The 57,671-nt window shown below is 61.0% G+C and carries 45 protein-coding genes; 21 read left to right on the forward strand and 24 right to left on the reverse strand.

What is annotated here, in order from left to right; all coding sequences use genetic code 11:
• Window positions 1–260: 260 nt before the first annotated feature.
• From JMN22_RS04140 to JMN22_RS04170, 7 genes are all read right to left on the reverse strand, one after another.
• Window positions 261–2,786, reverse strand: coding sequence for a PepSY domain-containing protein (locus JMN22_RS04140; protein ID WP_198797781.1), 2,526 nt, complete (start codon window positions 2,784–2,786; stop codon window positions 261–263).
• A gap of 345 nt (window positions 2,787–3,131) precedes the next feature.
• A complete protein-coding gene (locus JMN22_RS04145; RefSeq protein ID WP_198797780.1) occupies window positions 3,132–5,411 on the reverse strand; it encodes an alpha-xenorhabdolysin family binary toxin subunit A in 2,280 nt (759 codons plus the stop codon).
• 225 nt (window positions 5,412–5,636) lie between these two features.
• Window positions 5,637–6,800 carry a type III PLP-dependent enzyme gene (locus JMN22_RS04150; RefSeq protein ID WP_030139810.1) on the reverse strand — a complete coding sequence of 388 codons (1,164 nt, stop codon included), beginning with the start codon at window positions 6,798–6,800 and terminating at the stop codon, window positions 5,637–5,639.
• 540 nt (window positions 6,801–7,340) lie between these two features.
• Complete coding sequence (locus tag JMN22_RS04155) at window positions 7,341–8,498, reverse strand: osmoprotectant ABC transporter ATP-binding protein OsmV (protein WP_198797779.1); 1,158 nt, start codon at window positions 8,496–8,498, stop codon at window positions 7,341–7,343.
• Window positions 8,495–9,148 carry an ABC transporter permease gene (locus JMN22_RS04160; protein ID WP_030139812.1) on the reverse strand — a complete coding sequence of 218 codons (654 nt, stop codon included), beginning with the start codon at window positions 9,146–9,148 and terminating at the stop codon, window positions 8,495–8,497. Before JMN22_RS04160 ends, JMN22_RS04155 begins: the two co-directional genes overlap by 4 nt.
• Window positions 9,149–9,163: 15 nt before the next feature.
• Entirely contained in the window at window positions 9,164–10,066 is a 903-nt protein-coding gene (locus tag JMN22_RS04165; protein WP_030139813.1) for a glycine betaine ABC transporter substrate-binding protein, read from the reverse strand.
• Between the two features lie 24 nt (window positions 10,067–10,090).
• The gene (locus tag JMN22_RS04170) at window positions 10,091–10,807 is read right to left on the reverse strand and encodes an ABC transporter permease subunit (RefSeq protein WP_198797778.1); all 717 of its coding nucleotides are present in this window, start codon (window positions 10,805–10,807) and stop codon (window positions 10,091–10,093) included.
• Window positions 10,808–11,154: 347 nt separating this feature from the next.
• On the opposite strand from JMN22_RS04170, the gene JMN22_RS04175 reads away from it, so the two are divergent.
• The 3 genes from JMN22_RS04175 to JMN22_RS04185 all read left to right on the forward strand — a co-directional run bounded on the left by JMN22_RS04175 (window position 11,155) and on the right by JMN22_RS04185 (window position 13,502).
• Entirely contained in the window at window positions 11,155–11,364 is a 210-nt protein-coding gene (locus JMN22_RS04175) for a type II toxin-antitoxin system RelE/ParE family toxin (RefSeq protein WP_198797777.1), read from the forward strand.
• A 4-nt stretch (window positions 11,365–11,368) separates the two neighbouring features.
• Window positions 11,369–11,698: an XRE family transcriptional regulator gene (locus tag JMN22_RS04180; RefSeq protein ID WP_030139816.1), complete on the forward strand. Its 330-nt coding sequence runs from the start codon at window positions 11,369–11,371 to the stop codon at window positions 11,696–11,698.
• A 214-nt stretch (window positions 11,699–11,912) separates the two neighbouring features.
• Window positions 11,913–13,502 (forward strand): peptide chain release factor 3, encoded by a 1,590-nt coding sequence (locus JMN22_RS04185; protein WP_030139817.1) that lies wholly within the window; start codon window positions 11,913–11,915, stop codon window positions 13,500–13,502.
• Window positions 13,503–13,749: 247 nt separating this feature from the next.
• On the opposite strand, the gene JMN22_RS04190 is transcribed toward JMN22_RS04185, so the two are convergent.
• Window positions 13,750–14,103, reverse strand: coding sequence for a DUF6124 family protein (locus JMN22_RS04190; RefSeq protein WP_030139818.1), 354 nt, complete (start codon window positions 14,101–14,103; stop codon window positions 13,750–13,752).
• A 676-nt stretch (window positions 14,104–14,779) separates the two neighbouring features.
• Between JMN22_RS04190 and JMN22_RS04195 the strand changes: the two genes are divergently transcribed.
• The gene (locus JMN22_RS04195) at window positions 14,780–15,031 is read left to right on the forward strand and encodes a hypothetical protein (RefSeq protein ID WP_030139819.1); all 252 of its coding nucleotides are present in this window, start codon (window positions 14,780–14,782) and stop codon (window positions 15,029–15,031) included.
• Window positions 15,032–15,285: 254 nt separating this feature from the next.
• Here JMN22_RS04195 and JMN22_RS04200 read toward each other — a convergent pair whose 3' ends face one another.
• From JMN22_RS04200 to JMN22_RS04240, 9 genes are all read right to left on the reverse strand, one after another.
• Entirely contained in the window at window positions 15,286–16,266 is a 981-nt protein-coding gene (locus JMN22_RS04200; RefSeq protein ID WP_030139820.1) for a peptide ABC transporter ATP-binding protein, read from the reverse strand.
• Window positions 16,266–17,234 (reverse strand): ABC transporter ATP-binding protein, encoded by a 969-nt coding sequence (locus JMN22_RS04205; protein WP_014336599.1) that lies wholly within the window; start codon window positions 17,232–17,234, stop codon window positions 16,266–16,268. The genes JMN22_RS04200 and JMN22_RS04205 overlap by 1 nt, the downstream gene beginning before the upstream one ends.
• 10 nt (window positions 17,235–17,244) lie before the next feature.
• Window positions 17,245–18,156, reverse strand: coding sequence for an ABC transporter permease subunit (locus JMN22_RS04210; RefSeq protein WP_030139821.1), 912 nt, complete (start codon window positions 18,154–18,156; stop codon window positions 17,245–17,247).
• 10 nt (window positions 18,157–18,166) lie between these two features.
• Window positions 18,167–19,177 carry an ABC transporter permease subunit gene (locus JMN22_RS04215; protein WP_030139822.1) on the reverse strand — a complete coding sequence of 337 codons (1,011 nt, stop codon included), beginning with the start codon at window positions 19,175–19,177 and terminating at the stop codon, window positions 18,167–18,169.
• A gap of 76 nt (window positions 19,178–19,253) precedes the next feature.
• Window positions 19,254–20,849: an ABC transporter substrate-binding protein gene (locus tag JMN22_RS04220; RefSeq protein ID WP_198797776.1), complete on the reverse strand. Its 1,596-nt coding sequence runs from the start codon at window positions 20,847–20,849 to the stop codon at window positions 19,254–19,256.
• 75 nt (window positions 20,850–20,924) lie between these two features.
• On the reverse strand, window positions 20,925–22,340 hold the full coding sequence (locus tag JMN22_RS04225) for an OprD family porin (protein WP_198797775.1): 1,416 nt from the start codon (window positions 22,338–22,340) through the stop codon (window positions 20,925–20,927).
• 170 nt (window positions 22,341–22,510) lie between these two features.
• Window positions 22,511–24,112 (reverse strand): ABC transporter substrate-binding protein, encoded by a 1,602-nt coding sequence (locus JMN22_RS04230; RefSeq protein WP_030139825.1) that lies wholly within the window; start codon window positions 24,110–24,112, stop codon window positions 22,511–22,513.
• Between the two features lie 409 nt (window positions 24,113–24,521).
• Window positions 24,522–26,147 carry an ABC transporter substrate-binding protein gene (locus JMN22_RS04235; RefSeq protein WP_030139826.1) on the reverse strand — a complete coding sequence of 542 codons (1,626 nt, stop codon included), beginning with the start codon at window positions 26,145–26,147 and terminating at the stop codon, window positions 24,522–24,524.
• A gap of 255 nt (window positions 26,148–26,402) precedes the next feature.
• On the reverse strand, window positions 26,403–28,004 hold the full coding sequence (locus JMN22_RS04240) for an ABC transporter substrate-binding protein (protein WP_198797774.1): 1,602 nt from the start codon (window positions 28,002–28,004) through the stop codon (window positions 26,403–26,405).
• A gap of 1,421 nt (window positions 28,005–29,425) precedes the next feature.
• Here JMN22_RS04240 and JMN22_RS04245 point away from each other — a divergent pair.
• Both JMN22_RS04245 and JMN22_RS04250 read left to right on the forward strand, forming a co-directional pair.
• Window positions 29,426–29,809 carry a DUF6124 family protein gene (locus JMN22_RS04245; protein WP_030139827.1) on the forward strand — a complete coding sequence of 128 codons (384 nt, stop codon included), beginning with the start codon at window positions 29,426–29,428 and terminating at the stop codon, window positions 29,807–29,809.
• A gap of 134 nt (window positions 29,810–29,943) precedes the next feature.
• Window positions 29,944–30,189, forward strand: a complete 246-nt coding sequence (locus JMN22_RS04250) for a hypothetical protein (protein WP_024618924.1) — start codon at window positions 29,944–29,946, stop codon at window positions 30,187–30,189.
• A 90-nt stretch (window positions 30,190–30,279) separates the two neighbouring features.
• On the opposite strand, the gene JMN22_RS04255 is transcribed toward JMN22_RS04250, so the two are convergent.
• The gene (locus JMN22_RS04255; protein ID WP_030139828.1) at window positions 30,280–30,996 is read right to left on the reverse strand and encodes an SIMPL domain-containing protein; all 717 of its coding nucleotides are present in this window, start codon (window positions 30,994–30,996) and stop codon (window positions 30,280–30,282) included.
• A gap of 368 nt (window positions 30,997–31,364) precedes the next feature.
• Between JMN22_RS04255 and JMN22_RS04260 the strand changes: the two genes are divergently transcribed.
• The 9 genes from JMN22_RS04260 to JMN22_RS04300 all read left to right on the forward strand — a co-directional run bounded on the left by JMN22_RS04260 (window position 31,365) and on the right by JMN22_RS04300 (window position 43,251).
• Window positions 31,365–32,627 (forward strand): ATP-binding protein, encoded by a 1,263-nt coding sequence (locus JMN22_RS04260; RefSeq protein ID WP_030139829.1) that lies wholly within the window; start codon window positions 31,365–31,367, stop codon window positions 32,625–32,627.
• Window positions 32,620–33,180: a response regulator transcription factor gene (locus JMN22_RS04265; protein ID WP_003177957.1), complete on the forward strand. Its 561-nt coding sequence runs from the start codon at window positions 32,620–32,622 to the stop codon at window positions 33,178–33,180. The genes JMN22_RS04260 and JMN22_RS04265 overlap by 8 nt, the downstream gene beginning before the upstream one ends.
• A gap of 98 nt (window positions 33,181–33,278) precedes the next feature.
• Entirely contained in the window at window positions 33,279–35,006 is a 1,728-nt protein-coding gene (locus JMN22_RS04270) for an ABC transporter ATP-binding protein/permease (protein ID WP_198797773.1), read from the forward strand.
• Window positions 35,007–35,265: 259 nt separating this feature from the next.
• The gene (locus tag JMN22_RS04275; RefSeq protein WP_030139831.1) at window positions 35,266–36,012 is read left to right on the forward strand and encodes a FadR/GntR family transcriptional regulator; all 747 of its coding nucleotides are present in this window, start codon (window positions 35,266–35,268) and stop codon (window positions 36,010–36,012) included.
• 536 nt (window positions 36,013–36,548) lie between these two features.
• Entirely contained in the window at window positions 36,549–37,460 is a 912-nt protein-coding gene (gene kdgD / locus JMN22_RS04280) for a 5-dehydro-4-deoxyglucarate dehydratase (RefSeq protein WP_030139832.1), read from the forward strand.
• 128 nt (window positions 37,461–37,588) lie between these two features.
• Window positions 37,589–39,034, forward strand: coding sequence for an aldehyde dehydrogenase family protein (locus JMN22_RS04285; RefSeq protein ID WP_198797772.1), 1,446 nt, complete (start codon window positions 37,589–37,591; stop codon window positions 39,032–39,034).
• 84 nt (window positions 39,035–39,118) lie between these two features.
• Complete coding sequence (locus tag JMN22_RS04290; RefSeq protein ID WP_053178197.1) at window positions 39,119–40,483, forward strand: MFS transporter; 1,365 nt, start codon at window positions 39,119–39,121, stop codon at window positions 40,481–40,483.
• Between the two features lie 13 nt (window positions 40,484–40,496).
• A complete protein-coding gene (gene garD, locus JMN22_RS04295; protein WP_030139835.1) occupies window positions 40,497–42,050 on the forward strand; it encodes a galactarate dehydratase in 1,554 nt (517 codons plus the stop codon).
• Between the two features lie 259 nt (window positions 42,051–42,309).
• Window positions 42,310–43,251, forward strand: coding sequence for an AEC family transporter (locus tag JMN22_RS04300; protein WP_030139836.1), 942 nt, complete (start codon window positions 42,310–42,312; stop codon window positions 43,249–43,251).
• A gap of 143 nt (window positions 43,252–43,394) precedes the next feature.
• On the opposite strand, the gene JMN22_RS04305 is transcribed toward JMN22_RS04300, so the two are convergent.
• The 6 genes from JMN22_RS04305 to gatC form a co-directional block, all read right to left on the reverse strand.
• On the reverse strand, window positions 43,395–43,775 hold the full coding sequence (locus JMN22_RS04305) for a carboxymuconolactone decarboxylase family protein (protein ID WP_053152236.1): 381 nt from the start codon (window positions 43,773–43,775) through the stop codon (window positions 43,395–43,397).
• Window positions 43,772–44,833, reverse strand: a complete 1,062-nt coding sequence (locus tag JMN22_RS04310) for a calcium/sodium antiporter (RefSeq protein WP_030139837.1) — start codon at window positions 44,831–44,833, stop codon at window positions 43,772–43,774. Before JMN22_RS04310 ends, JMN22_RS04305 begins: the two co-directional genes overlap by 4 nt.
• 49 nt (window positions 44,834–44,882) lie before the next feature.
• Window positions 44,883–45,260, reverse strand: a complete 378-nt coding sequence (locus tag JMN22_RS04315; protein WP_030139838.1) for a septal ring lytic transglycosylase RlpA family protein — start codon at window positions 45,258–45,260, stop codon at window positions 44,883–44,885.
• A gap of 149 nt (window positions 45,261–45,409) precedes the next feature.
• Window positions 45,410–46,855 carry an Asp-tRNA(Asn)/Glu-tRNA(Gln) amidotransferase subunit GatB gene (gene gatB, locus JMN22_RS04320; protein WP_030139839.1) on the reverse strand — a complete coding sequence of 482 codons (1,446 nt, stop codon included), beginning with the start codon at window positions 46,853–46,855 and terminating at the stop codon, window positions 45,410–45,412.
• Window positions 46,856–46,865: 10 nt separating this feature from the next.
• Window positions 46,866–48,317, reverse strand: a complete 1,452-nt coding sequence (gene gatA / locus JMN22_RS04325) for an Asp-tRNA(Asn)/Glu-tRNA(Gln) amidotransferase subunit GatA (RefSeq protein ID WP_198797771.1) — start codon at window positions 48,315–48,317, stop codon at window positions 46,866–46,868.
• Between the two features lie 16 nt (window positions 48,318–48,333).
• On the reverse strand, window positions 48,334–48,621 hold the full coding sequence (gene gatC, locus JMN22_RS04330) for an Asp-tRNA(Asn)/Glu-tRNA(Gln) amidotransferase subunit GatC (RefSeq protein WP_020297123.1): 288 nt from the start codon (window positions 48,619–48,621) through the stop codon (window positions 48,334–48,336).
• Between the two features lie 214 nt (window positions 48,622–48,835).
• Here gatC and mreB point away from each other — a divergent pair, with 214 nt between their 5' ends.
• The 6 genes from mreB to JMN22_RS04360 all read left to right on the forward strand — a co-directional run bounded on the left by mreB (window position 48,836) and on the right by JMN22_RS04360 (window position 57,655).
• Window positions 48,836–49,873 (forward strand): rod shape-determining protein MreB, encoded by a 1,038-nt coding sequence (gene mreB, locus JMN22_RS04335; protein WP_002555108.1) that lies wholly within the window; start codon window positions 48,836–48,838, stop codon window positions 49,871–49,873.
• Window positions 49,874–50,062: 189 nt separating this feature from the next.
• A complete protein-coding gene (gene mreC / locus JMN22_RS04340) occupies window positions 50,063–51,151 on the forward strand; it encodes a rod shape-determining protein MreC (RefSeq protein WP_437127699.1) in 1,089 nt (362 codons plus the stop codon).
• Complete coding sequence (gene mreD / locus JMN22_RS04345; RefSeq protein ID WP_030139842.1) at window positions 51,148–51,636, forward strand: rod shape-determining protein MreD; 489 nt, start codon at window positions 51,148–51,150, stop codon at window positions 51,634–51,636. Before mreC ends, mreD begins: the two co-directional genes overlap by 4 nt.
• A gap of 43 nt (window positions 51,637–51,679) precedes the next feature.
• Complete coding sequence (locus JMN22_RS04350) at window positions 51,680–52,276, forward strand: Maf family protein (protein WP_198797770.1); 597 nt, start codon at window positions 51,680–51,682, stop codon at window positions 52,274–52,276.
• A gap of 56 nt (window positions 52,277–52,332) precedes the next feature.
• Entirely contained in the window at window positions 52,333–53,790 is a 1,458-nt protein-coding gene (gene rng, locus JMN22_RS04355) for a ribonuclease G (RefSeq protein ID WP_030139844.1), read from the forward strand.
• Window positions 53,791–53,851: 61 nt separating this feature from the next.
• Window positions 53,852–57,655: a YhdP family protein gene (locus JMN22_RS04360; RefSeq protein WP_198797769.1), complete on the forward strand. Its 3,804-nt coding sequence runs from the start codon at window positions 53,852–53,854 to the stop codon at window positions 57,653–57,655.
• Window positions 57,656–57,671: the final 16 nt, after the last annotated feature.

Raw genomic sequence — 57,671 nt, forward strand, 5'->3', positions numbered from 1 at the left:
CGATTACCACTAACCTGGGGATCTTTGTGTTGCAGTGGGGTGGGTGGATCTAGCCTCGGGTTTGCAGCGCTCTTTCGTTCCATTCGCGAGCAAGCCCGCTCCCACCTTCGATCGCATTTCCATGGAAGAACGCAGTCAATGTGGGAGCGGGCTTGCTCGCGATAGCGGTGTGTCAGTCAAGGAAGTGTTGACTGACCATTCGCTATCGCGAGCAAGCTCGCTCCCACAGGGATTTCATTGAATTCTGGATAAGCGCTACGTCAGTACACATCCCGCCGATATCGCCCTTGCTCGACCAGCTTTTCCACTTCCTCGCGGCCCAGCACCAGATTGAGCACATGATCCACCCCTGACGCCATCCCTTGCAGGCTGCCGCACACATAGATCGCCGCGCCATCGGCCAGCCACTGCTTGAGCAGTGCCGCGGATTCCAGCAGGCGATCCTGGACGTAGATTTTCGCTTCCTGATCCCGTGAAAAGGCCAGGTCCAGGCGCTCCAGGTCGCCGGAGGTCACCCATTCCTGCAGCTCATCGCGGCAGTGGAAATCATGCTCGCGGTTGCGCTCGCCAAACAGCAGCCAATTGCGCTGCATGCCCTCGGCAACGCGGGCCTTGAGCAAGCTGCGCAGGCCGGCCAGGCCGGTGCCGTTGCCCAGCAGGATCATTGGCACGCCCTGGGGCGGCAAATGGAAGCTGCTGTTGCGGCGCACTCGCAGGCTGATGGCGCTGTCCAGCGGCGCGTGTTCGGTGAGCCAGCCGGAACCGACGCCCAGGCGGCCATCGGCATGACGTTCCTGGCGCACGATCAACTCCAGTACGCCGTCGGCCGGGATCGACGCGATGGAATATTCGCGCGTCCCCAGCGGCGCCAGTGCTTCCACCAGTGCCTGGGCATGCAGGCCTACCAAATGGGCGCGGCTTTCTGGCAGTTGGCGGGTCGCCAGGGCTTGATCAAGGCTCTGGGACAAACCATCGATTTGCACGCGAGCGTGGCCGGAGAGGCCGAGGCCATCAAGGAAGTGTTCGATAGCCCACGCATCATTGCGCGGCAGGATTTCCACCAGGTCGCCGGCCAGCCAACTGCTCGGGCCGGGGGCGGTGAGGCCCAGCAAATACACCCCCGAGCCGCTGCTGTCGGGGTTGAGCAGGGTGCGTTGGCCGAGCGTCCAGTTCTGGAAACTTGGCGGCTGCCAGGCGTCCGCCGGGGCGTGGCCGGTCAGTTCGGCCAGTTGTTGCTGCCAGTGCCGCAAGGCATAGGGGTCGCCGCTGTCCACTTCCACCGGCGCAAACAGCGTCTTGCCGCCGTGCTCCGCCAGCCAGGCATGCAGGCGCCGGGCGAAGCCGCAGAAGTTCTCGTATTGGCGGTCGCCCAGGCCCAGTACCGAATATTGCAGCCGCTCCAGGCTCAGGGCCTGGCCCAGCACCTTGCGTTCGAAACCACGAACGCTGTCGGGGCCTTCACCGTCGCCAAACGTACTGACGACAAAGAGCGCGCGGGTGGCGCTGTTCAAATCCTGCTCACTGACGCCAGCCAGTGGCTGGACCTTTACCGGCAGCCCGGCGGCCTGGAGTTGGCCGGCAGTCTGCCAGGCCAATTGCTCAGCGAATCCGCTTTGGCTGGCGAAGCCGATCAACCATGCCGGGGCATCACCAGGGCGTTCGGCCAATGCCTGGCGAGCCTGGCGGACCTGGCGCTTCTTGCGCCGGCGGTCCAGGTACAGCAGCCAGCCGGTGATGAAAAACAACGGCATGGCCAGCGCGGCAACCGTCATGAGGATCCGGCCGACCAACCCGAAATAACTGCCGACATGCAGCGCGTAGATGCTCGTCAGCAATTGGGCCTTGAGACTCTTGTCGCTGTAGCGGCTGTGACGGCTGATAGCGCCAGTGGCCGGGTCGAGGATGAGTTGATTCAGTGCGCGGTCATGGGGCGAGTTTTTCAACAGATAGAAGACGGTCGCCGGTTGCCCGGCTACCGGCGGCATGCGCACGTTATAGGCCGACAGGTCGGGACCGGCGGCGCTGTAGATGCTGCTCCACATCGCCCGATAATCGGCGATCGGCGCCGGGCCGTTTGGCACGGGGTCGCGGTTGCGCACGCGCTCATCCTTGGGCGAATCGGAGAGCAGGCGAGTCACGCCCTTGTTGTACCAGTCGTAGGACCAGGTCAGCCCGGTCAGGGCGGCCAGGAGGTAGAACACCAGGCACCAGGTGCCCGCCACCGAGTGCAAGTCCCAGTTGAAACTGCGACCTTTCTTGGCCCAGTCGAGGGTCAGCCAGGCGCGCCAGTTTTTCCATTGTCGCGGCCAACGCAGGTACAGCCCGGACAGGCAGAAAAAAATCAGGGTCAGCGTGCAGGCGCCGGTGATCTGCCGGCCCACGTCGTCCAGGGTCAGGACGCGGTGCAGGCGCAGCACCAGGCCAAAGAAGTCCTGGCCCACCACATCGCCCATGAACTGTGCGTTGTAGGGATTGAAATAACGCATCGGCCCGCGTTTCTCTCCGGGCGGAGCCGTGAAGATCACCCGTGCGGCATTGCCGCTATCAGTGTCGACCCAGAGCATGTTGACGGTCTCGCCGGACGCGGCTTCGATCCGTTCCACCAGTTCAGCGGGCGGCAGGACGCCCGCCGGTTGCTTTTCAACCGTCAGCACCTGCGGGTTCAGCGCCCGCAGGATCTCGTCCTGAAACGACACCACCGCACCGGTAATGCCCATCAACGCCAGCACCAGCCCGGCGCTGACGCCGAAAAACCAATGCAACTGGAACAGGGTTTTTTTAAACACGTTGCTCGCCTTGTTCATTCAAGATTGTTCGTCACGGCGTGCATTATGCCGTGTGTTATCGAGAACCATTCATAAACACACCTAAAAGCCCCGATCATTTGCATGAGCGGGGCTTTTTTGGCCTGCTGCGTTCCTTTGTGGCGAGGGAACTTGCTCCCGCTCGGCTGCGCAGCAGTCGTCATCCTCGGAGGGCTCGCTTCACGGCCTAGCGGGAAGAGCGCACGCGTGACGCTGGTGGTGTCAGTGCTAGCGTAGTTGCGGGAAATCGCGCGTTCCAAGGATCGTTCGGGGCCGGATTGGACAGCGAAGTACAGTTGTTTCCGCGCGCTTTTTTTAAGCGTTTACTTAATGGCGCCATTCCTGGCGAAAGCTATTCAAATGATCGGCAAGGACGGCTGATTCCCTCAGGAATGTCAGGATAACGGTCTCGAGCTCTGCGGAGGTGCCATGGTTGTTGAGGTTCAGAAAGTGGCCGATGGAGCCGGACAGCTGGCTGATTTCGTTGCTATAAGCTTCTCTTAACGGTGGAACCGATTGTGCTTCGACCAGCAGTTGGTGGCGATTCCTGAGCACACCGAGCTCTTTCTGGGTGAGCGCCGATGTCTCGCGATGCCGATCCAGCTGTATTTGTAGTTGGTGCCTGGCTTCGATCAGGTTGTCATATTTGATGCTGCCGACGACGAGGCCAAGCAGTTTGCCTGCCACGTCTACACCCTGTCGAATGAGCTTGAGTTGTGGCGGGGATAAACTCATTAAGCCAAGGGTACCGGCCGTAAGCAGCAGATGCTTGATTAGCGAAAAGCCATTGGTCGATTCGAGCAGCTTGATGCTCTCGTTCAGTTTCGTTTCTTGTACAACCAGGCGTCGTATCGTCGTTTGTTCATTGCCCGCCCGTAACTCGGTCTTGTTGATAGTGTCGTCCAGTTCTCGGGTCCGTTGCTCATTGTCGCTGAGCGTGACAGCGTTCAGGCTCGTCAGGCTTTTATCGAGTGCGACCACGTGTTTATCTGTTTCAGACAAGGCGTCGTCGATGAGTTGCTTGATTTCCTGGCTGAAACTTTCAATAGCTTCTTGCTCTTCGGGTGTGGGGTTTTCCCGAAGCTTTTCAATCACGCCGTGTAACCGCACTATTTGGTTCGCTTGCAACGCAACGGGAATCTGAGTAGCGGCGCGTTTCGCTTGGTCGTCGGTGTTGTTGAGCGCTTTGCGAAGTGCAGTGAATTCCTCAGCGAGGGCCGGAATGTATAGATTGCTCAACATACTGATCTTGTGATTGAGTTGGGCGCGGTAAGCCTGGATCTCTTTAATATCCGGTAAGGTATAACCGGTTTCGGTCTCAATGGAGTGAGTGCGGGACATTGCGTAATTCTCGAATGTGGGGGGCAGGAGCGCTGAGCTGAGAGAGAGAGTTTGCAGGGGCGTGGGTTTAAAGGCGCCGAGGAATAAAGTTTCATTGGTGGCGTTGTTGAAAGCCGTCAATAAATCATGCGCTTGTTCTTTGATGCGCGTCCAGTTATACGCCATGGTGCTGAGCCGAGCGGCAAAGGAGACCAGATACATTGCATTTGTCACGCCGTTCACCCGGCTGCAGGAAGTATCGATATAAGTCTGGATAAGTTCCCACAGGCTTTCGAGGTTCGAGGAACTGCCGGCGGCGCTTTCCACTCGAGCTTTCAGCTCATGCATATCTGTTTCGAGTGAGTTTAAATGCGCCAAGAGCTTATGATTGGTTCGGAGCGTTTCCTCGATAGTTCGCCGTTCATCTATTAACTCTTGCTGGTACCGGCGGGCCCTCTGGGCTTTTTTGCCGAAGACCGTGGCTGTAACGACGAGGCCAGGCAGGCCTCCGACCAGCCCCCACCATTTTTTCTTGGAATAACTCTCGATCTCAGCCTGCCGGTCATTTATTCGCTCGCTTAGCACCAGGAGCCGCTCGTTTTGTCTTATTGTATCCTCGCCGAAATCCTGACTATTGATCAACGCCAGTTTCAGATCCAGGGCAGGTTTTATCGAGTGGTTAATAGCGTCTTTGAACCGGGTGATTTGAGCCTTTACAGTATGAGTGCTCTTGCTGCGTTCCTCGATCAACTCTTTAAGTTGGTCGGTCAGCCCCGGCAAGTTATAGGATCTTGGCAGCTCCTCGGGCGTCAGCTGTATTTCCGGAAGGTTTTCTATCTCCTCGGGCGACAGGTGGCCGATTTTTCCGGCGCCGGAAATAAAGCTGGGTATCGTATTAAGATATTGAATAATTTCGTTGCTGATAAAGATCAGATTGTCAGCGAATACGTGGAGGTCCGAGCCGACTGTTTTCATGCCTGCTTCAATTTTCGACCAGGTTTCGGAATGGTCTTTTATTGACGTGTACAGGACTTGCATATCGGCAGAGCGAAGGCCATTGACGTTGAGTTGATCGTATTTATAGATCTGCTCTATTTCTGCTGCATTCGTCGGCAACGCCAAGCCTCGCATTATGTAGCGTTTAATATTTCTGATGTCGTCGTGAGTGACCAGTAGGCCTTTTTCTCGTTCGACCCCGGGAAGCGTCCCGGAAACAGCACCCATGAATTGTGTTGTTAACGTATTGAACGCCCTGGAAGCGATAGGGGTGTCGTCAAGGGTTGACATATAAAATTCTTTTTTTATTGCGTCGCGGCATCATGCCGTGGGTGGGAGGTTAGTGGGGACTTCCGGTGAAGTTAAGTAAAAAAGGTTTGCGACCTGTAACGTAGTGGCGCGTCGATGGGGATTGAGCATTAACGCCGCGTTTGAAGTGTCAACTACCTGTGCGGGCGTTTGTGACAGGCATAAAAAAAGGCCCGTGGAATCGGGCCTTTTTTGTTTTTACGGTATTTACACGTAGTACGACTTCAACGGCGGAAACCCATTGAATTCCACCGCGCTGTAGCTGGTGGTGTAGGCACCGGTCGACAGCCAGTACAGGCGATCACCAATGGCCAGGTTCAACGGCAAACCGTACTTGTAGTTTTCGTACATGATGTCGGCGCTGTCGCAGGTCGGGCCGGCGATGACCACTTCTTCCATCTCGCCTTTCTTCTCGGTCCAGATCGGGAACTTGATGGCTTCGTCCATGGTTTCGATCAGGCCGGAGAACTTGCCCACGTCCGTGTACACCCAACGCTCGACGGCGGTGCGGGACTTGCGCGCCACCAGCACCACTTCGCTGACCAGGATCCCAGCGTTGGCGATCAACGAACGGCCCGGCTCCAGGATGATTTCCGGCAAGTCGTCGCCGAAGTCTTCCTTGAGGAAACGGATGATTTCCTCGGCATAGGTTTCCAGGCTGTTGGTGCGGGTGATGTAGTTGGCCGGGAAGCCGCCGCCCATGTTGATCAGCTTCAAGACGATGCCGTCTTCTTCTTTCAAACGCTCGAAGATTACCTTGACCTTGGCGATGGCAGCGTCCCAGACGCTGATGTCGCGCTGTTGCGAGCCGACGTGGAACGAGATGCCGTACGGCACCAGGCCCAGGTCGCGGGCCAGGATCAGCAGGTCCATGGCCATGTCGGTCTGGCAGCCAAACTTGCGCGACAACGGCCAGTCAGCGGTGGTCGAGCCTTCGGTGAGGATCCGCACATAGACCTTCGAGCCCGGCGCGGCCTTGGCGATGTTGCGCAGGTCGGCTTCGGAGTCGGTGGCATACAGGCGCACGCCCTTCTCGTAGAAGTAACGGATGTCCTTGGATTTCTTGATGGTGTTGCCGTAGCTGATCTGCTCCGGGCCGACGCCACGGCTCATGACCTTGTCCAGCTCGTAGATCGAGGCAATGTCGAAGTTCGAACCTTTTTCCTTGAGCAGGTCGATGATTTCCACCGCCGGGTTGGCCTTGACGGCGTAGTAGACCTTGGCGAATTCGAAACCGGCACGCAGGTCGTCATAGGCCTGGGCGATCATCGCGGTGTCGATCACCACGAACGGGGTTTCCTGCTTGTCGGCGAACGCTTTCATTTTCTGGAAAGTTTCGCGCGCGAAATAATCTTCGACCTGGATCGACATACTTGGGACTCCTACTGGCAAACATCAGGATCAATGGGTTTGAGGGCAAGCTGCCCCCGCGAACGTCCTCCGTATCCCCACTTTGGTTCGCCTACTTCCCAAGGCATGTCGCCGAAAGCAAAAAGGCCACGGGATGCATGATGCCCTTGGCCTTGCTGTCTCGTCGTCAGTACTTGAGCCGGATGGATCGTTTCCAGCATGGACGTTCGGCGCGAACTTTAGGGCGTGAGGGGCCTGAGATCAACTAAAAATGTCGCGTTTTTGCACGTCTCCGTCGTGCGGTGCGCGACAGCCCATGATGTAACCGACCGGTGTGACAGGTTGATGTTCCCTTGGATCGGTTTTCGAGTTGGCGCAATGTGCGTTGCTTTTGTGGCGAGGGGATTTATCCCCGCTGGGCTGCGCAGCAGCCCCAAAGGCTGAAATGCTCTAAACCTGACACACCGCAGTGGCGGGTCTCAGGACTGCTTCGCAGTCCAACGGGGATAAATCCCCTCGCCACAAGCAAGCTCCCTCGCCACAAAAAGCAGCCGTGCTTGGTCAGACTGAGGCAGTCTCAGCCGGCGAAACAATACTGGTCTTGCCCCCACGGGACTTGCCGGAGCTCAAGTACTCGGCAATCGATTCCTGGGTCACTTCGCCCAGGAACACCCGCTCGGCGTCCAGCACCGGCAGCCACGAGCGATTGAACTCGTACATGCGCGACAGCAGGATCCGCAGGTGCTCGTCGTAGGCCGCGGTGGCGTTGAATTCCCGCAGGAATTGTCCGCAGGTACCGGTCTGACGGTGCAGGTCGCGACGACGCACATACCCTAGGGCCTTGTTCTCGGCACAGGTGACCACCACGTAGCGCCGGTCATGTTCGTCCATCAACTCCAGCGCCTCGCTCACCGGCGTTTCGGGGCTGACCGACGGGGCGTTGTCCGCCGCGTCTTCGGCCTTGACCAGCAGCAGGCGCTTGAGCGTGCTGTCCTGGCCGACGAAGTTGCTGACGAACTCGTCGGCCGGGTGCGCCAGCAACGTGTCCGGGTGATCGCACTGCACCAGCTTGCCGGCGCGGAAGATCGCGATCTTGTCCCCCAGCTTGATGGCCTCGTCGATGTCGTGGCTGACCATGATCACGGTCTTGTTCAGCGCCCGTTGCATCTCGAAGAACTCGTTCTGGATCATCTCGCGGTTGATCGGGTCGACCGCGCCGAACGGTTCGTCCATCAGCAACAGCGGCGCATCGGCCGCCAAGGCGCGGATCACACCGATCCGTTGCTGCTGGCCACCCGATAATTCACGCGGGTAGCGGTGCAGGTATTGCTTGGGTTCGAGCTTGATCATGCTCATCAATTCGCGGGCGCGGTCGTGGCACTTCTGTTTATCCCAGCCGAGCAGGCGCGGGACGACGGTGATGTTTTCCTCGATGGTCATGTTCGGGAACAGACCGATCTGCTGGATCACGTAGCCGATGTTGCGGCGCAGGGTCACTTCGTCGAGGCCGGTGGTGTCTTCGCCGTTGATCAAGACCTTGCCCGAAGTCGGCGGGATCAGCCGGTTGATCATCTTCAGCGTGGTGCTCTTGCCACAGCCCGACGGCCCGAGGAACACGCAGATCTCGCCTTCGTTGACGGTCAGGTTCACCGAGTCCACGGCTTTCACATCCTTGCCGTTGCTCTTGAAGGTTTTGCTGAGGTTTTGAAGTTCGATCATTTGAGGAGTCCTTTAGGAGTCAGCGAGCGTTGCAGCCATTGCAGAAGCAGGTCGGCGAAGATGGCCAGGAGACTGACCAGCACGGCGCCGACGATCAGCATCGACATGTCGCTGCGGCTGATGGAAGCGAGGATGAGCACACCCAGGCCACCGGCGCCGATGGTGGCGGCGATGGTCATGACACCGATGTTCATGACCACGGCGGTGCGCACGCCGGCCAGGATCACCGGCACGGCGATGGGCAGTTCGACCATGCGCAGGCGCTGGCCGAAGGTCATGCCGATGCCGCGGGCGGCTTCACGAATGCCCGGTTCGACGCCGGTCAGGGCCAGGTAGGTGTTGCGCATGATTGGCAACAACGAATAGAGAAACACCGCGGTAATCGCTGGCATCGGCCCCAGGCCCTGGCCGAATTTGGAGTAGAACGGCAACAGCAGGCCGAACAGGGCGATCGACGGAATCGTCAGCAGCACCGTGGCGCTGGCCTGCAACGGGCCGGCGAGGGCCGGGAAGCGGGTCATGAAAATGCCCAGCGGCACACCGATGACAATTGCCAGGGTCACGGCGATGCCCACCAGGGTGATGTGCTGCCAGGTCAGGTGCAGCACCAGCGGCCAGTCCAGATGGGAAAAGGCGTCAAGAAAATCCATGGCTTTTCCTCCAGGTCATTGGGTTGAGAGCAGCGAATGCTGGCGCAGGAAATCGGCGGCAACGGCGGAAGGGCTTTCATGATCGACGTCCACGCGAGCGTTGAGCTGGCGCATGGTTTCGTCGTCGAACAGCTCGGCCAGCGGCTTGAGCTGCGCGGCCAGTTGCGGGTGCGCGTCGAGGAACGCCTGGCGCACCACGGGCGCGGCGGTGTAGTCGGGGAAGTAATGCTTGTCATCTTCCAGCAGCTTCAGCTTGAAAGCGTTCAAGCGCCCATCGGTGGTGTAGACCAAGCCGGCGAATACCTGGCTGTTGCGCAGCGCGGTGTAGACCAGGCCCGCGTCCATCTGGCGGATGTTCTTGCGGGTCAGGTTCATGCCGTACTGCTCGACCATGCCGGCCAGACCGTCGGAGCGATTGGCGAACTCGGTGTCCAGGGCCACCAGATGGTTCTCGTCGGCCTCGGCCTGCAACACCGTGTTCAACTGGCTGATGGAACTGATCTGCGGGTATTTCTTCGCGACTTTTTCCGGCAAGGCCAAGGCGTAGGTGTTGCTGAATTTCGACGGCGTCAGCCAGACCAGGCCTTTTTTCGCGTCGAGTTCTTTTACTCGGGCATAGGACTGGGCGCTGTCGAGTTTCTCGGTGACATGGTTGTAGGCCACCAATGACACGCCTGTGTATTCCCAAAGCAAATCCAGTTGCCCGGTTTCATGGGCGCTACGGGCCAGGTTACTGCCCAGTCCGCCAGTGATTTGCGCGTCATAGCCTTTATTGCGCAGGTATTGCGCGGTGATTTCCGCCAGCAAGGTCTGCTCGGTGAACACCCGGGCGCCGAGGCGGATCAGCGGTTTTTCTGCGGCTTGGGCAACCCCTGCGAACAGCAGCAGGCAGCCCAGGATCAAACTCAACTTCTTCATAACGATTCCTTTATCCAGCCAGGCTCAGGACGGTCGCAGACCGCGTTCCAGCCAGAGGCGGCTGGCCAGTGTCACCAGGCCGTCGAGCAGCAACGCGAGCAGGGCGGTGCAAGCGGCGCCGAGCAGCAATTGCGGCTGGTTGTTCAAGGCAATGCCAGGAAAGATCAGGCTGCCGAGGCTGTTGGCGCCGATCAGGAATGCCAGCGGGGCTGTGCCGACGTTGATCGCCAGGGCCACGCGCACGCCGCCGACGATGATTGGCACGGCGTTGGGCAATTCGACTTTCCACAGCACCTGGCGCGGGGTCATGCCGATGCCGACGGCGGCTTCCTTGAGGGAGCCCTGGACGTTTTTCAGGCCTTCATAGGTGTTGCGCACGATGGGCAGCAGCGAGGCGAGGAACAGCGCGAAGATGGCGGGACCGCTGCCAATGCCCAGGACGCCGAGGGCGATGGCCAATACGGCCAGGGGCGGCACGGTATTGCCGATGTTGAACACTTGCATGAAGCGTTCGGCGCGCCCGACCATGCCGGGGCGGCTGAGGAAGATGCCAGCGGGGATGCCGACAATCAGGGCCGCCAACATGGAGGCCAGGACAAGCATCAGGTGCGCTTGCAGGTAGAACAGCAGATCGTCGCGGTAACGTTGGATCGTATCGATGCCGATCCAGTGGACCAACAGGGCCAGGAGCGCGACGACGACCGCACCCCCGATAAGCCCTTTGCCATAGCGGATAGCCACAGGCGGACTCCTTTGTCTTTCAGTCGGCGCACGCTTTCCCGGGCGGCAAACCATCACTGGTTGCCGGGAAAACGTTCGCGAGAAGCAGCTCTTTTCGAGGCCGGTAAAACGACGTCGAAGCGAGCCATGAGCGCAGCCTCGTCAGGCTAACTTGCTGATTTTCAAGGCCCTGACGGTTGCTCGTATCAGGGGGTGGACGCCTCCACGGGGCAAAAGGTTCCCATCCTGAGCAGCATTTGGCCACCCCGGATGTGCTCAACGGTTCGGTGCCTGGTACACGTTGGGCTATAGTTTCTGCCCTTTTTTGAGTCACCCGTCAGGCGATTTCCCATGACCAAACATCCCGTATGGAACTGGCCGGGATCGGGCAGGATTGGCGTTTCAAGGCTGATAACGGGGTCTGGCGTGTGGCTTTCGCGTTCGATCCGGAAAGGAAAGCAGTCCTGCTGGTGGGTGATGACAAGTCAGGCGGCAGCCAGAAAAAATTCTATAAGGACTTGATCAAGACAGCAGATGGCCGTTTTGACCGGCACCTGAGCACACTGAAGAAAGGGTAAGGCAATGGCTAAGTCAATTGACGAGATTATGAAAGGGCTTCCCGCGGCCCGTCGACAGAAGATCGAACAGCGCGGCGCAGAGCTCATTGCAGAACAGATGACCCTGCAGGAACTGCGCAAGGAGCTGAATCTCACGCAGGAGACTATGGCCGGTCTTCTCCACATGAAGCAAGGCAACGTCTCTAAAGTGGAGAAGCGTACCGACATGCTGCTCTCTACGCTGCGTGAATATGTTGAGGCTATGGGGGGAACGCTGGAATTGGTTGCCCGGCTTCCAGGTCGTGGCCCCGTGAAGCTGGAAGGTCTTCGTGACCTGAACGCGGACTTCAAGTAAGAAAAAAGGCCATCCAGACGGATGGCCTTTTGGTTTTTCAGTCAACCTCTTTCGGCGAGGGCGCAGTTCCAGCCAAGCGCTATCGGGCATCGTACCGAGCACTCCCGTCCGCCCTTTGTTACAATGCGCGGTTCCCTGTACTGGCCTGTGCAATCGGCCAAAAGCAAATTTTTCAGTGTGTGCATAACAGCATGCACAATCGAGATTTTGAACGATGTCCGACAGCAAAATTGTCAATGAAGTCAATGCCAGACGCACGTTTGCCATTATTTCCCACCCCGATGCCGGTAAGACCACCATCACCGAGAAGCTCTTGCTGATGGGCAAGGCGATTGCGGTGGCCGGCACGGTGAAATCCCGCAAGTCCGACCGCCATGCCACCTCCGACTGGATGGAAATGGAAAAACAACGGGGTATTTCCATTACCACGTCGGTCATGCAGTTCCCGTATCGCGATCACATGATCAACCTGCTCGACACCCCGGGCCACGAAGACTTCTCCGAAGACACCTACCGCACCCTGACCGCGGTGGACTCGGCGCTGATGGTCCTCGATGGCGGTAAAGGCGTCGAGCCACGGACCATCGCGCTGATGGACGTCTGCCGTCTGCGGGACACGCCGATTGTCAGCTTCATCAACAAACTCGACCGTGACATCCGCGACCCGATCGAACTGCTCGACGAAATCGAAGCGGTCCTGAAGATCAAGGCGGCGCCGATCACCTGGCCGATCGGCTGCTACCGCGACTTCAAGGGCGTGTACCACTTGGCCGACGACTACATCATCGTCTACACCGCCGGTCACGGGCACGAGCGCACCGAAGTCAAGATCATCGAGAAGCTCGACTCCGACGAAGCCCGCGCCCATCTGGGCGACGAGTACGATCGTTTTGTCGAGCAACTGGAGCTGGTGCAGGGCGCCTGCCATGAGTTCAACCAACAGGAATTCATCGACGGCCAGCTGACCCCGGTGTTCTTCGGGACCGCCCTGGGCAACTTCGGCGTCGACCATGTGCTCGACGCCGTGGTCGACTGGGCCCCGCGTCCGCTGCCGCGTGTTGCCAACGAGCGCACCGTGGAGCCGGTGGAAGAGAAGTTCTCGGGCTTCGTGTTCAAGATCCAGGCGAACATGGACCCCAAGCACCGCGACCGCATCGCCTTCATGCGCATCTGCTCCGGCAAGTACGAAAAAGGCATGAAGATGCGCCATGTGCGCACCGGCAAGGACGTGCGCATCGGCGACGCCTTGACCTTCTTCTCCTCGGAGCGCGAGCAACTGGAAGAGGCCTTCGCCGGTGACATCATCGGCCTGCACAACCACGGCACCATCCAGATCGGCGACACCTTCACCGAAGGCGAAGCCCTGGGCTTCACCGGCATCCCGCACTTCGCCCCGGAACTGTTCCGCCGCGTGCGCCTGAAGGACCCGCTCAAGTCCAAGCAACTGCGCCAAGGTTTGCAGCAACTGGCCGAAGAGGGCGCCACCCAGGTGTTCTTCCCGGAGCGCAGCAACGACATCATCCTCGGCGCCGTCGGTGTGCTGCAGTTCGACGTCGTCGCCAGTCGCTTGAAAGAGGAATACAAGGTCGAGTGCTCCTACGAGCCGATCACCGTGTACTCGGCGCGTTGGGTCGAATGCGGTGATAAGAAGAAGCTCGAGGAATTCTCCAACAAGGCTGTGGAAAACCTTGCGCTGGATGGTGGTGGACATTTGACCTACCTGGCGCCTACGCGGGTGAACCTGGCGCTGATGGAAGAGCGCTGGCCAGACGTGAAATTCCGCGCGACGCGGGAGCATCACTAAGCAGTAAGTGTGACCCATTGTGGGAGCGAGCCTGCTCGCGATAGCGCTGGACCAGTCAGCATTTATGTTGAATGTGCCGCCGTCTTCGCGAGCAAGCTCGCTCCCACATTGGTTTTGTGTCAGATCCTCAATCTCCCGGTCAGCCACAATTTCCTGTGGGAGCGAGCTTGCTCGCGAAAGCGGTGGGTCGGCTTGCATGAAAGCGGGCTGGCGCACGGCTCGTCAGCCCTCTCTTTAGGGCCAGTCGCTAACGCGGATCGACGATATCCAGCGCCCGATTCGCCAGCAATTCACTCATCTCGATCACCTGAAGAATACCCATCGCAACCTGTCGGCGAGAGCCTTCAAGGTCGAATGCCAGGTCGCTGATCATGGCGTTGGCGGAGGCGAGGTTTTCGCTGAGGTTGGCGAGCAGGCTTTCGCTATCGACCCCTTCCACCACAGTGAAGAGCTGGCGCGCTGGCGGTTCTTTCTTGGCCTGTTCCGGCTTCAAGTAATAATCGAGCGCCCGCTCAGTGGCTTCGTGGAATTTTTCCGGGTCTAGGCTGGAATAGGCAGAGGTGGGGTCTGATTCGGGTGGGTTCGGTGTGGCTTTGAACATGGTGATGCTCCTATGGGAATAGAAGCCGCCAAGACCTGTCGCTAAACAGAATGGTGGCGACTGTACGCAGGTTAGCGAACCGGACATAGGCACCCGGTAGACCCGAAGGTCTCCCACATACAGCCGCCATAACGATTGCGGTGAGATCCCGCAATAAGGATGGCTGCTTACGTGCCTATGGTTCAGGTCGCTAAACCCGACCGCTGAATTTCAGCGACCCGGTAACCATAAAGACCCACCCCAAAGCGCACAAGCGGGCGGATTCTGGCTTAGTTGTAGGCAAAGGCGCAAGGCAACGTAGCCTCGGGACGAGCGTTCCGTGTTACCGGGTATTTGTCTGTAGGGCTCAATGCCCGGCGGCCCCAAAAGGGTTTTGGTTTGGCACTGCTTTGTGACCACACCCATTCAAATTGTGGGAGCGGGCTTGCTCGCGAAAGCGGTGGGGCAGCCTGCCTGGATACTGGATGTGGCGGCCTCTTCGCGAGCAAGCCCGCTCCCACAAGGGAGGTTTGTGGCGTTAGTAGATTTGGGGATAAGGCTTATTCGAAACCATTCTGTACAGCGACGGCATTTCTGGCTGTACGGGGGCGTCTTATCTGGTGAACCGGGCGGTTCAGAACTAGATTTTGTTGAGCGCCGTCGGGCCCCGGCTTTATCCGGAAAGAAGGAATTGGCTATGAATAAGCTTCTACGCATGATGTTGCTATTGAAGGTTTTGGTGATGTTGTCCCTGGGCTCCACCATCGCGTGGGCGGAATGTGATCAGCATGATCAGCACGCATCGAGTGGGCAGGTTGCGCAGGGTGAGTTGATGCTTGCCGCGACCGATGCGGACGCAGGCGATCCAGACGATGGCGAGGATGACGATGGTTCGCCGGTTGATCCGCCGGATGGTGATGAGGATGAAGAGGGCGATAGCCAGACGTAGGGCTATAGCCTAAAGAAAACCCCTCCAGCCCCAACTGATATTCAGTCGGGGCTGGAGGGGTTTTTAATGTCGGATGCATGACCCAAGGTGAAATTTTACCTCTGTGGCGAGGGGATTTATCCCCGCTGGGCTGCGCAGCGGCCCCAAACCAGGCAACTCGGTGCGCCAGGAAGATTGAGTTCATTGCTTTAGGGCTGCTGCGCAGCCCAACGGGGATAAATCCCCTCGCCACAAGAGCTTATCTACCTTCTGCTTTATGCAGCGCCGTCGAGAAACCGCTCAGCGTAGTGACACGCCACCAGCCGGTTATCCAACGGACGCAACGCCGGTTCTTCGGTCTTGCAGCGCTCGGTCGCGTACGGGCAGCGCTTGTGGAAGGCGCAGCCGGACGGTGGGTTGAGCGGGTTGGGCAGTTCGCCGACGATCTTGATCTTCGGCTTGTTCGGGTCCGGGTGGATGGTCGGGGTGGCCGACAGCAGCGCCTGGGTGTACGGGTGCAGCGGGCGGCTGTAGATGGACTCGTTGGGGCCCATTTCCACCGGGCGGCCGAGGTACATCACCATCACGTCGTCGGCGACGTGCTGCACCACCGCCAGGTTGTGGGAAATGAACACGTAGGCGGTGTTGAATTCCTGCTGCAGGTCCATGAACAGGTTCAGCACCTGGGCCTGGATCGACACGTCCAGCGCCGACGTCGGTTCGTCCGCCACCAGCACCTTGGGTTGCAGCATCATGGCGCGGGCCAGGGCGATGCGCTGGCGCTGGCCGCCGGAGAACATGTGCGGGTAGCGCTGGTAATGCTCGGGGCGCAAGCCCACCTGCTTCATCATCGCCTGGACTTTCTCGCGCCGCTCGGTGGCCGACAGGTTGGTGTTGATGAGCAATGGCTCGGCCAGTTGATCACCAATTTTCTGCCTTGGATTAAGAGACGCATAAGGGCTTTGGAAAACCATCTGCACGTCTTTGCGCAGCTGCTTGCGTTCGGCCTTGTTGGCGCCGGCCACTTCCTGGCCAGCGATTTTCAACGAGCCGGCGGACGGCTCTTCAATCAGCGTCAGGGCCCGGGCGAGGGTGGATTTGCCGCAACCGGATTCGCCCACCACGGCCAGGGTCTTGCCGGCTTCCAGTTCGAACGACACGCCGTTGAGGGCGCGCACGGTCGCGTGGCCCTTGAACATGCCACGGGACACTTCGTAATGACGGGTCAGGTCACGGGCGGTAAGTACGACGGCCATCACGCCACCTCCTGGTTCAACGGGTAGAAGCAGCGGGCGAGGCTGTTGGATTTTGGATCGAGCGCTGGGCGCTGTTGACGGCAATTGTCCTGCACGTACGGGCAGCGCGGCGACAGCAGGCAGCCTTGTGGGCGGTCATAGCGACCGGGAACGATGCCGGGCAATGTCGCCAGGCGCTCGGCGCCCATGCTGTGTTCCGGGATCGCCGCCAGCAGCGCTTCGCTGTAGGGGTGGGCCGGAATGTCGAACAGCTGCGGCACCTGGCCGACTTCCACGGCTTGGCCGGCGTACATCACGCACACGCGTTGGGCGGTTTCAGCGACGACGGCCAAGTCGTGAGTGATCAGCACCAGGCCCATGTCCTGCTCTTTTTGCAGGGCCAGCAGCAGGTCCATGATCTGCGCCTGGATGGTCACGTCGAGGGCGGTGGTCGGTTCGTCGGCGATCAGCAGCTTTGGCTCACCGGCAATCGCCATGGCAATCGCCACGCGCTGGCTCATGCCGCCGGACAGTTGATGCGGGTAGGCATCCATGCGGCTGGCCGCGCCGGGAATCTCGACTTTTTCCAGCAGCTCGATGGCGCGCTTGCGGGCGGCCTTGCCGGACATCTTCAGGTGCAGGCGCAGCACTTCTTCGATCTGGAAACCCACGGTGTAGCTGGGGTTGAGCGCGGTCATCGGATCCTGGAAGACCATTGCCAGGTCCTTGCCGACGATCTGCCGGCGCTGGCGGTTGCTCAGCTTGAGCATGTTCTTGCCGTCGAAGTTCAGCGCATCGGCGGTGACGATGCCGGGGTGCTCGATCAGGCCCATCAGCGCCATCATGGTCACGGATTTACCCGAGCCCGATTCGCCGACGATCGCCAGGACTTCGCCTTTTTCCACACTCAGGTCCAGGCCGTCGACCACCGGCACGGCGGTGGCGTCGCCGAAGCGGACATTGAGATTCTTGATTTCTAGCAGTGACATGGGAATCTCCTCAGGCGGCATTCTTGAGTTTCGGGTCCAGCGCATCGCGCAGCCCGTCGCCCATCAGGTTGATTGCCAGCACGCTGAGCAAAATGGTCAAGCCAGGCAGGCTCACGACCCACCAGGCGCGTTCGATGTAGTCGCGGGCCGAGGCCAGCATGGTGCCCCACTCCGGGGTAGGCGGCTGCACGCCGAGGCCGAGGAAACCCAGGGCGGCGGCGTCGAGGATCGCCGAGGAGAAGCTCAAGGTCGCCTGGACGATCAGCGGTGCCATGCAGTTGGGCAGCACGGTGATGAACATCAGGCGCGGCAGGCCGGCACCGGCCAGGCGGGCGGCGGTCACGTAGTCGCGGTTCAGTTCGCCCATCACGGCGGCGCGGGTCAGGCGCACGTAGGATGGCAGCGAGACGATGGCGATGGCGATCACGGTGTTGATCAGGCCTGGGCCGAGGATGGCGACGATCGCCACGGCCAGCAGCAAGGATGGCAGGGCCAGCATGATGTCCATCAGGCGCATGATGGTCGGGCCGAGGATGCGCGGGAAGAACCCGGCGAACAGCCCCAGCAGGATGCCCGGGATCAGCGACATCACCACCGATGACAAGCCGATCAGCAACGACAGCCGCGAGCCTTGGATCAGGCGCGAGAGCAGGTCGCGGCCCAGTTCGTCGGTGCCCAGCAGGAATTGCATCTGCCCACCTTCCAGCCAGGCCGGCGGCGTCAGCAGGAAGTCGCGGTATTGCTCGCTCGGGTCGTGCGGCGCGACCCACGGGGCGAAGATCGCGCAGAACACGATCAGGATCATGAACAGCAGCCCGGCGACGGCGCCCTTGTTGCGGGAAAACGCGTGCCAGAATTCTTTGTACGGGGACGGGTACAGCAGGCTTTGATCGACTGCTACCGCGGTAGTTGGAGTACTCATGGTCTTGATCTCAGCGCTGGTGACGGATGCGTGGGTTGGCAAAGCCGTAGAGGATGTCCACGACGAAGTTGACCAGAATCACCAGGCAGGCGATTAACAGGATGCCGTTCTGCACCACGGGATAGTCCCGGGCGCCGATGGCTTCGATCAGCCACTTGCCGATGCCCGGCCAGGAGAAGATCGTTTCGGTCAGGACCGCGCCGGCCAGCAGCGTGCCGACTTGCAGGCCGACCACGGTCAGCACCGGGATCAGCGCGTTGCGCAGGCCGTGGACGAACACCACGCGCGACGGCGACAGGCCCTTGGCCTTGGCGGTGCGGATGTAGTCTTCGCGCAGTACTTCGAGCATCGAAGAGCGGGTCATGCGGGCGATCACCGCCAGCGGAATGGTGCCCAGCACGATGGCCGGCAGGATCAGGTGATGCAGGGCATCGAGGAACGCGCCCGGCTCGTCGGCCAGCAGCGTGTCGATCAGCATGAAGCCGGTTTTCGGCTCGATGTCGTAGAGCAGGTCGATCCGTCCCGACACCGGCGTCCAGCCCAGGGACACCGAGAAGAACATGATCAGGATCAGGCCCCACCAGAAGATCGGCATCGAATACCCCGCCAGGGAGATGCCCATCACCCCATGGTCGAACAGGGATCCTCGCTTGAGTGCCGCGATCACCCCGGCCAGCAGGCCCAGGATACCGGCGAACAACAGCGCGGCCATGGACAGTTCCAGGGTCGCGGGAAACAGTGAGCTGAACTCGGTCCATACGCTTTCACGGGTGCGCAGCGATTCGCCGAGGTCGCCGTGGGCCAGTTTGCCGATGTAGTCCAGGTACTGGGCATACAGCGGTTTGTTGAGGCCAAGGCGTTCCATTGCCTGTGCATGCATTTCGGGATCGACCCGACGTTCGCCCATCATCACTTCCACGGGGTCGCCGGGGATCATGCGAATCAACGCGAAGGTCAGCAAGGTGATGCCGAAGAACGTGGGGATCAATAATCCCAGTCGGCGGGCAATAAAACTAAACATCTTCAGGTGTACCTCATCAGCCGGTTAGGCGTGCCCTTGGACGCTTGAGGTCAAGCGTCGAAGGGCGTTTTCTTATCTACTTCACCTGGGTGGTGGCGAAGTTATTGGTGGTGAGCGGGCTAATCACGTAGCCCTCTACGTTGCTGCGCATTGCCGTGAACATCCGGGTGTGGGCCATGCTGATCCATGGCTGGTCCTGGTTGAAAATCACCTGGGCCTGCTCATAGAGTTTGGCGCGCTCCTCGGGGTTCACTGAGGCGCGTGCCTGGTCGAGCAGCGCCTGGAATTTCTCGTTGCACCAGCGCGCGTAGTTTTCGCCGTTCTTGGCGGCCTCGCAACTGAGCATAGGCGTCAGGAAGTTATCCGGGTCGCCGTTGTCGCCCGCCCATCCGGCGGACACCATGTCGTGCTCGCCGTTTTTCGCGCGCTTGAGCATTTCGCCCCATTCCATCACGCGAATGTCGACCTTGATCCCGACTTTCGCCAGGTCGGACTGCATCATCTGCGCGCCGAGCATCGGGTTGGGGTTGGTCGGGCCGCCGCCGTTGCGGGTAAACAGGGTGAACACGGTGCCTTCCGGCACGCCGGCTTCCTTGAGCAATTGGCGGGCCTTGTCGAGGTCGCGGGCCGGGTTCTTCAGATTGTGGTTGTAGCCCAGCAGGGTCGGCGGGTAGGGGTTGACCGCCGCGGTGGCGTTGCCCTTGCCGAACAGCGCGTTGACGTAGGCTTCCTTGTCGAAGGCCAGGTCGATGGCTTTGCGCACCCGCACGTCGCTCATGTATTTGTGGCTGGTATTCATGGCGGTGTAGGAGACGGTCATCGCGTCCAGCTCGGTGACCTTCAGGTTCGGGTCTTTCTTGATGCTGGGGATGTCATCGGGCTTGGGGTACAGCGCGATCTGGCACTCGTTGGTCTTGAGTTTCTGCATGCGCACGTTGTTGTCGGTGGCGATGGCCAATACCAGCGCATCGGCTGGCGGCTTGCCACGGAAGTAGTCCGGGTTGGCCTTGAAGCGAACCTGGGCGTCCTTGTTGTAGCGCTGGAACACGAACGGGCCGGTGCCGATCGGCTTGCTGTTGAGGTCGCCGGTTTTGCCTGCCTTGAGCAACTGGTCGGCATATTCGGCCGGGTAGATCGAGGAGAAGGCCATGGCGATGTCGGCCAGGAACGGCGCTTCGCGGCGGGTCAGGGTGAACTTGACCGTGTGCTCGTCGACTTTCTCGACGTTTTTCAGCAGTTCCTTGAAGCCCATGCTTTCAAAGTACGGGAAGCCCACGCTCGACAGTTTGTGCCACGGGTGGTTCGGGTCCAGCTGGCGCTGGAAACTCCAGACCACATCGTCGGCGTTCATGTCGCGGGTCGGCTTGAAGTAATCGGTGGTGTGGAACTTGACGCCCTTGCGCAGGTGGAAGGTGTACGTCAGGCCGTCGTCACTGATGTCCCAGGATTCGGCCAGGGCCGGAATCACTTCGGTGGTGCCGGGCTTGAAGTCGGCCAGGCGATTGAAAACGGTTTCTGCCGCAGCGTCGGCGGTGACTGCAGTCGTGTACTGGACAATGTCGAAGCCTTCCGGGCTGGCTTCTGTGCAAACCACCAGGGGCTTGGCCGTGGCGCCAACGGCGACACTCAGCAGCGCGGCGGCGATGGCGGCGCGTAGGGGGATCATGTTCATCGTCAATCCTCTGCAATCGGGTAATTGGCAAAAGACCGGGCGGGCGACCTTGTGAGTCGACCGCCCGGTGGCAGTTTAGAGAATGTTGAACGGGATGGTGGTGACCAGGCGGAACTCGTTGAGGCTGCCGTCGGCCTGGTTTTCGCTGGCGCGGTGTGCGGTGTAGGTCGCACGGATCGCGGTGGCTTTCAGAGGGCCGCTCTGTACGGCATAGGACGCGCCGACGCCGTATTCATAGTGGTGCTCACCGTCCATGGCCCGCACGTCGCTATAACCGGTGCTGTTGTAGTGCGTGCCGTCGATGCCCCAGCCGCGCGCCTGGTAGATGTTGAACTTCAGGCCTGGTACGCCGTATTCGGCCATGTTCAGGCCATAGGCGATCTGGAAGGATTTCTCGTTCGGGCCGTTGAAGTCCGACAGCAGGGAGTTGGCCAGGTAGATGCCGTTGGTTTCGTGCAGGTAGTCGAAGTACTCGTTACCGTTCACTTCCTGGTATGAGAAGGTCAGGCTGTGGGCCTGGTGCGTCAGACCGAACGACAGGGAATAGGTGTCGTTGTCGATTTCACCCAGCTTGCTTTTGCCCGAATCCACGGTCTTGTAGTAGTTCAGGCCGGTGGTCAGGCTCAGTACCGAGCTGTCGCCCAGCTCGTGGGTGGCGCCGAAGTAGTACTGGTTCCACATGTCCTCGGCCTGGGTCGCCCAGAGGCTGGTCTTCAGGCTGGCCAGTGGCTGGTAAGTGATACCGGCGGTGTTGACGTGATCGGTCTCGACGCTGCTGTCACCGTATTCGGAGCGGAACTTGCGCTGGCTCTCTTCGGTACGTGGCGAGTTGCGGTCGAAGGTGGCGATGTCGAAGCCCAGGTTTTCGAACTCTTCGCTGTGCAGGCTCACACCTTGGAAGCTGGAAGGCAGGGCACGGTTGCCGATGACGTCGACCATCGGGCTGCTGAAGTTCTGGCGGCCGGCGGTCAGGGTGGTGTTGGACACGCGGGCCTTGACGTTGGCCAGGCCCAGTTTGCTCCACTGGCCCACAGCGTCGCCGCCTTCATGGGTCAGGGTACGGTTGTTGCCGGCCCCAGGACGGGTGGTCGGTGCACCGCCATTGTTGGACGCCAGGTCCTTGCGATCCCGGTCGAGGGCGATGGCATTGTAGGCCGCCACTTCGGTGCTGAAGCCTACGGTGCCTTCGGTGAAGCCCGAGTTGTACTTGATGATGGTGCCTTGCAGCCAGTTGATACGGCGATCGGTCTCGCGTGCTTCGCCGTTCTTGCGATAGGTGAGTTTCGTGCCGCGCTTGAATTGCTCGTTGGCGTACCAGTTGCGCGTGCTACCCGTGACGGATTGGCCGTCGATGAAGCCCTTGGCTTCGCTTTGCTCGCTGGTGGTCTTGAGGGTCACTGGGGTGACTGCCTGGCTCTGGGATTCAGCGTAAGCCGTGGCCGTAACGCTGCTGATGGCCAAGGCCAGTATCGCGGTGCTGCTCAGTTTCATCGGTAACGCTCCTTTTCTTTCTTTTTCATGCCGTTCTTTTTTGGTGATACGGCTATCGGTTTGGAACTCATTTGCAGCTTGCAAACGTTTGCTTTGCGCCTGATCGGCGAATTAAGGCAAGACTTCTGCGTGAGGGCTTCCAGGGAAGCCCTCGCTGTGCGGCTAAGCGGTTATGGGTTCAGGCTGACGCCCGAGAAGACGTTGCGACCGAAGGGGCTGACCTTGAACCCTTCGACTTTGGCACTCAGCGGCTGGTTGACCGTCGAGTGGGCAACAGGGGTGATCGGCACTTGCTGCTTGAGCAACTGCTGGGCCTGTTTGTAGAGCACGGTGCGCTGGTCGCGGTCGGTGACGACCTTGGCCTGCTTGATCAGCTTGTCGTAATCCTGGTCACACCACATGGAGTAGTTGTTGCCGCCAATGGCGTCGCAGCTGTACAGCGTGCCCAGCCAGTTGTCCGGGTCCCCGTTGTCGCCGGTCCAACCGATCAGGCTGATGTCGTGCTCGCCGTTCTTGGTGCGCTTGATGTATTCGCCCCATTCGTAGCTGACGATCTTCACCTTCAGGCCGATCTTCGCCCAGTCGGCCTGGAGCATCTCGGCCATCAGCTTGGCGTTGGGGTTGTACGGGCGTTGCACGGGCATGGCCCAGAGGGTGATTTCGGTGCCTTCCTTGACCCCGGCGGCCTTGAGCAACTCCTTGGCTTTTTCCGGGTTGTAGGGCGTGTCCTTGATGGTGTCGTCGTAGGACCACTGCGTCGGCGGCATGGCGTTCTGCGCCAGTTGCCCCGCACCTTGGTAAACGGCGTTGAGAATGCCTTGCTTGTTCACCGCCATGTCCAGCGCCTGGCGCACTTCGACCTGGTCGAACGGCTTGTGGCGGGTGTTATAGGCGATGTAGCCGAGGTTGAAACCCGGTTTTTCGATCAGTTGCAGCTTGGGATCGTTCTTCAAGGCCGGCACGTCGGCGGGACGTGGATGCAGGGTGACCTGGCATTCGTTGGCCTTGAGCTTCTGCACCCGCACCGAGGCGTCGGTGTTGATGGAGAAGATCAGGTTTTTCAGTTTCACCCGTTCCGGCGCCCAGTACTTGTCGTTGGCGACATAACGAATATTGGAGTCTTTCTGATAGCTCTTGAACTCGAACGGCCCGGTGCCGATCGGCTTCTGGTTGATGTCGCTCGGCTTGCCGCCCTTGAGCAGTTGGTCGGCGTATTCGGCCGAGAGAATCGCGGCGAAGCTCATGGCAATGTTCTGGATGAACGCGGCGTCGACGCTGTTGAGCGTCATTACCACCGTCAACGGCCCGGTTGCTTCGACCTTGGCAATGTTCTTGTTCAGGCTCATGCCGTTGAAGTACGGGAACTCGGTGGGGTAGGCCTTGCGGAACGGATGCTGCGGGTCAAGCATGCGGTTGAACGTGAACAGCACGTCGTCGGCGTTGAAATCCCGGGTCGGCGTGAAGTAATCGGTGGTATGAAATTTCACCCCTTCGCGCAGGTGGAAGGTGTACTTCAAGCCATCTTCGGAAATGTCCCAGCTCGTCGCCAGGCCTGGGACTACATTGGTCGCGCCTTTTTCGAACTCGGCCAGGCGGTTGTACAGCGGTTCGGCGGCATCGTTATCAGTCGCGGTGGTGTACTGCGCGGTGTCGAAACCGGCGGGGCTGCCTTCGGAACAAAACACCAGGCTGCCACCGGCGGCCTGGGCTGCGGAGGTGGCGGCCAACAGGCCGGTGCCCAGCAATGCGGATAAAACCAAGGTATGGCGCATGACGCTCCCTCTCTCGTTTCGGGGTGTTGATCAGTGATCCGGTGTCCTTCCGGGGACAGGTCCGGAGCACTGGGCTCATTCCATTGCGTAAACAGCGATGTCACAGGGCCAGCAAACCGGCAGCCCCGACGTTATGGGTCGTGGGCCAGGCGGTAAATGCGGAAACGCCTGAAAGACTTGTGGGAAAAGGCGACACGTCCTAAACCGACTGCTGTGGGACGCAGTGCTTTTGGATGTAGGCAATTTCCTAGGTCTTGGTCTCGGCAGACAGGGCGACGGCATGGCGTGGGAGCGAGTCCTGCTCGCGATGGCGTCGTTGATAGTCCGCCATCGCGCTTAAAAAAGAGGCCGCTACGCCCGAAGCGTCGGACCGGCCCAGCGGGAGCAAGCTCCCTCGCCACAGGTCACCTTACTTGCTGACGCTGACGCCGTAGAAGGAGTTCAAGCCAAAGGGGCTGATCTTGAAGTCCTGCACGTTGGCGCGCATGGGTTGATACACCGTCGAGTGAGCGATAGGTGTCATTGGCACAGCATCCTTGAGGACGTGTTGCGCCTGCTTGTACAGTTCGGTGCGCTTGGCCTGGTCGGTGGTGCGCTTGGCTTCTTTCACGAGGCCATCGAACTTCTTGTCACACCATTTGGAGAAGTTGTTGCCGGCCAGCGAGTCGCAGCCGAACAGCACGTTGAGCCAGTTGTCCGGGTCACCGTTGTCACCGCTCCAGCCAATGATCATGGCCTGGTTCTCGCCGCCCTTGGAACGCTTGATGTACTCGCCCCATTCGTAGCTGACGATGTTGACGTTCAGGCCGATTTTCTTCCAATCGGACTGCAGCATCTCGGCCATCAACTTGGCGTTCGGGTTGTACGGACGCTGCACCGGCATCGCCCACAGGGTGATGTTGGTGCCTTCCTTGACGCCGGCTTCCTTGAGCAGCTCCTTGGCTTTCTCAGGATCGTACTTGGCGTCCTTGATGGTGGTGTCGTAGGACCACTGGGTCGGCGGCATGGCGTTGACCGCCAGTTGGCCGGCGCCCTGGTACACCGAGTCGATGATCTGTGGCTTGTTGACCGCCATGTCCAGCGCCTGGCGGACCTTCAGGTTGGCCAGCACGTTCGGCTCGTTGCTGCCCTTGATCTTGTCCATCACGTTGTAGGCGATATAGCCCAGGTTGAAACCCGCCTGGTCAGGCATCTTCAACGCTTTGTCTTCCTTCAGGGCCTTGAGGTCGGCCGGGCGTGGGAAGAGGGTGATCTGGCATTCGTTTTTCTTGAGCTTCTGCATGCGCACCGACGGGTCGGTGGTGATGGCGAAGATCAGGTTGTCGATCTTCACGTCGTCAGGCTTCCAGTAGTCCTTGTTCCCGGTGTAGCGGATGTTGGAGTCTTTCTGGTAGCTCTTGAACACGAACGGGCCAGTGCCGACCGGCTTCTGGTTGATGTCCGGGGCCTTGCCTTCCTTGAGCAGTTGGGCGCCGTATTCGGCGGACTGGATCGAGGCGAAGCTCATCGCCATATTCTGGATGAACGCGGCGTCTACATCCTTGAGGGTGAACTTGACGGTGTGGTCGTCGACTTTATCGATCTTGGTGATGTTGGTGTCCATCCCCATGTCGGTGAAGTACGGGAATTCGGTCGGGTACGCCTTACGGAAAGGGTCGTCCTTGTTGATCATGCGGTTGAACGTGAACAGCACGTCGTCGGCATTGAATTCACGGGTCGGCTTGAAGTACGAGGTAGTGTGGAACTTGACGCCTTCACGCAGGTGGAAAGTGTAGGTGAGGCCGTCTTCGGAAATGTCCCACTTGGTGGCCAGGCCAGGAATCACGGCGGTGCCGCCGCGCTCAAACTGGGTCAGGCGGTTGAACATGGTTTCTGCAGAGGCGTCGAAGTCGGTTCCGGTGGTGTACTGACCAGGGTCGAAACCGGCCGGGCTGCCTTCGGAGCAGAACACCAGGTTAGTCGCGGCGGAAGCGAAAGGAGCGCTGGCTAACAAGCCTGCGCCGACTAAAAACGGAATGACCGCGTGTTTAAGCATGTTGGCCTCATGATTTGTTGTCATTTTTGGATTTGAGGGCGACCTCGTGAGTCGTCCTGCGGATACTTATGCAGGCCCCATACCCAATGCAAGATCCAGAGCGGTTACAAGTCTGAAACAGTGGCACGAACGTACCTTAATGTCGCATCTTTGTAACTTCTGACGCATTTGACCGTTTGCGCAGGCTTTTTTGGGGCGAAACGCGCTCCTTGGCGGTGCGGCGCGAGGCCGCGACGCACCGCCATGGGGCGGGTTTTACTTGTTCAAACCCACGCCGTAGAAGGGTGTGAGGCCAAATGGGCTGAGTTTGAAATCCACCACTTCCTTGCGTATCGGCTGGAACACCGTTGAGTTGGCAATGGGCGTGATGGGCACCTGCTGCTTGAGGATTTTCTGCGCCTGCTGGTACAGCTCGATCCGTTTTTGCCGGTCGGTCGCGACTTTGGCTTGCTGGACCAACCGGTCGTAGGCCGGGTCGCACCACTTGGCGTAGTTGCTGCCCTTGACCGCCGCGCAGCTATAAAGCACGCCGAGCCAGTTGTCCGGGTCGCCGTTGTCGCCGGTCCAGCCGTAGATCATCGCGTCGTGTTCGCCGTTCTTGGCGCGCTTGATGTACTCGCCCCATTCGTAGCTGACGATGTTGGCCTTGATGCCAATCCTGGCCCAATCCTGCTGGATCATTTGCGCCGACATCCGCGCGTTGGGGTTGGAGGCGCGCTGCACCGTCATCGCCCACAAATCAATGGTTGTACCGGGCGCAACCCCGGCTTCCTTAAGGAGCGCCTTGGCCTTGGTCACGTCATGGGGCGCGTCCTGGATCGCCGGGTCGAACGACCACTGGGCCGGCGGCAAGGCGTTCTGCGCCAGCTGCCCGGCGCCTTGGTAAACGGCCTTGATGATCGCCGGTTTATCGATGGCCATGTCCAGCGCCTGGCGGACCTTGAGCTGGTCCAGCGGCGGGTGCGTCACGTTGTAGGCCAGGAAACCGAGATTGAAACCGGGCTGCTTGAGCACCCGCAGGTTCGGGTCTTGCTCCATCACCTCGATGTCGGCCGGGCGCGGATAACCGCTGACCTGGCACTCGCCGCGCTTGAGCTTTTGCAGGCGCACGGCGGCGTCCGGGGTGATGGAAAAAATCAGGTTGTCGAGCTTCACGTCCTCGGGCTTCCAGTACGCGGTGTTGGCGGTGTAGCGGATCTGCGAATCCTTCTGGTAACGCTTGAACACGAACGGCCCGGTGCCGACGGGTTTCTGGTTCAGGTCGCCGGCCTTGCCTTCCTTCAATAATTGCGCGGCGTATTCGGCGGACTGCACCGAGGCAAAACTCATCGCCAGGTTCTGTACGAAAGCCGCATCGACGTTGTTCAGGCTGAAGCGGACGGTGTGCTCGTCGACTTTCTCGACGTTTTTGATCGTGGTGTTCAGGCCCATGTCGGTGAAGTACGGCGATTCGGTGGGGTAGGCCTGGCGAAACGGGTGTTGTGGGTCGAGCAGGCGTTGGAAGGTGAACAGCACGTCGTCGGCGTTGAAGTTGCGGGTGGGGGTGAAGTAGTCGGTGGTGTGAAATTTCACGCCGTCGCGCAGGTGGAAGGTGTAGGCCAGGCCATCGGGCGATACGTCCCAGCTCGTCGCCAATCCGGGTTCGACCTCGGTGCCGCCGCGCTTGAATTGGGTGAGGCGGTTGAAGACGGTTTCGGCCGAGGCGTCGAAGTCGGTACCGCTGGTGTATTGGCTGGGGTCGAAGCCGGCGGGGCTGGCTTCGGAGCAGTAGACCAGGGTGGTGGCGGCCTGGGCCATTGGGGCGCTGCTGATCAAGCTTAGGGCCAGCAGGAGGGGCTTGAAGGTGGTTCTGTCCATGAAATCCCTTGGGGGCGGTGAGGTTTTCAGAAGAGTAGCGTTGCGGGAGGGGGTGTTGGAAATATCGAAAAGTGAGGGGGACTGTTGGGTTTGGGCATAGCCTCTTGGACGAGGCGGCCTGATAGCCGGCCTGGTTCTTCCTGCTGTACTCCGATCAAACTGTGGGAGCGAGCTTGCTCGCGATGGCGGCCTTCCAGTCGGGTACATATCCATTGCTGCGGTAACGGCTACTTAGGGTTCCGCCCTTACGGCGGGTCACTTTTGGAAGAGCCGGGAGCTGGACCAGCCAAAAGTAACCAAAAGCGCTTTGCCCCACCACTCGGCACCTCGCTTAGCTCGGTGTGCCCTCACTCCGGCATTGCTCCGTGGGCCCGCCGCGATGGGCCATCCATGGCCCTGCGCGGCTATCCCGGCATCCATGCCGGGATGCCCACTCCACAATGCCTGCGTTCGGCCATCGTGGTTAACGGGGCCCTCAGATCAAAAGCCGGGCCGAGGCGGCCTTATAGCCGACCTGGCTCTTGCGGTCGTGCACCCTTCAAATCTGTGGGAGCAAAGCTTGCTCGCGAGGCGGCCTGGTAGCCGACCTGGCTCTCCCGGTCATATCCCAATCCATTGTGGGAGCGAGCCTGCTCGCGAAGGCGGCTTAGTAGCCGGCCTATCTCTCACGAATGTACCCGATCAGTTGTGTGTGGGTTTGTTCGCGAAGGTGGCCTGAAAGCCCAGGTATGAAGGCTGGTCATTTCATGCCTAAGAAAAATATTTTGACTTTTCAAGGCGGCCGAATCTTTCGCTGTCCACATTCCATAAAACGTGGACAGTTCTCTCGTGCTGTTTTTGGAGATGTCAAAACTATTGTGCGACTCCGTTCTGAGAAGACCCCAGCAGAGGTCGAAGCAATATGTCTATGTCCCGCCGACCACCAAACCCGTGGCGAGGGAGCTTGCTCCCGCTGGGGCGCGAAGCGGCCCCAACAGCAGCGACTGCATTCATCTGACGTACCGAGGTGTCAGGTTTGGGGCTGCTGCGCAGCCCAGCGGGAGCAAGCTCCCTCGCCACGGGGTTGCTGCGCCAGGAGGTGTGATGAGTCATTCATTTTTGTCGGAAGGATCATCGGTCCTGAAACGAAACATCCCACAGCTTTTTAGGGTTGCCGGTCGGAAGTGGGGGCTCTAACCTTTGAACGTCGCTGCCAAAGCAGCGATCGGGTGTGGAAACCTGAATTAGTAGGGCATGGCTGAACATCGTGTTGCCGACGTCTCGTTTCGTCTGCAAACTGCGTCCTGGCGGCTGTGCGTGGGCAGACTTCGGTCTGGCCGGGTCCTGCTTACCGGTATTTCCACCCCGCGTACCGCTGCCACCTATTGTCGCGTGGAAACGACACAGGGATGGCTCCAACTTTTTAAGCAGGAGCATTGAATATGGATAAGTCAGTCCCCGATCCCCCCTTCAACAGAACAAACCCCCTAGCAGAATTCGACGCCATCGAAGACCTGCTAAAAGACCGAGCCGCCGCCGATCGGGCCCTCGATCATTACCTCAATCCGAAGCCTTCAAAGCCCAGTACCGATCCACGCATCGATAGCCTGTTCTCCGTTACCGCCAAGGCCGACACCGATACGCTGTTGACCAGCACTTCCGAAACCCTAGCCTCGATCAAGACCATGGCCGAGGACCTGGCGTTTGAAGTGGAGGGCACGCGGCGCAGTGTGGCGTTGGGAATTCATCAGTTGGTGGAGTTGTGCCAGTTGCTGGTGGACAAGGCGTTGGATCAGCTTGAAGCGCCGGCGAGCCCAGCACCTTGAGAGCCGCTGTACAGGCATACACCTGACAGATCTGACAGTAGCGACGCTGTGCGCCTGGAGGTAGGTTGGATCCAGGCGCGCTCCTCTTCTGTAGCGATGCCGTTATTACTTTATTCATTGGAAGAGGTGTAATCATGGCCGCTAAAGAAATTCGCATATCTATCGAAGACCTGGATCGTGATAGTAGCCCAGAGGTCCTGTTCGAGTTCTACAGCGGGAAAGAGCTGGATTTTTCCACCTCTGTGTCCTCCTCTCTGAAGAACGGCCGCTACGACAAGGTGGACGTAAAAGGAGATGCCGACGGGGATGGCGATTTTGATGCGCAGGATGATGAGTTGTTCATCCAGCTCGCTAAAGCGGCCGTTGCCTTGCTGAAATAAGATGTATGGACCGTGTCGCCAGGCTAAAGGGGCCTCCCCTAACAGGCGGATCAATTGCAATCAGTGCGATTGACCCGCTGCCTTGGATGGTTACTGCATCAACACCTCAACCACCCCATCCGCGGTCATTGTCACTTTGCTGGTGCCCGCTTCTACCTCAGGCGTGACCGACTCCGCATCCATAGAAGCCGCTTTCATCATCATTTGCGGGCGCATGTACGGTTGTGGATAACCGTTGGTGTTGAAGTTCAGGTTGACGATCTTGTAGCCCTTGCCGCCGAGGGCTTCGGTGGCGAGTTGGGCGCGCGCCTTGAAGGCGTTGACGGCGTCCTTGAGCAGGGCGTCTTCGCTGGTCTGGCGAGTGGCGGTGGCGATGGCGAAGTCCATGCCGCCCATTTTCATGTCGCTGAGCAATTCGCCGGTGAGTTTGGACAGGGCGGCGAAGTCGGCGCTTTCCAGGCGCAGTTCGGCGCGTTCGCGCCAGCCGGTGATTTTCCCGCCTTTGTTGTCGTAGATCGGGTAGCTGTTGCGGCTGCCCTGGCTCAGGTTGATGCCCTTGACCTGTTTGGCCTGGCCTATGGCTTTATTCAGGGTGGTGCTGACGGCGGCGGCGAGCTTGGCCGGGTCGGTGTTCTGTTCCTCGGTGTAGAGGGTGACGATCATCAGGTCGCGGGCCACTTCCTGGCTGGCTTCGGCGCGCAGGGAGATCTGGTTGTAATGAAGCTCGTCGGCGGCCAGGGCCGGCAGGCTGGCGACGGTGCCGAGGCTGAGGGCGAGCAGGGCGGCGGGGCGACTGAACGTGTGCATGAAAGCTCCTTGGGATGATGCGCAGGGGTGTAGGTTCCGGGCCTGCGTGAACGATAAGACTCTAGCGTTTATGGTGCGGTTCGCACAGTTACAACTTCTATACAGATCAGCTCGGTGAAGGGCTTTCTGTGGCGAGGGGATTTATCCCCGCTGGACTGCGTAGCAGTCCCAGAATTGCCATGCCCCAGCTCGGCGTGGTGCCTGACCTTTTTGGGGGCCGCTTCGCGCCCCAGCGGGGATAAATCCCCTCGCCACAATGGTTGGTGTGCCATTTCGGGGCTGTGGCGCTTTGCCGCATATCTGCCTCTGCCCGCCGTGCGTTGGTTATACTCCGTGCGATCCGCCTGGAGCGCTCATCAGGAGAGCTCATGCTCGCCCCTTTGCAAATGACTTCCGCTTCTCGCCAGAACCTCTGGCGCCTGACGTTTATCCGCATTCTGGTCCTCGCGGCCCAGGCCGGCTCCGTGGGGCTTGCCTATTGGTTCGACCTGCTGCCGCTGCCCTGGCTGCAATTGGCGATTACCCTGGTTTTCTCCAGCGTACTCTGCGCGTTGACGGCGATTCGCCTGCGCACCTCATGGCCAGTGACCGAACTTGAATACGCCGTGCAACTGGCCTGCGACCTGTTTATCCACAGCGCGCTGCTGTATTTCTCCGGTGGCTCCACCAACCCCTTCGTCTCTTATTACCTGGTGCCGCTGACCATCGCCGCCGTGACGTTGCCGTGGCGGTTTTCGCTGATCCTGTCTGGCATCGCCCTGGCGCTGTACACCTTGTTGCTGGCGCGGTTCTATCCGCTGGAAACCTTCCCCATCGCCCGGGAAAACCTGCAGATCTACGGCATGTGGTTGAGCTTCGCCCTGGCCGCGGCGGTCATCACCTTCTTCGCCGCGCGCATGGCCGAGGAGCTGCGCCGCCAGGAAGAGTTGCGCGCCATTCGCCGCGAAGAAGGCCTGCGGGACGAGCAACTGCTGGCCGTGGCGACCCAGGCTGCCGGCGCCGCCCACGAGTTGGGCACACCGCTGGCGACCATGAGCGTGCTGCTCAAGGAAATGCGCCAGGATCACAAAGACCCGGCGTTGCAGGAAGACCTCAGCGTGCTGCAGGACCAGGTCAAGCTCTGCAAGGAGACCCTGCAATACCTGGTACGCGCCGCCGAGGCCAATCGCCGGTTGGACATCGACATGCAGGCGGTCACGTTCTGGCTCGACGATGCCCTGAACCGCTGGCACCTGATGCGCCCCGAAGCCAGTTACCGCTTCCAGTGCCTGGGCAAGGGCACGGTGCCGCGCATGGCGCCGCCGCCGGACTTGACCCAAGCGCTGCTGAATCTGCTGAACAATGCCGCCGACGCCTGCCCCGAAGGCTTGGAAGTGGTATTGGACTGGGATGCCTATGAACTGACGATCTGCATCCGCGACCACGGCGCCGGTGTGCCGCTGGCGATTGCCGAGCAGATTGGCAAACCGTTTTTCACCACCAAGGGCAAAGGTTTCGGCCTGGGCCTGTTTTTGAGCAAGGCCAGCGTGACACGCGCCGGCGGCTCGGTGAAACTCTACCCCCATGAGGAAGGCGGCACGCTCACCGAGCTGCGCCTGCCCCATGCCGACCGAGGAGACGAATATGAGTGACGAGATCCAAGTCGACGGCGAAGAACTGCCGCACCTGCTGCTGGTGGATGACGACGCCACCTTCACCCGCGTCATGGCCCGCGCCATGTCCCGCCGCGGCTTTCGGGTCAGCACCGCCGGCTCCGCCGAAGAGGGCCTGACCATCGCCCAGGCCGACCTGCCGGACTACGCCGCCCTCGACCTGAAGATGGACGGCGATTCGGGCCTTGTGCTGCTGCCCAAGCTGCTGGAGCTGGACCCGGAAATGCGCGTGGTGATCCTCACCGGTTATTCGAGCATCGCCACCGCGGTCGAAGCCATCAAGCGCGGTGCCTGCAATTACCTGTGCAAACCGGCGGATGCCGATGACGTGCTGGCGGCGCTGCTGTCCGAACACGCCGACCTCGACACCTTGGTGCCGGAAAACCCCATGTCGGTGGATCGCCTGCAATGGGAGCACATCCAGCGCGTGCTGACCGAGCACGAAGGCAACATCTCCGCCACGGCCCGCGCCTTGGGCATGCACCGGCGGACCTTGCAGCGCAAATTGCAAAAGCGTCCGGTACGTCGCTGAACCTGCGCTGAACAGATGTTGTCCACCCCCGCGACACATCGGGCCGTTGCTCTATATGATCGGCCCGAGTCTGTTCTTTTCTTTATAGAGCCTTAACCATGAATCAGAACGCTGAATATTCCGCGGTCAATGACGCGGTGCGCGGCCAGTTTTTCCGCCGTGTCTGGCAAATGACCACGCCATACTGGCGCAGTGAGGAGAAGGGCAAGGCCTGGACGCTGTTGATCGCCGTGATCGCGCTGTCGCTGTTCAGCGTGGCGATTTCGGTGTGGATCAACAGTTGGTACAGGGATTTCTACAACGCCCTTCAAGAGAAGGACACCGCGGCTTTCTGGCGGTTGATCCTGTATTTCTGCGGCATCGCGGCGGTGGCGATCCTCGGCGCGGTGTACCGTTTGTACCTCACGCAGATGCTTACCATCCGCTGGCGGGCCTGGCTCACCGAGCAGCACTTCGCCCGTTGGCTCGCTGACAAGAATTACTATCGGCTGGAGCAGGGCGGCTACACCGATAACCCGGACCAGCGGATTTCCGAGGACCTCAACAGTTTTACCACCAACACCCTGAGCCTGGGCTTGGGGTTGCTGCGTACCGTGGTCAGCCTGGTGTCGTTCTCGGTCATCTTGTGGGGCGTTTCCGGCAGTATCGAAGTGTTCGGCTACACCATTCCTGGCTATATGTTCTGGTGCGCGCTGGTATACGCGGCGGTCGGCAGTTGGCTGACGCACCTGATCGGCCGTCGCCTGATCGGCCTGAACAACAACCAGCAACGCTTCGAAGCCGACCTGCGTTTCTCCATGGTGCGGGTGCGCGAGAATGCCGAGAGCATTGCGTTGTATGGGGGCGAGCCCAACGAGAATCGTCGCTTGAGCGGGCGCTTCGGCCTGGTCTGGCACAACTTCTGGGACATCATGCGGGTGTCCAAGCGCCTGACGTTCTTCACCTCCGGTTATGGCCAGATCGCGATCATCTTCCCGTTCATCGTCGCCGCCCCGCGTTATTTCGCCGGCAAGATCCAGCTGGGCGAGCTCATGCAGATCAACTCGGCGTTCGGTAACGTGCAGGAGAATTTCAGTTGGTTCATCACCGCTTACGCCGACCTTGCCGCGTGGCGGGCCACCTGTGATCGCTTGTTGAGTTTCCGTCAGGCAATGAGTGACAACGAAGACCGCGTGCCGGCCATCGATGTGCAGAACCAGGGTAATGAGCTGAACGTACGCAACCTCGGGCTGGACCTGAGCGATGGTCGCCATTTGCTGACCCACGCCGAACTGAATGTCGAGCCGGGCGAGCGGGTTATGCTCAGCGGTCGTTCCGGCAGCGGCAAGTCCACGTTGTTGCGGGCGATGGGGCATTTGTGGCCCACCGGGCATGGCAGCATTCTGTTGCCGTCGGCCCGTTATCTGTTCCTGCCGCAAAAGCCCTATTTGCCGATCGGCAGCCTGCGCGAAGTGCTGAGTTATCCACAAGCCGGCGACGTCTACCCCAACGAGCGTTATGCACAGGTCCTGGAAACCTGTCGCCTGCCGCACTTGGTTTCGCGGTTGGACGAAAGCAATCATTGGCAGCGCATGCTCTCGCCCGGCGAGCAGCAACGCCTGGCCTTTGCCCGCGCATTGCTTTACGCGCCGTTATGGTTGTACATGGACGAAGCCACGTCGGCCATGGATGAAGAGGACGAGGCGACGCTGTACCAGGCCTTGATCGACCAGTTGCCGGGCCTGAGCATTGTCAGCGTCGGCCATCGAAGCAGTTTGAAACGTTTCCATCCGCGACACGTGCGTATCGAAAATGGCCAACTGGTGGAGCAGGCGGTGACCGCCTGATTGTCATTGTCGAACGCTGTTGTGGCGAGGGGATTTATCCCCGCTGGGCGCGAAGCGCCCCTTTCAAATCAACGGTCCTCGATATTGAGTCTGCCAATAGATCAAGGGGGCTGCTACGCAGCCCAGCGGGGATAAATCCCCTCGCCACAACGATGCATGGCGGTAACCTTTGACAAGGCCCACCGGTGAGCACGGTGATCGTACAACCACGTTGCGCTATGATGCACACTTAGCCGCTTGCCAAATATAGAGACACACCATGGAAAACCCGATCAACGTCCCACGCCTTCCCCGCAAGCGCCGCAGCCTGGCGCAGGAGCTGGTGACGGTCCTGACCGAGCAGATTCGCGACGGCCTGCTCAAGCGTGGCGATAAATTGCCCACCGAGTCGGCGATCATGGAAGCCCATGGCGTCAGCCGCACGGTGGTGCGCGAGGCAATTTCCCGGTTGCAGGCGGCCGGCCAGGTGGAAACCCGTCACGGCATCGGCACTTTCGTGCTGGACACGCCCAGCCCGAGCGGCTTTCGCATCGACCCGGCCACGGTGGTCACCTTGCGTGATGTACTGGCGATCTTGGAATTGCGCATCAGCCTGGAGGTCGAATCCGCCGGGCTGGCGGCGCAGCGCCGCAGCGATGAGCAACTGGCGGCGATGCGGGCGGCCCTTGATGCCTTGAACGAAAGCGCGGCCCACGCCAGCGACGCGGTGGCCTCGGACTTCGCCTTCCACCTGGAAATCGCCCTGTCCACCGGCAACCGCTACTTCACCGACATCATGACCCACCTGGGCACCAGCATCATCCCGCGTACCCGGCTGAACTCGGCGCGCCTGGCCCATGACGACCACCAGCACTACATGGACCGCCTGAGCCGCGAGCACGAGGAAATCTACGAGGCCATTGCTCGCCAGGATTCCGACGCCGCCCGTGCGGCCATGCGTCTGCACCTGACCAACAGCCGCGAGCGGTTGCGCCAGGCCCATGAAGAGGCGCAGGCGCAGGGCTAGCGTCTTTCGGTTGAAATGAGGCGAGTCATTGCTTCTGTGGCGAGGGGATTTATCCCCGTTGGGCTGCGAAGCAGCCCCACACAGACGCCTTTGTGTGTGGGATCGGATTGAGTTACCGCCTTAGGGGGTTGCTGCGCAACCCAGCGGGGATAAATCCCCTCGCCACAGAATGTCCCTCCCTGTGAGGCCGCGCTGATCGCAGCGTAAGGCGACTCAATAAAGATTGTGAAGGAACTACAGCCGTGCGCAGCACCGCCGTGCCTGGGGCTGTGTCCCCACGCTGCAACGGTGCCTATTGGCAGAGTTAACAGGGTCGACGAGCCGTCCTGGAGCCCCGGCGGCAATTTCCATTCGTCTTCCAATCTCGTCCTAAGTCCCGATTTAGAAGGCTTCACGCCAACAACCCTGGCCCGCCTCCCCAACAAAAGACGAAATGCAGTTGACGTTCACATTTTAAGTTGTACGATGACCTACAACTTCACATGAAGCTGAACCGTTTCCTACAACACAACATTTGCGTCCAGGGTGTTCGAATAATGAATCCACAAGAACTGAAGTCCATCCTCTCGTCTGGCCTGCTGTCGTTCCCGGTCACCGATTTCACTGCCAATGGCGATTTCAATCGCGACAGCTACATCAAGCGTCTCGAGTGGCTGGCCCCGTATGGCGCCTCTGCATTGTTCGCAGCGGGCGGCACCGGTGAATTCTTCTCCCTGGCCGCCAGCGAGTATTCGCAAGTCATCAAGACTGCCGTCGATACCTGCGCCACCAGCGTGCCAATCCTCGCCGGTGTCGGTGGTGCGACCCGCCAGGCCATCGAATACGCTCAGGAAGCCGAGCGCTTGGGCGCCAAGGGCCTGTTGCTGCTGCCGCACTACCTGACCGAAGCCAGCCAGGACGGCGTTGCCGCCCACGTTGAAGCCGTGTGCAAATCGGTGAAGATCGGCGTGGTGGTGTACAACCGCAACGTCTGCCGCCTGAACGCCACTCAGTTGGAGCAACTGGCCGAGCGCTGCCCGAACCTGATCGGCTACAAGGACGGCCTGGGCGATATCGAACTGATGGTGTCGATCCGTCGTCGCCTCGGCGATCGTTTCAGCTACCTGGGCGGCTTGCCGACCGCTGAAGTCTACGCCGCGGCCTACAAGGCCCTGGGCGTGCCGGTCTACTCCTCGGCGGTGTTCAACTTCATCCCGAAAACCGCGATGGACTTCTACCACGCCATTGCCCGCGACGATCACGAGACCGTTGGCAAGATCATCGACGACTTCTTCCTGCCATACCTGGACATCCGCAACCGCAAGGCCGGTTACGCAGTGAGCATCGTCAAGGCTGGCGCGAAGATCGTTGGCTATGACGCAGGTCCTGTGCGCACGCCGTTGACCGATCTGCTGCCAGAAGAATACGAAGCCCTGGCCGCGCTGATCGACAAGCAAGGCAAGCAGTAACAGACCCGACAAGGCCGCTGAGCAATCAGCGGCTTTTTGCGTAAGGCTCGATCGTTCCCGCGCACGCGTGGGGACGCAGCCAGGGACGCCCTGCGTTCCTAGACAGCTTTTGTGAGAGGAGAAGCTCCGTGGCAGATGCAAAGCGTTTCGATAACTACATCAACGGTCAGTGGGTGGCCGGTGCCGACTATTGCACCAACATCAACCCGTCTGACTTGTCCGATGTCATCGGTGAATACGCCAAGGCTGACGCAGCGCAAGTCAACGCCGCCATCGAAGCCGCCCGCGCCGCGTTCCCGGCCTGGTCGACCTCGGGCATCCAGGCGCGTCACGATGCGCTGGACAAAGTCGGCACCGAGATCCTCGCCCGCCGCGAAGAACTCGGCCAACTGCTGGCCCGGGAGGAGGGCAAGACCCTGCCCGAAGCCATCGGCGAAGTGACCCGCGCCGGCAACATTTTCAAATTCTTCGCCGGTGAATGCCTGCGCCTGTCGGGCGATTACGTACCGTCGGTGCGCCCGGGCGTCAACGTCGAAGTGACCCGTGAAGCCCTCGGCGTGGTCGGCCTGATCACCCCGTGGAACTTCCCGATCGCCATCCCAGCCTGGAAAATAGCTCCGGCCCTGGCGTACGGCAACTGCGTGGTGATCAAGCCGGCCGAGCTGGTACCGGGCTGCGCCTGGGCGCTGGCCGAGATCATTTCCCGCGCCGGTTTCCCAGCCGGTGCGTTCAACCTGGTGATGGGCAGCGGCCGCGTGGTCGGTGAAGTCCTGGTCAACAGCCCTAAAGTCGACGGCATCAGTTTCACCGGTTCCGTGGGCGTGGGCCGGCAGATCGCGGTCAACTGCGTGTCGCGCCAGGCCAAGGTCCAATTGGAGATGGGCGGCAAGAACCCGCAGATCATCCTCGACGACGCCGACCTCAAGCAGGCCGTCGAACTGGCGGTGCAGAGCGCGTTCTACTCCACCGGCCAGCGTTGCACGGCTTCCAGTCGCCTGATCGTCACCGCCGGCATCCACGACAAGTTCGTCGCGGCCATGGCCGAGCGCATGCAGTCGATCAAGGTCGGCCATGCGTTGAAGGCCGGTACTGACATTGGCCCGGTCGTTTCCGAAGCCCAGCTCAACCAGGACTTGAAGTACATCGACATCGGCCAGAGCGAAGGTGCGCGGTTGGTCAGCGGTGGTGGCGTGGTGACTTGCGATACCGAAGGTTACTTCCTGGCGCCGACGCTGTTCGCCGACAGCGAAGCCTCGATGCGCATCAGCCGCGAAGAGATCTTCGGCCCGGTGGCCAACGTCGTGCGCGTGGCTGACTACGAGGCGGCGCTGGCGATGGCCAACGACACCGAGTTCGGTCTGTCGGCCGGTATCGCCACCACCTCGCTGAAGTATGCCAACCACTTCAAGCGCCATTCCCAGGCGGGCATGGTGATGGTCAACCTGCCGACCGCCGGCGTGGATTACCACGTGCCGTTCGGTGGGCGCAAAGGTTCGTCCTATGGTTCGCGTGAGCAAGGTCGCTACGCGCAAGAGTTCTACACCGTGGTGAAGACCGCTTACATCGGCTCGTAAACGCAACACCGGCCGGGTTGGATTTCCAGCCCGGCCGTACAATCTGCTGACCCGCATAAAAATAAATAGTGGGAGTACCTCTACATGCAAGCGACCAAGCCGACTCACGTCCGCTATTTGATCCTGCTCATGCTGTTCCTGGTGACAACGATCAACTATGCCGACCGAGCCACCATTGCCATCGCAGGCTCCAGCCTGCAAAAAGACCTCGGCATCGATGCCGTCACCCTCGGTTATATCTTCTCCGCCTTCGGCTGGGCCTACGTGGCCGGGCAGATTCCCGGCGGCTGGCTGCTCGATCGTTTCGGGTCGAAAAAAATCTATGCCTTGAGCATTTTCACCTGGTCGCTGTTCACCGTGCTGCAGGGCTATGTCGGTGAGTTCGGCATGTCCACGGCCGTGGTTGCGCTGTTCATGCTGCGCTTTCTGGTCGGGCTGGCCGAAGCGCCGTCCTTCCCGGGCAACGCACGGATCGTCGCCGCCTGGTTTCCGACCGCGGAGCGCGGCACCGCCTCGGCGATCTTCAACTCGGCGCAGTATTTCGCCACCGTGTTGTTCGCACCGCTGATGGGCTGGATCGTCTACCGCTTCGGCTGGCAGCACGTGTTCATCGTGATGGGCGTGATCGGCATCGTGTTCTCGCTGATCTGGTTGAAAGTGATCTACGGTCCGCGTCAGCACCCGATGATCAACGAGGCCGAGTTCAATCACATCGCCGCCAACGGCGCGATGGTCGATATGGACCAGGACAAGGGCAAGGAAAAGAAAGCCGACGGTCCGAAGTGGGATTACATCCGTCAACTGCTGACCAACCGCATGATGCTCGGCGTGTACCTGGGCCAGTACTGCATCAACGGCATCACGTACTTCTTCCTGACCTGGTTCCCGGTGTACCTGGTGCAGGAACGCGGCATGACCATCCTCAAGGCCGGTTTCATCGCGTCCTTGCCGGCGATCTGCGGTTTCATCGGCGGCGTGCTGGGCGGGGTGATTTCCGACTACCTGCTGCGCAAGGGCCACTCGCTGACCTTCGCTCGCAAGACGCCGATCATCGCCGGCCTGCTGGTGTCCAGCAGCATCGTGGCGTGCAACTACGTCGACGTCGAATGGATGGTGGTGGGCTTCATGGCCCTGGCCTTCTTCGGTAAAGGCGTCGGCGCACTGGGCTGGGCCGTGGTCTCCGACACGTCGCCAAAACAGATCGCCGGTTTGAGCGGTGGCCTGTTCAACACCTTCGGCAACCTGGCATCGATCACCACGCCAATCGTCATCGGCTACATCATCAGCTCCACCGGTTCGTTCAAATGGGCGCTGGTGTTCGTGGGCTGCAACGCGCTGATGGCGGTGTTCAGCTACCTGGTCATCGTGGGGCCGATCAAACGTGTGGTGCTCAAGGAACCAACGGCCAAGGATGCCGACATCGCCAGCCTGTCTGAAGCCAAGTCCTGAAGGAGCGGCATCAATGCAACTGATTGAACATGCCGATTCGCCCCGTTACATCCGCCTGCATGAGCGGGACAACGTGGTGATCGTCGTCAATGACCAGGGCGTACCGGCCGGGACCGAGTTCCCGGACGGCCTGGTCACCGTGGACTTCGTCCCGCAGAGCCACAAAGTCACCCTCGTGGACATTCCCGAGGGCGGCGAGGTGATTCGCTACGGCCAGGTCATTGGCTACGCGCTGCAGCCGATTCCTCGCGGCAGTTGGGTCAAGGAAGACCAGTTGCGCATGCCCACCGCGCCGCCGCTGGACAGCTTGCCGCTGTCCACCGACGTGCCAGCGGCGGATGCGCCGCTGGAGGGCTACACCTTCGAAGGTTATCGCAACGCCGACGGCACCGTCGGCACGCGCAACATCCTGGGTATTACCACCACGGTGCAGTGCGTCACCGGCGTGCTCGACCATGCGGTCAAGCGCATCAAGGACGAGCTGCTGCCCAAGTACCCGAACGTCGATGACGTGGTCGCGCTGACCCACAGCTATGGCTGCGGGGTGGCGATCACTGCTACCGACGCCTACATCCCGATCCGTACCGTGCGCAACCTGGCGCGCAACCCGAACCTGGGAGGCGAGGCGCTGGTGATCAGCCTGGGCTGCGAGAAATTGCAGGCCGGGCAGGTGATGCACGAAGGCGATAGCTCGGTGGACCTCAGCGAGCCGTGGTTGTATCGCTTGCAGGATTCCAGTCACGGCTTCACGGAAATGATCGAGCAGATCATGGAACTGGCCGAGACGCGCCTGAAGAAACTCGATCAGCGCCGTCGCGAAACCGTGCCGGCCTCGGAGCTGATCCTGGGCATGCAGTGCGGCGGCAGCGATGCGTTTTCCGGCATCACCGCCAACCCGGCCCTGGGCTACGCCTCGGACTTGCTGTTGCGGGCCGGCGCGACGGTGATGTTTTCCGAAGTCACCGAAGTGCGCGATGCGATCTACCTGCTGACCTCCCGGGCGCAAACCCAGGAAGTCGCCCAGGAGCTGGTGCGCGAAATGGACTGGTACGACCGTTACCTGGCCAAAGGCGAGGCCGATCGCAGCGCCAACACCACGCCGGGCAACAAGAAGGGTGGGTTGTCGAACATCGTCGAGAAGTCTTTGGGCTCGATCGTCAAGTCCGGCAGCAGCGCAATCAACGGCGTGCTTGGCCCGGGCGAGCGCTTCAAGCAAAAGGGCCTGATCTTCTGTGCCACGCCGGCCAGTGATTTTGTCTGCGGCACGCTGCAACTGGCGGCGGGGATGAACCTGCACGTGTTCACCACCGGCCGGGGCACGCCGTACGGCTTGGCCATGGCACCGGTGGTGAAGGTCTCGACCCGCACCGAACTGGCCCAGCGCTGGCCGGACCTGATCGACATCGACGCCGGCCGGATCGCCACCGGGCGCGCGACCATCGAAGAGTTGGGTTGGGAGCTGTTCCATTACTACCTGGACGTGGCCAGCGGCAAGAAGCAGACCTGGGCCGAACGGCACAAGCTGTTCAACGACATCACCTTGTTCAACCCGGCGCCGATTACCTGATGATTGCGTAACCGCTGGAGATCCAGTGTGGGAGCGAGCTTGCTCGCGATGGGGGCGTTACATTCAGCATTGATGCAAGCTGACCCGGCGCCTTCGCGAGCAAGCTCGCTCCCACAGGGGATATGTGGTGAGTGTGGATTTGTGGTCGACCCGGTACAAATGTGGGAGCGAGCTTGCTCGCGAAAGCGCTTCACCAGACGCCAACGTCGTTAGTGGCTATCATTAGCCACCTAACGACACCCTTCTCAAGGCCCCCGGCATGCTGGCAATTTTCCTCGAAACCCTGAACATCACCGCACCGGTGTTTGCCATGCTGTTCCTGGGGACATTGCTCAAGCGTATCTACTGGATCAACGACAACTTCATCCATATCGCCTCGTCGCTGGTGTTCAACGTCACCATGCCGGCGCTGTTGTTTCTTGGCATTCTGCACGCCGACCTGCACGCGGCGTTGCAACCCGACCTGTTGATCTATTTCTCGATTGCCACCCTGGTGAGCTTTGCGATGGCCTGGGGCTGGGCGATCTGGCGTTGCCCGCGGGAAGATCGCGGCATCTACACCCAGGGCGCGTTTCGCGGCAACAACGGTGTGATCGGCCTCGCACTGGCCGCGAGCATGTACGGCGACTACGGGATTTCCCTGGGGGCGATTCTCGCGGCGCTGGTGATCCTGTTCTACAACACCTTGTCGACCATCGTGCTGGCGGTCTACAGCCCGGTGATCAAGTCCGATCCGTGGAGCATCTGCAAAAGCGTGATCAGCAACCCGCTGATTATCAGCGTGATCGTCGCCGCGCCGTTCGCCTATTGGCAGATCGGCCTGCCGAACTGGTTCGAGACCTCGGCGAAGTATCTGTCGCAGATGACCTTGCCCCTGGCGCTGATCTGCATCGGCGGCACGCTGTCGCTGGCGGCCTTGCGCAAGAGCGGCAAGATGGCCCTGAGCTCCAGCCTGGTGAAGATGGTCGGCTTGCCGCTGGTGACCACATTGGGCGCGTGGCTGTGGGGCTTTCGCGGGGCGGAGCTGGGGATCCTGTTCCTGTACTTCGGCAGCCCTACCGCCGCCGCCAGCTATGTCATGGCCCGGGCAGCCGATGGCAACCATGAGCTGGCGGCGGCGATCATCGTCATCACCACGCTGATGGCGGCGATTACCACTAACCTGGGGATCTTTGTGTTGCAGTGGGGTGGGTGGATCTAGCCTCGGGTTTGCAGCGCTCTTTCGTTCCATTCGCGAGCAAGCCCGCTCCCACATTCGATCGCATTTCCATGGAAGAACGCAGTCAATGTGGGAGCGGGCTTGCTCGCGAAGAGGCCTGGCCTGTCACCGCAAGGCTTGGGCCTTCACTCAGGTTTCTGGTAGCTATCGATCACTTCCTGCGCCGCCCGAAACGCATCGATCGCCGCCGGCACGCCCGCATACACCGCGCAATGCAGCAGCGCCTCGCGAATCTCTTCCACCGTGCAGCCATTGTTCAGCGCGCCGCGCACGTGCCCCTTGAGTTCCTGCGGGCACTTGAGCGCGGTAAGGGCGGCGAGGGTGATCAGGCTGCGGGTCTTCAGCGGCAGGCCTTCGCGGCTCCAGACGCTGCCCCAGGCGTGTTCGTTGACGAAGTCCTGCAGCGGCTGGGTGAATTCGGTGGCGTTGCCCAGGGCGCGGTCGACGAAGGCGTCGCCCATCACCTGGCGACGCATGTCGAGGCCGGTCTTTGGAATGTCGGTCATGGCAAATCCCTCTTGTGGTGTTGGCGGCGCCAGGCGCGCACCGAGGTGAACAGCAAAAACGCGAGCAGGGTCGGCAGCACGTAGAACAACATCAAGCGTTCAAGCTGGCCGGCCAGCGGCATGCCCGTGGTGAACGACACCACGTGCAGCCCATAGACCGCGTACAAGCCCAGCAACAGCAAGCCTTCGGCGCGGGTGACGCGGTAGCCGGAATAGAACACCGGCAGGCACAGCACCGCGACGCCGAGCATTACCGGCAGGTCGAAATCCAGGGCGTTGGGCGAGACCGAGAGCGGCGAGGGCGCGGCGAGGGCGGTTATACCCAGCACGCCCAGCAAGTTGAACAGGTTGCTGCCGATCACGTTGCCCACCGCGATGTCCCGTTGGCCACGCAGGGCGGCGATCAGCGAAGTGGCGAGCTCCGGCAGCGACGTGCTGACGGCGACGATGGTCAGGCCGATGATGCGCTCCGACAAACCCAGGTCCGTGGCCACTTCCACCGCAGCGCCCAGCAACAGGTGCCCGGCGAACACCAGCATCGCCAGGCCCGACACGATCATCACCAGACTCTTGGGCCAGGATGTATGGGCCACCTCGCCACCCAGCGGGTGCGGTCGAGCGGAGTGTCGTGACTGGCGCAGCAACAAGCCCAGGTACACCGCCAGGGCCGCCAGCAGCAAGACGCCGTCGAGTCGGGTCAGTTCCTCATTCCAGGCCAGCACGAACACCAGCAGGCTGGCGCCGATCATCAGCGGGATGTCGAGGCGCACCAGTTGGCGTGAGACGCGCAGCGGGATGATCAGCGCCGACAGCCCGAGGGTGACGAGGATATTGAAGATGCTGCTGCCAATCACACTGCCCACGGCGATGTCGGCGTTCTGCGCCAGGGTCGCCTGCAGGCTGACGGCCATTTGCGGCGCGCTGCTGCCGAAGGCGACGACGGTCAGGCCGATGATCAAAGGTCGCACCAGCAAGCGTGCCGCCAGGCCGACGGCGGCGCGCACCAGCAGTTCGGCGCCGGCGATCAGCAACAGCAGCGCGCCGAACAGTTCGAGCAGGCTGAGCAGCGGTAGGGCGTTGATCAGGGAAATGGCCGGGCTCCGTCTATCAATCGTCGAGGGCTTGCACGCGTACCCGCGCGGTGCCAGCGCGCAACATGCCCAATTGTTCGGCAGCGGCGCGCGATACGTCGATCAGGCGACCGCGTGTATACGGCCCACGATCATTGATGCGGACCACGACGCTCTCGTCATTGCCAAGGTTGGTGATTTTCACCCGAGTGCCGAATGGCAACTGGCGATGTGCGGCGGTCAGGCCGTGCTGGTCGAAACGCTCGCCGCTGGCGGTGCGCTTGCCATGATGCCTGGAGCCGTAATAGGAGGCGACGCCGGTCTGGTCGTAGCCGTGTGGATCGACCGTCCCACTCTGGCTGGCACAGCCGGCCAGCAGGGACAGCAGGGCGCAGGCGCCGAGGAGACGCTTCATGTGAGGGATTCCAAATACAGATGTGGGAGCGAGCTTGCTCGCGATGGGGCCATCACAATCAACATCTAGGTTGACTGTGATGCCGCTATCGCGAGCAAGCTCGCTCCCACAGGGGGGTGAGCCAGATTTGAGGACTGGCTCCATGGCCATCAGCCTTCGAGCTTGCTTTTCAGCAATTCGTTGACCTGTTGCGGGTTGGCCTTGCCCTTGGAGGCTTTCATGGCCTGGCCGACGAAGAAGCCGAACATCTTGCCGCGCTTGGCTTCGTCTGCCGCACGGTACTGTTCGACCTGCTCGGCGTTGGCAGCGAGCATTTCATCGAGCACCGCGCTGATCGCACCGGTGTCGGTGACCTGCTTCAAGCCGCGCTTCTCGATGATCTCGTCGGCGCTACCTTCGCCATTGGCCATGGCTTCGAAGACCATCTTGGCGATCTTGCCGGAAATGGTGTTGTCCTTGATCCGCACCAGCATGCCGCCCAGTTGCTCGGCCGAGACCGGCGACTCGTCGATTTCCAGGCCCTGCTTGTTCAACAGGCTGCCCAACTCGACCATCACCCAGTTGGCCGCCAGCTTGGCGTCGCCGCCGATGCTCACGACTTTCTCGAAGTAATCGGCCTGTTCGCGGCTGGTGGCCAGGACGTTGGCGTCATAGCTCGACAGCCCGAACTGCGCCTGGAAGCGCTCGCGTTTCTGCGGCGGCAGTTCCGGCAGGGTGGCGCGCACGTCATCGAGGAACGAGTTCTCGATGACCACCGGCAGCAGGTCCGGATCGGGGAAGTAACGGTAGTCGTTGGCTTCTTCCTTGCTGCGCATCGGACGGGTCTCGTCCTTGTTCGGGTCGTACAGGCGGGTCTGCTGGATGACCTTGCCGCCGTCCTCGATCAGTTCGATCTGGCGCTGGATCTCGCTGTTGATCGCCTTCTCGATGAAGCGGAACGAGTTGACGTTCTTGATCTCGCAGCGGGTGCCAAACTCGACCTGGCCCTTGGGCCGGATCGACACGTTGCAGTCGCAGCGCAGCGAGCCTTCGGCCATGTTGCCGTCGCAGATGCCCAGGTAGCGCACCAGCGCATGGATCGCCTTGACGTAGGCCACGGCTTCCTTGGCGCTGCGCATGTCCGGCTCGGAGACGATTTCCAGCAGCGGGGTGCCGGCACGGTTCAGGTCGATGCCGGTGGCACCGTTGAATTCCTCGTGCAGGCTCTTGCCGGCGTCTTCTTCCAGGTGCGCACGGGTGATGCCGACGCGCTTGACCGTGCCGTCTTCCAGGGCGATGTCCAAGTGGCCCTTGCCGACGATCGGCAGTTCCATCTGGCTGATCTGGTAGCCCTTGGGCAGGTCCGGGTAAAAGTAGTTCTTGCGGGCGAACACGTTGTGCTGGCCGATCTCGGCATCAATCGCCAGGCCGAACATCACCGCCATGCGCACCGCTTCGGCGTTGAGCACCGGCAGCACGCCGGGCATGCCCAGGTCCACCAGGCTGGCCTGGGTGTTGGGCTCGGAACCGAATGTGGTCGAGCTACCGGAAAAGATTTTCGATCGGGTGGTGAGCTGGGTGTGAATCTCCAGCCCGATCACGACTTCCCATTGCATGTGTTTCTCCTCAGAAGCCGGTTGGGGTGCGGGTGTGCCAGTCAGTATTCAATTGATACTGGTGGGCAACATTCAACAGGCGGCCTTCCTGGAAATACGGCGCGAGCAGCTGCACGCCCACCGGCAGGCCATCGACGAAACCGGCCGGCATGGACAGGCCCGGCAAGCCGGCGAGGTTGGCGGTGATGGTGTAGACGTCTTCCAGGTACTCGGCGACCGGGTCGCTGTTCTTGGCGCCGAGCTTCCAGGCCGGGTTCGGCGTGGTCGGGCCGAGGATGATGTCGACCTCGTTGAAGGCGGCCATGAAGTCGTTCTTCACCAGGCGGCGGATCTTCTGCGCCTTGAGGTAGTAGGCATCGTAGTAGCCGGCGGACAGCGCGTAGGCGCCGACCATGATCCGGCGCTGCACTTCGGCACCGAAGCCTTCGCCACGGGAGCGCTTGTACAGGTCGACCAGGTTTTCCGGGTTCTCGCAGCGATAGCCGAAGCGCACGCCGTCGAAGCGCGACAGGTTCGAAGACGCTTCCGCCGGGGCGATCACGTAGTACGCCGGAACCGCGTGCTGCATGTTCGGCAGGCTGATTTCCTTGATCACCGCGCCGAGCTTCTCCAGCGCCTTGACGCTGTTGTGGACCAGCTCGGCGATGCGCGGGTCGAGGCCGGCGCTGAAGTATTCCTTCGGCACGCCGATGCGCAGGCCTTGCAGCGAGCCGTTGAGGCTGGCGCTGTAGTCCGGAACCGGTTCATCGATGCTGGTGGAGTCGTTCGGGTCGAAGCCGGCCATGCCTTGCAGCAGGATTGCGCAGTCTTCGGCGGTACGGGCCAAGGGGCCGCCCTGGTCGAGGCTGGAGGCGTAGGCGATCATGCCCCAGCGCGAGACGCGGCCGTAGGTGGGCTTCAGGCCGGTGAGGTTGGTGAACGCCGCCGGCTGGCGAATCGAGCCGCCGGTGTCGGTGGCGGTGGCGGCCGGCAACAGGCGCGCGGCCACGGCGGCGGCGGAACCACCGGACGAGCCACCCGGCACGTGTTCCAGGTTCCACGGGTTCTTCACCGGGCCGTAGTGGCTCGACTCGTTGGCCGAACCCATGGCGAATTCGTCCATGTTGGTCTTGCCCAGGGTCACGGTGCCGGCAGCGGCCAGCTTGGCGACCACGGTGGCGTCGTACGGGGCCTTGAAGTTGTCGAGCATCTTCGAGCCGCAGCTGGTGCGGATGCCCTGGGTGCAGAACAGGTCCTTGTGGGCAATCGGCGCGCCGAGCAGGGCGCCGCTCTCACCATTGGCGCGACGGGCGTCGGCGGCCTTGGCCTGGCTCAAGGCCAGTTCCTCGGTGAGGCTGATGAAGCTGTTGAGCTGCGGGTCGAGCTGGGCGATGCGCGCCAGCAGGGCCTTGGTCAGCTCTTCGGAGGAAAACTTTTTGTCGGCGAGTCCGCGGGCGATCTCGGCCAGTGTCATGTGATGCATGAGAGGCTCTTTCCCTTTAGTCGATGACTTTCGGAACCAGGTACAGGCCGTTTTCGACCGCTGGCGCGATGGACTGGTAGGCCTCGCGGTGATTGGACTCGGTCACGACGTCGGCGCGCAGGCGCTGGCTGGCTTCCAGTGGGTGGGCCAGCGGCTCGATACCGTCGGTATCGACCGCCTGCATCTCGTCGACCAGCCCGAGAATGCTGTTCAGGGCAGAAGTGATGTGTGGAAGATCGGCTTCATTGAGGCCCAGACAGGCCAGATGAGCGATTTTTTCCACGTCGGAGCGTTCAAGCGCCATGGGATTCTCCAGTGGAAAACAAAACGGACGCAGTCCGTCCGTGTGTTAGATTGTCGGAACACTACCGCATTTCTACGGCCCTACGGCCGCGATCTCGGTGTTTGGTGCACAGAAAAGCGGCCAATTTAACATATTGGCGCCTTGCCCAAAATCCCTGTCGTTGTTAGAGTTTGCCGCACTTTTTTACCCACGCGTTGCCTAGGGTCCCTTTCCCATGTTCAAGAAACTGCGTGGCATGTTTTCCAGCGATCTTTCCATCGACCTGGGCACTGCCAACACCCTTATTTACGTGCGCGAGCGCGGTATCGTCCTGAATGAACCCTCGGTCGTGGCCATCCGCACCCACGGTAACCAGAAAAGTGTCGTGGCTGTCGGTACGGAAGCCAAGCGCATGCTGGGCCGTACGCCGGGCAACATTGCAGCCATTCGCCCGATGAAGGACGGCGTGATCGCCGACTTCAGCGTCTGCGAAAAGATGCTGCAGTACTTCATCAACAAGGTTCACGAAAACAGCTTCCTGCAGCCCAGCCCTCGCGTGCTGATCTGCGTGCCTTGCAAATCCACCCAGGTGGAGCGTCGCGCCATCCGTGAATCGGCCCTCGGTGCCGGTGCCCGCGAAGTGTTCCTGATCGAAGAGCCAATGGCTGCGGCCATCGGTGCCGGCCTGCCGGTGGAAGAAGCCCGCGGTTCGATGGTTGTCGACATCGGTGGCGGTACCACTGAAATCGCGTTGATCTCCCTCAACGGTGTGGTCTACGCCGAGTCCGTGCGTGTGGGCGGCGACCGTTTCGACGAAGCGATCATCACCTACGTGCGTCGCAACTACGGCAGCCTGATTGGCGAATCCACCGCCGAGCGTATCAAGCAGGAAATCGGCACGGCCTACCCGGGCGGCGAAGTGCGCGAAGTCGACGTTCGCGGTCGCAACCTGGCTGAAGGCGTTCCACGCGCGTTCACCCTCAACTCCAACGAAGTGCTCGAAGCGCTGCAAGAGTCGCTGGCGACCATCGTCCAGGCGGTCAAGAGCGCCTTGGAGCAGTCGCCGCCGGAGCTGGCATCGGACATCGCCGAGCGCGGCCTGGTGCTGACCGGTGGTGGCGCGCTGCTGCGTGACCTCGACAAGCTGCTGGCCCAGGAAACCGGCCTGCCGGTGATCGTTGCCGAAGACCCGCTGACGTGCGTTGCCCGTGGCGGTGGCCGTGCATTGGAAATGATGGACAAGCACACCATGGACCTGCTCTCCAGCGAATAAGCTCGGCTGGATGGTCTATGTTGTTCGCTCCCGGGCAGCACTTTGCAGTGCTGCCCGTTGGCGTTTATCTTCTGTCATTCGTATCCAGGCCGGTTTGATGCCGTATGAATAAAGAAAACATTTGCCTGGGAGGAGCGGCCTATTAAACCGCTTTTTGCCAAAGGCCCCTCATTGGGTGTGCGCCTGCTGGTGTTGGCCGTGCTATCGGTTGCGCTGATGGTGGTGGACGCCCGCTTCACGCTGCTCAAGCCAGTGCGCAGCCAGATGTCGCTGGTGTTGATGGAGTCCTACTGGATCACCGACCTGCCGCAACGGTTGTGGCAGGGTGTGGCCAGTCAATTTGGCAGCCGGACCGAACTGGTCGCCGAAAACGAAAAACTCAAGACCGAAAACCTGCTGTTGCAGGGGCGCATGCAGAAGCTGGCGGCCCTCACCGAGCAGAACGTGCGGCTGCGCGAGTTGCTCAACTCCTCCGCGCTGGTCAACGAGAAGGTCGAAGTGGCCGAGTTGATCGGCATGGACCCCAACCCGTTCACCCACCGCATCATCATCAACAAGGGCGAGCGCGACGGCGTGGTCCTCGGCCAGCCGGTGCTCGATGCCCGTGGCCTGATGGGGCAGGTGGTTGAGTTGATGCCCTATACCTCCCGTGTCCTGCTGTTGACCGACACCACCCACAGCATTCCCGTGCAGGTCAATCGCAACGGCTTGCGGGCGATTGCCAGCGGTACCGGCAACCCGGAACGCCTGGAGCTGCGGCATGTGGCCGACACCGCCGACATCAAGGAAGGCGACCTGCTGGTCAGCTCCGGCCTCGGCCAGCGATTCCCTGCCGGTTATCCGGTGGCGACGGTCAAGGAAGTGATCCACGATTCCGGCCAGCCGTTTGCCATCGTGCGCGCGGTGCCGACCGCCGCGCTGAACCGCAGCCGTTACCTGCTGCTGGTGTTCAGCGACAACCGCACGCCTGAAGAACGAGCCAACGATGCTGCCGTGGCCCAGGAAGCCCAGGACCGGCAGGGCGGCGATTCGGCCACTCCGACGTCACCCGCCCCTGCACCTGTCCCGGCTACCGTGCCCAAGCCTCAGGTGACAACGCCAGCCGCGACGCCGCCGGCCACAACGCCCGCGGCGGCACCCGCCGCGACACCTGCCAAGCCGGCCGCTCACCAGCCGGCTAGCCGCCAGCCGGCGAGTCAACCTGCGAAGCCCGCGGCCAAGCCACCGGCCTCGACGCCCGCCGCTACGCCTGCCACCAGGGGAGCACGAGAAGAATGAGCAGTACTCGATCCGGTAACGGCTGGATGGTCTGGCTGACCTTCGCCATCGGCCTGTTGCTCAGCGTTTCACCGCTGCCGCAGTTCATGGAAATCCTGCGCCCGCTGTGGCTGGCCTTGTTGCTGGCCTTCTGGGCCCTGGCCCTGCCGCACAAGGTCGGCATGGTCACGGCCTGGTGCCTGGGGCTGGCCGAAGACGTGCTTTATGGCACCTTGTTGGGCCAGAACGCATTGATCCTGACGCTGATTACCTTCCTGGTGCTGTCGTTGCAGCAGCGCCTGCGGATGTTCCCGATGTGGCAGCAGAGCCTGGTGATCCTGGTGATCTTTGGCCTGGCGCAGTTGGTGCAGCTGTGGCTCAGTGCGCTGACCGGCAATCGCCAGCCGACCCTGGCCCTGGTCTTGCCGGCCCTGGTCAGCGCCTTGCTCTGGCCATGGATAAGCTTCGGTTTACGCGGCTTGCGCCTGCGTTTCAAAATCAACTGATTCGGTCAGGCATTGGCCCGTACCTTGGAAGGGAGATGTCTTGATGAAACCGCTTTACCTCGCCTCAGGCTCGCCGCGACGACGTGAACTGCTCACACAGATCGGCGTGCCCTTTACCGCCATCGGTGCGGACATCGACGAAACTCCACTTGATCACGAAACCCCATCGGCTTATGTAGAGCGCCTGGCGCGTGGCAAGGCCGAGGCTGGACGACGTGCCCTGTCCCCCGACATCGATGGCTGCGTGCTGGGCGCCGATACCGCTGTCGTGCTGGACGGACGAGTTCTCGGCAAGCCCCAGGATCAGGCCGACGCCGTGTCGATGCTCCTGGGCCTGTCCGGTCGCGATCATGAAGTATTGACGGCTATTGCCGTGCTGGATGGACAGCGTTGCGAATCCCGTGTGGTTCGCAGTCGGGTGAGTTTTCGCTCGATCACCGAACAGGAAGCGCTGGCCTATTGGGCCAGCGGCGAACCCCGGGACAAGGCCGGAAGCTATGGTATCCAGGGGTTGGGTGCGGTGTTCGTCGCCGGGCTCGAAGGCAGTTATTCGGCGGTGGTCGGCCTGCCGTTGTGCGAAACCGCGGAACTGCTGGGCCATTTCGGCATACCCTGTTGGCAAAACTTGAGCGCGCGCTGAGCGCTGACTGACTTGATGCGGCCATAATCGTGAATATGCCTGAACGAGACCCTGCCATGAGTGAAGAGATCCTGATCAACATCACGCCGATGGAATCGCGCGTGGCGGTGGTTGAAAACGGTGTCCTGCAAGAGGTCCATGTCGAGCGTACGCAGAAACGTGGCATTGTCGGGAATATCTACAAGGGCAAGGTGGTGCGTGTGCTGCCGGGCATGCAGGCGGCCTTCGTCGACATCGGGCTGGATCGAGCGGCATTCATTCATGCGTCGGAAATTTCCATGCGCGAAGGGCCGGCCGTGGAGAGCATCAGTGCGCTGGTCCATGAGGGGCAGAGCCTCGTCGTGCAAGTCACCAAGGACCCCATCGGCTCCAAGGGCGCGCGCCTGACCACCCAACTGTCGATTCCATCGCGCTACCTCGTGTATATGCCGCGCACGGCCCATGTCGGCATTTCCCTGAAGATCGAAGACGAAGCCGAGCGCGAGCGTCTCAAGAAAGTCGTCAGCGATTGTGTGGAGAAAGAAGGGATCAAGGAGGCGGGCGGCTTCATCCTGCGCACCGCAGCCGAAGGCGCCGGTGCGGATGAGATCCTCATGGATATCCGCTACCTGCGCAGGCTCTGGGACCAGATCGCCGCGCAGATCAAGACCATCGCCACCCCCAGCGTGATCTACGAAGACCTCGGCCTGGCGCTGCGGACCCTGCGCGACCTGGTCAGCCCGAAGATCGAGAAGATTCGCATCGATTCCCGGGAAACCTTCCAGCGAACCACCCAATTCGTCGCCGAACTGATGCCGGAAATTGCCGATCGCCTGGAGCACTACCCAGGCGAACGGCCGATTTTCGATCTTTACGGTGTCGAAGATGAAATCCAGCGTGCACTGGAGCGCAAGGTGCCGCTCAAGTCTGGCGGTTACCTGGTGGTCGATCCGGCCGAGGCGATGAGCACCATCGACGTCAACACCGGTGCTTTTGTCGGTCATCGCAATCTCGAGGAGACCATCTTCAAGACCAATCTTGAAGCGGCGACCGCCATTGCCCGGCAACTGCGCCTGCGTAACCTTGGCGGGATCATCATCATCGATTTCATCGACATGGAAGATGAAGAGCACCAGCGCCAGGTACTGCGCACGTTGGAAAAACAGTTGGAGCGCGATCACGCCAAGACCAACATCATCGGCATCACCGAACTGGGCCTGGTGCAGATGACCCGCAAGCGCACCCGCGAAAGCCTTGAACAAGTGCTGTGCGAGCCATGCAGCAGTTGCCAGGGGCGGGGCAAGCTCAAGACCCCGGAAACCGTGTGTTACGAAATCTTCCGGGAAATTCTCCGGGAGGCGCGCGCCTACCAGGCCACTGGCTATAGAGTGTTGGCGAACCAGAAAGTGGTGGACCGCCTGCTCGATGAGGAGTCAGGCAACGTGGCGGAGCTGGAGGCTTTTATCGGACGCACGATTCGTTTCCAGGTGGAAACCATGTACTCCCAGGAACAATACGACGTGGTGTTGCTCTGAAGCGGCGTGTGGAGTGGCGAGGCCGCCCATTTGAATGTCTTGGCCAGGGGAGGCTGCTGACATGGAGCGCCTGACACGTCTTTTGGCTACGCTGACGCGCTGGGGGCTGGGCTTGTGTGCACTGTTGCTGGTGCTGCTGGCGTTGTACGTCAGCCTCGGTCGGGAACTGGTCCCGCTGGTGGCCGAATACCGCGGTGAGCTGGAGACCCGGGCCAGCGAAGCCTTGGGCATGCCCGTGCACGTTGGCAGCCTCGACGGGAGCTGGAGCGCCCTGGCGCCTATATTGGCGGCGCGTGACGTCGTGGTTGGCGACGGTGCCAATGCCTTGCACCTGGATCAAGTGCGCGTCGTGCCCGATCTATGGGACAGCCTGCTGACGCGTCAGGTGCGCATCGCTCATCTGGAAGTGAGTGGGCTGAAGATCAGCCTCAAGGAAGGCGCCGACGGCAAGTGGGCCTTGGAAGGCCTGCCAGTGCGGGACGATCAGCCCCTTGATCCGCAGCAGTTGCTGAACCGGATGCAAATCGTCTCGAAGCTGTCGGTGCTCGACAGCCAAGTTACCTTGCAACCTTTGGATCAGCCACCGCTGAGCCTGACCTACGTTGGCCTGAGCCTGCGCACCGGCCCCACGCGCCAACGATTGGATGCCCGCCTGACCCTGCCTGACGGCCAACCCGTGGCGATGAATGTGCGTACCCGGATCCGAGCCAGCGACTGGAAGAATGGCGAGGCCGATGCCTACCTGAGCCTGCCGCAAAGCGATTGGTCCAAATGGCTGCCGAAACGCCTGACCCAACAATGGAATTTTTCCGAGATCAAGGCCGGTGGTGAGTTCTGGCTCAGTTGGGGGGCGGGCACCGTGCAAAGCGCGGCGGTACGACTGAACGCGCCGCAGTTGCAGGGCGCCTACGCCGACCGCAAACCGGTACAGATCCAGAATCTAGCCCTCAACGGCTACTTTCAACGCGGCAGCCAAGGGTTCAATGCGACGCTTGATACCTTTGCGATGAGCCTGGGCGAGACCCGTTGGGAATCGCGCTTGCAGCTACAACAAAGCGAAGCCACCGATAAGGCCGAGGAGCGCTGGCACCTGGAGGCCGATCGTCTCGACCTGACACCGCTGACGCCGTTGCTCAATGCCTTGGCGCCGTTGCCCGAGGGCCTCGCCACGGCGATCGATCGGCTCAAGGTGACCGGTGGCCTGCGTAACGTGCTGGTGGACTTTCGTCCACAGAACACTGGCGACCAGAAAGTCAGCTTTGCCACCAACCTGGATACGGTGGGCTTTGACGCCTATCACGGTGCTCCGGCGGCGCGCAACGTTTCCGGCAGCCTCAGCGGTGACCTGGGCGGCGGCGAACTGCGCATGGACAGCAAGGATTTCTCCCTGCACCTGGCGCCGATTTTCGCCAAGCCCTGGCAATACCTGCAAGCCAACGCCCGGTTGACCTGGAAGCTCGACAAGCAGGGCTTCACCCTGATCGCGCCCTACCTGAAGGTGCTGGGGGAGGAAGGCCGGATTGCCGGCGATTTCCTGATCCGCCTGCATTTCGACCACAGCCAGGAAGACTACATGGACCTGCGGGTCGGCCTGGTGGATGGCGACGGACGCTATACCGGCAAGTACCTGCCGGCCGTCCTCAGCCCGGCGCTGGACGAGTGGCTGCGCACGGCAATCGTCAAGGGCGCGGTGGACGAAGGTTTTTTTCAGTACCAGGGTTCGCTGAACAAAGGTGCCGAGGACGCAGCCCGCAGCATCAGCCTGTTTTTCAAGGTGCATGACGCCGAACTGGCCTTCCAGCCGGGCTGGCCTTCCGTCAGCAAGGTCAGCGGCGATGTGTTTGTCGAAGACAGTGGCGTGCGCATTTTCGCCAGCCAGGGGCAACTGCTCGATACCCAGGTGAAAGATGTTTCGGTGAACATTCCCCACGTGCCCACCGGGCAGAGCTCTCATCTGCTGCTGGATGGCGGGTTTGCCGGTGGATTGGGCGATGGGCTGAAGATCCTCCAGACCGCGCCTATCGGTACGGCCGAGACGTTCGCCGGTTGGGAAGGCGACGGTGCGCTGCAAGGCAGCGTGAAGCTCGATATCCCGCTGGTCAAAGGCGAGCAACCGAAAATCCTGGTGGATTTTGCCACTGACAAGGCCCGGCTCAAGCTAAGCGAGCCGGCGCTCGAGTTGACCGAACTCAAGGGTGATTTCCGCTTCGACAGCAGCAAGGGATTGAGCGGCAAGAACATCGCGGCCAGGGCGTTCGATCGACCTGTGGCTGCACAGATTTTTGCCGAGGGCCGCGCCGGTGCGCTCAATACGCGAGTGACGGCGTCGGGGCGGGTCGAGGTGAAGAAACTCACCGATTGGCTGAGCGTGACCCAGCCATTGCCCGTCTCCGGGGTGGTTCCGTATCAACTGCAAGTGATCCTCGACGGCGCCGACAGCCAGTTGTCGGTCAGCTCCAACCTCAAGGGTGTGGCGGTGGACTTGCCGGCACCCTTCGGGATGGCCGCCGATGTCGGGCGCGACACGGTGTTCCGCATGACGCTGCAGGGGCCGGAGCGGCGTTATTGGGTCAATTACGGCGACCTGGCCAGTTTCACTTATGCCGCGCCGAGTGGAAAGGTCGCCGACGGTCGTGGTGAATTGCTGCTGGGTTCCGGTGATGCAGTATTGCCTGGCGGCAGGGGATTGCGACTGCGTGGCACGCTGTCGGAACTGGACGTGAGCCCCTGGCAGGAACTGCTGGGCAAATACGCAGGCCAGGATCCGGGCGGCAGTGCCCGACAAGTGCTCAGCAGCGCCGACCTGAAAGTGGGCAAGCTCACGGCCATGGGTACGACGCTGGACCAGGCTTCGGTGCAGTTGGACCGCAAACCGGATGCCTGGGCCCTGCGGCTTGACAGCCAGCAGGCCAAGGGCAGCGTCAGCCTGCCGGACGCGAAAGCCGCCCCGATCGGCATCAAGCTGGATTATGTGCGCCTGCCGGCTGTGGACCCGACGGTCCAGGCCGATGAAAACGCCCCGGATCCTCTGGCCACGGTCGATCCCAGCAAGATTCCAGCGATGGATATTGCCATCGACCAGTTGTTCCAAGGCCCTGATCTGATTGGCGCCTGGTCATTGAAGGTGCGCCCTACCGGCAAGGGTATCGCGTTGAACGAGTTGGACATGGGCCTCAAAGGCATGGTGTTGAGCGGCAATGGCGCCTGGGAAGGCGTACCCGGTTCCACCAGCAGTTGGTACAAGGGCCGTATCAAGGGCAAGAACCTGGCTGATGTTTTGAAAGGGTGGGGGTTCGCGCCGAGCGTGACCAGCCAGGAATTCCGCCTGGATGTGGACGGTCGTTGGCCCGGCTCGCCCGCCTGGGTTGCTACCAAGCGTTTCTCCGGCAGTCTCGATGCGTCATTGAGCAAGGGCCAGTTCGTTGAGGTTGAAGGCAGCGCCCAGGCTTTGCGGGTATTTGGCCTGTTGAACTTCAACTCCATCGGTCGGCGCTTGCGCCTGGACTTTTCCGACCTGTTCGGCAAAGGACTGAGCTACGACCGGGTCAAGGGGTTGCTGGTGGCGAGCGACGGCGTGTACGTCACGCGCGAGCCCATCACCCTGGCGGGGCCGTCGAGCAACCTTGAGCTCAACGGTACGCTGGACATGGTCACCGACCGGGTAGACGCCAAGCTGTTGGTGACCTTGCCGGTGACGAACAACCTGCCGATCGCCGCGCTGATCGTCGGGGCGCCGGCGGTGGGCGGGGCGCTGTTTTTGATCGACAAGCTGATCGGTGACCGCGTGGCGCGTTTTGCCAGCGTAAGATATGACGTCAAGGGGCCGTGGAAAGAGCCGAAGATCAGCTTCGACAAACCGTTTTGACGAGTTAACGCTAGTC

Source organism: Pseudomonas sp. HB05 (assembly GCF_016756915.1).
GTDB classification, from domain to species: Bacteria; Pseudomonadota; Gammaproteobacteria; order Pseudomonadales; family Pseudomonadaceae; genus Aquipseudomonas; species Aquipseudomonas alvandae.

Coding starts and splice junctions, on each gene's coding strand:
- JMN22_RS04300 (WP_030139836.1), top strand. CDS start 42,310: ATGCTGGCAATTTTCCTCGAAACCCTGAACATCACCGCACCGGTGTTT.
- gatA (WP_198797771.1), bottom strand. CDS start 48,317: ATGCATCACATGACACTGGCCGAGATCGCCCGCGGACTCGCCGACAAA.
- JMN22_RS04265 (WP_003177957.1), top strand. CDS start 32,620: ATGAGTGACGAGATCCAAGTCGACGGCGAAGAACTGCCGCACCTGCTG.
- JMN22_RS04315 (WP_030139838.1), bottom strand. CDS start 45,260: ATGAAGCGTCTCCTCGGCGCCTGCGCCCTGCTGTCCCTGCTGGCCGGC.
- gatC (WP_020297123.1), bottom strand. CDS start 48,621: ATGGCGCTTGAACGCTCCGACGTGGAAAAAATCGCTCATCTGGCCTGT.
- JMN22_RS04155 (WP_198797779.1), bottom strand. CDS start 8,498: ATGATCGAACTTCAAAACCTCAGCAAAACCTTCAAGAGCAACGGCAAG.
- JMN22_RS04240 (WP_198797774.1), bottom strand. CDS start 28,004: ATGGACAGAACCACCTTCAAGCCCCTCCTGCTGGCCCTAAGCTTGATC.
- JMN22_RS04275 (WP_030139831.1), top strand. CDS start 35,266: ATGGAAAACCCGATCAACGTCCCACGCCTTCCCCGCAAGCGCCGCAGC.
- JMN22_RS04175 (WP_198797777.1), top strand. CDS start 11,155: ATGGAACTGGCCGGGATCGGGCAGGATTGGCGTTTCAAGGCTGATAAC.
- rng (WP_030139844.1), top strand. CDS start 52,333: ATGAGTGAAGAGATCCTGATCAACATCACGCCGATGGAATCGCGCGTG.
- JMN22_RS04180 (WP_030139816.1), top strand. CDS start 11,369: ATGGCTAAGTCAATTGACGAGATTATGAAAGGGCTTCCCGCGGCCCGT.
- JMN22_RS04260 (WP_030139829.1), top strand. CDS start 31,365: ATGCTCGCCCCTTTGCAAATGACTTCCGCTTCTCGCCAGAACCTCTGG.
- JMN22_RS04200 (WP_030139820.1), bottom strand. CDS start 16,266: ATGGCCGTCGTACTTACCGCCCGTGACCTGACCCGTCATTACGAAGTG.
- JMN22_RS04210 (WP_030139821.1), bottom strand. CDS start 18,156: ATGAGTACTCCAACTACCGCGGTAGCAGTCGATCAAAGCCTGCTGTAC.
- JMN22_RS04185 (WP_030139817.1), top strand. CDS start 11,913: ATGTCCGACAGCAAAATTGTCAATGAAGTCAATGCCAGACGCACGTTT.
- JMN22_RS04195 (WP_030139819.1), top strand. CDS start 14,780: ATGAATAAGCTTCTACGCATGATGTTGCTATTGAAGGTTTTGGTGATG.
- JMN22_RS04245 (WP_030139827.1), top strand. CDS start 29,426: ATGGATAAGTCAGTCCCCGATCCCCCCTTCAACAGAACAAACCCCCTA.
- JMN22_RS04305 (WP_053152236.1), bottom strand. CDS start 43,775: ATGACCGACATTCCAAAGACCGGCCTCGACATGCGTCGCCAGGTGATG.
- JMN22_RS04215 (WP_030139822.1), bottom strand. CDS start 19,177: ATGTTTAGTTTTATTGCCCGCCGACTGGGATTATTGATCCCCACGTTC.
- JMN22_RS04220 (WP_198797776.1), bottom strand. CDS start 20,849: ATGAACATGATCCCCCTACGCGCCGCCATCGCCGCCGCGCTGCTGAGT.
- JMN22_RS04250 (WP_024618924.1), top strand. CDS start 29,944: ATGGCCGCTAAAGAAATTCGCATATCTATCGAAGACCTGGATCGTGAT.
- gatB (WP_030139839.1), bottom strand. CDS start 46,855: ATGCAATGGGAAGTCGTGATCGGGCTGGAGATTCACACCCAGCTCACC.
- JMN22_RS04190 (WP_030139818.1), bottom strand. CDS start 14,103: ATGTTCAAAGCCACACCGAACCCACCCGAATCAGACCCCACCTCTGCC.
- JMN22_RS04160 (WP_030139812.1), bottom strand. CDS start 9,148: ATGGATTTTCTTGACGCCTTTTCCCATCTGGACTGGCCGCTGGTGCTG.
- JMN22_RS04205 (WP_014336599.1), bottom strand. CDS start 17,234: ATGTCACTGCTAGAAATCAAGAATCTCAATGTCCGCTTCGGCGACGCC.
- JMN22_RS04290 (WP_053178197.1), top strand. CDS start 39,119: ATGCAAGCGACCAAGCCGACTCACGTCCGCTATTTGATCCTGCTCATG.
- garD (WP_030139835.1), top strand. CDS start 40,497: ATGCAACTGATTGAACATGCCGATTCGCCCCGTTACATCCGCCTGCAT.
- mreD (WP_030139842.1), top strand. CDS start 51,148: ATGAGCAGTACTCGATCCGGTAACGGCTGGATGGTCTGGCTGACCTTC.
- JMN22_RS04360 (WP_198797769.1), top strand. CDS start 53,852: ATGGAGCGCCTGACACGTCTTTTGGCTACGCTGACGCGCTGGGGGCTG.
- JMN22_RS04225 (WP_198797775.1), bottom strand. CDS start 22,340: ATGAAACTGAGCAGCACCGCGATACTGGCCTTGGCCATCAGCAGCGTT.
- JMN22_RS04145 (WP_198797780.1), bottom strand. CDS start 5,411: ATGTCAACCCTTGACGACACCCCTATCGCTTCCAGGGCGTTCAATACG.
- JMN22_RS04230 (WP_030139825.1), bottom strand. CDS start 24,112: ATGCGCCATACCTTGGTTTTATCCGCATTGCTGGGCACCGGCCTGTTG.
- JMN22_RS04165 (WP_030139813.1), bottom strand. CDS start 10,066: ATGAAGAAGTTGAGTTTGATCCTGGGCTGCCTGCTGCTGTTCGCAGGG.
- JMN22_RS04350 (WP_198797770.1), top strand. CDS start 51,680: ATGAAACCGCTTTACCTCGCCTCAGGCTCGCCGCGACGACGTGAACTG.
- JMN22_RS04150 (WP_030139810.1), bottom strand. CDS start 6,800: ATGTCGATCCAGGTCGAAGATTATTTCGCGCGCGAAACTTTCCAGAAA.
- mreB (WP_002555108.1), top strand. CDS start 48,836: ATGTTCAAGAAACTGCGTGGCATGTTTTCCAGCGATCTTTCCATCGAC.
- JMN22_RS04255 (WP_030139828.1), bottom strand. CDS start 30,996: ATGCACACGTTCAGTCGCCCCGCCGCCCTGCTCGCCCTCAGCCTCGGC.
- JMN22_RS04270 (WP_198797773.1), top strand. CDS start 33,279: ATGAATCAGAACGCTGAATATTCCGCGGTCAATGACGCGGTGCGCGGC.
- kdgD (WP_030139832.1), top strand. CDS start 36,549: ATGAATCCACAAGAACTGAAGTCCATCCTCTCGTCTGGCCTGCTGTCG.
- JMN22_RS04235 (WP_030139826.1), bottom strand. CDS start 26,147: ATGCTTAAACACGCGGTCATTCCGTTTTTAGTCGGCGCAGGCTTGTTA.